Source organism: Sphingosinicella terrae, assembly GCF_003347635.1.
Classification (GTDB): domain Bacteria; phylum Pseudomonadota; class Alphaproteobacteria; order Sphingomonadales; family Sphingomonadaceae; genus Allosphingosinicella; species Allosphingosinicella terrae.
The window spans coordinates 56,852-112,011 of record NZ_QDFY01000008.1 but is presented as its reverse complement, the minus strand read 5'-3'; the positions used below and the strand labels follow the sequence as shown (position 1 = coordinate 112,011).

Sequence of the window (55,160 nt, the reverse complement as noted above, 5' to 3'; positions counted from 1 at the left end):
AGGAGCGGGTGCAAAGGGAGGATTTCATGAAGCTCGATTCATCCATTGCGGCGGTCGTCACCGGCGGCGCGTCCGGCCTCGGCGAAGCCACTGCCCGCGCGCTCGCCGCCAGGGGCGTCAGGGTCGCCGTCTTCGACCGCGATGCCGACCGCGGCGAGAAGGTCGCCGGCGAGATCGGCGGGATCTTCTGCGCCGTGGACGTGACCTCCGACGAAGCGGTCGATGCCGGCTTCGCCAAGGCGCGCGAGGCGCACGGCCAGGAGCGGATCTGCGTCAATTGCGCCGGCGTCGCCAATGCGATGAAGACGGTCGGTCGCGACAAGCAGACCGGAGAGATCAAGCGCTACCCGATCCACCAGTTCGAGCTGGTCATCCAGATCAACCTGATCGGCACGTTCCGAATCCTCTCCGCCTCGGCCGCCGGCATGGCGGCCCTCGATCCGCTCGAGGACGGCGAAAAGGGGCTGATCGTCAACACCGCCAGCGTCGCGGCCCAGGACGGGCAGATCGGCCAGGCCGCCTACAGCGCGTCCAAGGCCGGCGTGCTCGGCATGGCGCTGCCGATCGCGCGCGACCTGATGGGCGAGGGCATCCGGGTCAACACCATCCTGCCGGGCGTGTTCGAGACGCCGATGGTGGGCATGATGCCGCAGAACGTGAAGGATGCGCTCGCCGCCCAGGTGCCTTTCCCGAAGCGTCTCGGCCGGCCCGAGGAATATGCCCGCCTCGCCGTCTTCATGGCCGAGAATACCTATCTCAACGGCGAATATGTGAGGCTCGACGGCGCCATCCGGATGGCGCCGCGCTGAGGCCGGGCCGGGCACGGCCGTGATGCGCTGGCTGGTTTCGGCCGCCTGCCTCGTCGCCGCCGCCTCGGCCGCCGCGGCGGCCGACCGCGTCGAGACGGTGCGCTTCGCGGCCGGCGCTGATTCGGCGGAGCTGCGCGGCACGGTACGCGGCTATGACATGGTCGAGTATCGCCTCGCGCGCTGGCCGGCCAGGCGATGGAGGTCGTGCTCCGGCGCGAGCGCGGGCCTGCTTATTTCAGCGTCTGGGCGCCGGGGTCCGAGGAGGCGATGTTCTTCGGCCCGAGCGCCGGCAGCCGCTTCGCCGCCACCCTTCCCGCGGACGGCGAGTATCGGGTGCGGGTGTTCATGATGCGCAGCGCCGCCCGCCGCGGCCAGCGTGCCGACTATCGCCTCACGGTCGGCATCCGCTGAGGCGGGCGCGCCGCGGCCCTTGCGCGCCGCCGCGGCCGGGACCAGCATGGCCGCATGACGCTCCATATCGGCATTCTCGCCCACAGCGCCGAGGGCGCGACCCTCTGCTACCGCACGGCCTGGATGGAGGGCGTCGCCCGGATGGGACCGCACGATCATCCCGAGATCACGCTCACCGGAATCGCCATGCACCATGCCCTGGACGCCTGGGAGCGCGGCGATCTGCCGGCGCTGCGCGCGATCTTCCGGGCCGACGCGGCCAAGCTCGCCGCGGCCGGGGCCGATTTCTTCGTGCTGCCCGACAACAGCGCCCATGTCGCGCTCGAATCGCCGGGAGACCCTTTTCCTATTCCCTGCCTGCACATCGCCGAGGTCGTCGCAAGCGAGGCGTCGGCGCGCGGATTTCGTCGGATCGGGATCCTCGGCACGCGCTGGACCATGGACGGGCCAGTCTACCCCGCCGCCCTGGGGAGGCGGGGTCTCGAACGGCGCGTGCCGGGGCACGAAGATCGGGCGCTCGTCCACGACGTCATCATGAACCAGCTCTGCCTGGGCGAGTTTCGCGACGAATCGCGTTCCGCCTATGTGGAGATCATCGACAGGCTCGCCGCGCAGGGCTGCGACGCCGTCGCCCTGGTCTGTACCGAAATTCCGCTGCTGGTCACGCCGGACGTCTCGCCGCTGCCGGTGCTCGATTCGACTCGTCTGCTCGCCCGCGCGGCGGTGGCGGTTGCGCTCGGCGAGCGGCCGCTGCCGCAATGGCACGGTGGGCCGCTCGGCTGATGCAGGCGCCTCCGCCTGACCAGCAAGGATCTAGCGGCGCATTTCCTGCGCCGGCCCGAGGACGCGGATTCGCCGCTCCTCGTTCCACACCTCGACGATATGACTGCCGCCCTGCTCGCGCGCCATTCGGACGGCTTCAGTGTCGTCATTCGCGTCGATATGGCTGGATCCGACGAGCATCCCCTGCCGCAGATAATAAAGATGGTAATGCGCCACTGCCCGGATCCCCTGTTCCGTGCTGCCAAGACAATGAAGATAAACACTTTATCGGCGATTATCGCTATCATGGATCAAGCGGCTCGGAAGGCGCGGCGAAGGGGCTCCGGCCGGATGACTCGGCGGCGGTGCCCGGCTAGGCTGGCGGCGACGGGGGGGGACGCGTGACGCAGCCGCTTGAGGGGATCAGGATCGTCGAGCTGGCCGGGCTGGCGCCGGCGCCGTTCGCGGCGATGATGCTCGCCGATCATGGCGCCGAGGTGATCCGGATCGAGCGCGCCGGCACGATCTCGCCGATCCCGCCGGACAAGGACATCTTGCGGCGCGGCCGCGCGGATATCCTCTCGCTCGATCTCAAGCAGCCCGGGGACGTCGCGCGTGTTCGCGGGCTGGCGCGAGAGGCGGACGGGCTCATCGAAGGCTACCGCCCCGGCGTGATGGAGCGGCTCGGGCTCGGCCCCGAGATCCTCTGCGCCGAGAATCCGCGTCTGGTCTACGGCCGGATGACCGGCTTCGGCCAGGACGGGCCGCTGGCGCAGGCGGCCGGCCACGACCTCAATTATCTCGCTTTGGCCGGCAATCTCGCCACCTACGGCCGCGCCGGGGCGCCGCCGACCCCGCCGGCCAATGCGGTCGGCGATTTCGGCGGCGGCGGCATGATGCTGGCCTTTGCCATGCTCGCCGGTATCCTGTCGGCGCGGGCGACCGGCAGGGGGACGGTGATCGACTGCGCGATGATCGACGGCGCCGCCTTGCTCGCCGCCCAGATCTGGTCGCTGCGCGCCGCCGGCCTGTGGCGCGACGCGCGCGGCGCCAACCTGCTCGATTCCGGCGCCCCCTTCTACGACAGCTACGAATGCGCCGACGGCAAGTGGGTGACGGTGGCCGCCCTCGAGCCGAATTTCTTCGCGATCCTCAAGGCGCGGCTCGGCCTTGCCAGCGATCAGCGCGATCCCGGCCTGCGCGACGAGCTTGCCCGCCTCTTCGCGAGCCAGCCGCGCGACCATTGGTGCGGCCTGCTCGAAGGAAGCGACGCCTGCTTCGCCCCCGTCCTCGACATGGCCGAGGCATCGGCGCACCCGCACAATGTCGCCCGCGCTACCTTCACCGACCGCAGCGGCTTTCCCGAGCCCGCCCCCGCGCCCCGCTTCAAGGAAATCTGATGCTCGACACTTCCCGCCGCACCGCCTTCCTTCCCGAGCACGAGTTGTTCAGGGACCAGGTGCGCCGCTTCCTCGATCGCGAGGTCGTTCCCCATCTCGAGCGCTGGGAGCGGGAAGGGATAGTCGATCGCGACTTGTGGACGAAGAGCGGCGAGGCCGGCTTGCTCTGCCCGACGGTACCCGAGGCCTATGGCGGGCTGGGCCTCGACTTTCGTTACAATGCCGTGATCGACGAGGAACTGGGCTATGCCGGCTCGAGCGCGGGCATCACCCTCCATTCCGACATCGTCGCGCCCTATCTCGTCGCTTATGGCAGCGAGGCGCAGAAGCGGCACTGGCTGCCGCGGATGATCTCCGGCGAAACCCCGACCGCGATCGCGATGACCGAGCCCAGCGCCGGCTCCGACCTCCAGGGCATCCGCACCACGGCGGTGGCGGACGGCGACGATTATGTGGTCAATGGTTCCAAGACCTACATCACCAACGGCCAGCATGCCGAGCTCGTCATCGTCGTCGCCAAGACCGATCCGGGTGAAGGCGCGAAAGGCACCTCGCTCATCCTGGTCGAGTCCGACCGGCCGGGCTTCGCCCGCGGCCGCAACCTCGACAAGATCGGCCTTCACGGCCAGGACACGTCCGAGCTCTTCTTCCAGGACCTGCGCGTGCCCCGCGCCAACCTGCTCGGTGCGGAAGGCATGGGCTTTGCCTATCTGATGAACCAGCTTCCGCAGGAGCGGCTCGCCATCGCTGTCGGCGCCCAGGCCTCGGCGCAGCGCGCCTTCGACGAGGCAGTGCGCTTCACCAGGGAGCGCAAGGCCTTCGGCCGCACCGTCTTCGAGTTCCAGAATACCCGTTTCACGCTGGCCGACCTGGCGGCGAAGCTCCAGGTTGGCTGGGCCCATGTCGATTGGGCGCTCGCCCGGCACGCCGAGGGCCGGCTCACCGCCGACGAGGCCTCGGCCGCGAAGCTCTGGCACACCGACCTGCAATGGGAGGTGTGCGACGCCGCGCTCCAGCTCCATGGCGGCGCCGGCTATATGAACGAGTATCTGATCGCCCGCCTCTGGCGCGACGCCCGTGTCACCCGCATCTTCGGCGGCACCAACGAGATCATGAAGGAAGTCATCTCGCGGGCGATCTGAGGCGCGGATCGATCAGAGCAGCCGGTGCGCCTCGCGCGAGGATTTCGGCCGCCGGCTCGTGATCGTCACCACCGTCGCGAAACTCGTCATCCGGTAGAGGCGCCGCGCGAAGCCTTGGGGCAGGCGGATGCAGCCGTGCGAGGCCGGATAGCCGGGCAGGCGGCCGCCATGGAGCGCGATTCCGTCATGGGTGAGGCGCTGCATGTAGGGCATGGGCGCATTGTCGTAGAGGTTTGAGAAGTGACGGACCCGCTTCTGCAGGATCGGGAAGCGCCCAGTCGGGGTGCGATGCCCCGCCCGGCCCGTGGAGACCGGCGAGGTCGCCAGCAGTGTCTCGCCGCGAAAGACGTAGAGGCGCTGCAGCGGCAGGCTGACGAGGATGCGGACGCTGCGCGCGGCTCCGCGGACGGGCTGGGTCGCCTCGCGCGCCGCCGCCTCGGCGGGCGGTGTGGGTGCAGGTGTCGGTGCCGGTGCCGGCGGTGGCGCGGGCACGAGGGGAGGCAGAGGCACGTTCAGCGCGACTGCGATCAGGCCGGGCGCCGGTGCCGGCTCGACTGCAGGCTTCGTCTCGGCGGCGGGAACGGTCGCGCTGCCGAGCAGCAGGCCGGTCGACGCGCAGAACAGGGCGAAGCGCTTGGTCAGCCCGCCCCGTCGGCGGCCGCGCAGCCAGGCGACGAGGCTGGCCGGCGATGGAAGGGCCGCCGCCCGTCGCGGAGCGGCGCGCGATCTGCTCTTCGGCGGCGATGCCATGCGATTCCCCTATGCACCTCGTTAACCATATCAGCCGCGGCGGCGGCGGAAGGCAAGGGCTGCAGGCCCCACACGGTCTTGTCGCGCCGCGCGCGTCGCGGCATCAGTCCGCGAGCAACGAGGAGCAGGCGATGCGGATCATCGGCAGCTATGTCAGCCCCTATGTGCGCAAGGTGCTCGCCTGCCTCGCGCTCAAGGGTCTCGCCTACGAGATCGACCCGATCACGCCCTTCTACGGCGACGAAAGGTTCGAGCGGCTGAGTCCGCTGCGCCGGATCCCGATCCTGATCGACGGCGATCTCGTCCTCACCGACAGCTCGGTCATCTGCTTCTATCTAGACGAGGCCTATCCGGGCGCGCCCCTGCTCCCGGCGGATCTTCGCGACCGCGCCCGCGCGCGCTGGCTCGAGGAATATGCCGATACCCGCCTCGGCGACATCTTCATCTGGGGGCTGTTCTACCAGAGGATCGTCCACCCGATCGTCTGGGGAGAGCCGGGCGACCAGGCGCGGATCGAGCGCACGCTCGCCGAGGACGCGCCGCGCGAGATGGACTATCTCGAATCGCAGCTGCCCGGCGACGGCTTCCTGTTCGGCGGGATCGGCCTCGCCGACATCGCGATCGCCAGCTTCTTCCGCAACGCCGCTTATGCCGGCTTCGAGCCCGATTCGGAGCGCTGGCCGCGCACGGCCGGCTTCGTCGCACGCACGCTCGCCCACCCGCTGTTCGCCGGTCTGCTGCCGTTCGAGGACGTCCAGCGCGGCGCCAGCCCCAGCGGCCGCCGCCAGGCTCTGCTCGATGCCGGCGCGCCGCTCACCGCCGAGACGCTCGCCACCCGCCAGCCGCGCCGCGGCGTCATGCGCCTGTGAAGACCGCCCCGGCGGCCGCGCTCGGGAAGACACGTTCGAACAGGTGCTGGTAGCTGAGCACCAGCCCGGCTTCGTCGATGAGGAGATCGGCCTCGAACCCAGCGGAAAGGCCGAGATCGACGTAACGCACCCGGCCCCGGCCCTGGCGGTCGTAGCGCTGGCGCGAACGGGCGACGGTGAGCGCGGCGGCGTCGACATAAGCGGTGTCGAGGGTGAGGCTGGCCCCCGCGGCGGCAGGCAGGCGGCGGATGGGAAGGCTGTTGCAGAAGGGCGTTGCGGAGAGGTCCGGCTCGTCGGCGCCGTCCAGATCCGGCCGCCTCGCGCCGTCGACCCGCCAGCCGGTGCCGTCCCACTCCAGCCTGAGACTGTCTTCGCCGGCCGCGCTCCAGCGCCGGACGGTCAGCGACGAGGCGCGCCAATCGGGCGAGAGCCGCCACTCATGGTCCAGCCGGAACCCGCCATCCTCGAGGCACAGGACCGATCCGCGCGCGGTGATCCCATTCGCGCCGACCACCAGCTCGAGCCGCTCCAGCCCGGCGACGTCGGTGCGCCGCCAGTAGAGGACGGTGCGTTCAGGCATCCTCGAGGGCACCGGCACCGCGCAGGCGCGCGGCATCCCGTGCCGGCGGCAACCCGAACTGACGGGCATATTCGCGGCTGAACTGCGAGGCGCTCTCGTAACCCACCGCATGGGCGATCCGCGCCGCCTGGTCGGTTCCGGCGGCGAGGCGGCGGCGGGCTTCCTGGAGCCGGATCTGCTTCTGGTAGGCGAGCGGCGTCATCGCCGTCACCGCCTTGAAATGACGGTGGAAGGCGGACGGGCTCATCGCCGCGAGCCCGGCGAGCGTCTCGACGCGCAGCGGCTCGGCATAATGACCCCTGATCCAGTCGATCGCGCGCCTGACCCGCGTCACCCGGCTGTCGGAGCGGGCGATCTGGCGAAGCGTCGGTCCCTGCGGCCCGAGCAGCAGCCGGTAGAGCAATTCGCGCTCCGCCATCGGCGCCAGCACCGGAACATCGGCGGGTGAATCGCAGAGGCGGACCAGCCGCAGCAGCGGCTCGGCCAGATCGGACGTGATCGGGCTGATCGCGATTCCGGCGGCGGTGGGGCCTTCCGGGCGGGGCGGCAGATCGAGCAGCAAAGCGGAGAGGCTGGCCCGGTCGAGCCGGAGCGCGACCGCGATATAGGGCTGGCCCTGGGTCGCCTCAATGACCTGGCCGGTGATCGGCAGCTCGACCGAGGCGACGAAGAAGCTGCCGGTTCGAAAGTCCAGCGTGCGGCCGCCGGCGCTGACCCGCTTGGCACCCTGGAGGACGAAGCAGATCATCGGCTCGTAAAGGGCCGGAAGAGGCGGCGTGCACGTTGGGCCGACCCGGGCGAACAGCCGCGGCATCGGAAAGCGCAGGTCGGCATCCGCGCCGTCCGCCGCCGGGAAACGTGCCAGCACTTGCCGGCGCAGTTCGGCGATGGTTTCGTGCATGCCTTTCCTTCGCGCGCGAAGGGCGTGGCGCGCAACCCTCGCCGCCGCGATCGGCAGGATCAGGCAAGAAGCCTGCAGGATCGGGCGCGGCCCGGGCGCATCGCCTTCCCATCTCGGCAGGGTCATCGATCAAGGAGGGACATATGACCAGGATTGCGCTCATCACCGGCGCCAGCCGCGGCCTCGGCCGCGCCATGGCGCTCCATCTCGCTGATACCGGGGTCGACATCATCGGCACCTTCCGAAGCCGGCGCGACGAGGCCGACGGGCTCGTCGCCGAGCTCGAGGCCCGCGGCCGCCGCGCGGCGATGCTCCCGCTCGACGTCGGCGATGCCAGCCGCTTCGGCGTCTTTGCCGAAGCGGTGAAGGCGGTGCTCGCCGAATGGTTCGGCCGCGACGATTTCGACTATCTCGTCAACAATGCCGGCCTCGGCCACAACGCCCTCTTCGCGGAGATGGAGGAAGCGGCATTCGACGAGCTGGTGCAGGTCCATCTCAAGGGCCCCTTGTTCCTGACCCAGAAGCTGCTGCCGCTGATCGCCGACGGCGGCCGCATCCTCAACGTGTCGTCCGGACTCACCCGCTTCGCCTTCCCCGGCTACGGCGCCTATGCCGCGGCCAAGGGCGCGGTCGAGGTGCTGACCCGCTACATGGCGCTGGAGCTGGGACCGCGCGGGATCAGGGTGAACGTGCTCGCGCCGGGCGCGATCGCCACCGATTTCGGCGGCGGCGCCGTCCGCGACAATGAAGCGCTCAACGCGCAGGTCAGGGGAGGAATCGCCCTCGGCCGGGTCGGCGAGGCCGACGATATCGGCGGTGCCGTCGCCGCTATCCTGTCGGACGGCTTCGGCTGGGCGAACGGCGCCCGGATCGAAGTCTCCGGCGGGCAGCTACTGTGAAAGTCCGGGGGCGCAATAAAATACTCGAAAATATCGCGCCCCCGATTCACATCACGCCCGCCGGCCGCCGCGTGCCTGCACCATGTCCTCGCGATTCTTCTCGAAGTCGGAGGCGTCGTGCCGCTCCAGCAGCTGCGTCTCGGGTCCGCCGAAGGTTCGGTTGACCATGCGCCCGCGCTTCACCGCCTCGCGGCCGGCGATCAGCTCGACCCAGCGGTCGACGTGGCGATATTCGTGGACCGACAGGAATTCCTGCGCGCCATAGGCGTCGCGCATGATCGATCCGTACCAGGGCCAGATCGCCATGTCGGCGATCGTATATTCGTCGCCCGCCATATATTCGTTCGTCGCCAGATGGGTGTCGAGCACGTGCAGCTGGCGCTTGGTCTCCATCGCATAGCGGTTGATCGGATATTCCATCTTGAACGGCGCATAAGCGAAGAAGTGGCCGAAGCCGCCGCCGACGAACGGCGCCGAGCCCATCTGCCACATCAGCCAGTTCATCGTTTCGGTGCGCTTTCGCGTCTCGGTCGGCAGGAAGGCGCCGAACTTCTCGGCCAGATAGATCAGGATCGATCCGCTCTCGAACACCCGGATCGGCGGATCTACCGAGCGGTCGACCATCGCCGGAATCTTCGAATTGGGATTGATCTCGACGAAGCCGCTCGAAAACTGGTCGCCGTCGCCGATCCGGATCAGCCAGGCATCATATTCGGCGTCGGAATGGCCGGCCGCCAGCAGCTCCTCCAGCATGATCGTGACCTTGACCCCGTTGGGCGTCCCCATCGAGTAGAGCTGGATCGGATGCCGGCCCACCGGCAGCGCCTTGTCGTGGGTGGCGCCGGAGACGGGGCGGTTGATGCCGGCGAACTGGCCGCCGCTCGGCTGGTCCCAGGTCCACACCCGGGACGGCACGTAGCCGGGGGGCTGATTGTCGTCGGCTTGAGTCTGATCGGTCATGTCGTTTCTCCCAAAGGCCCCGTGACCGGACAGGTAGGATCGGCCCGCGCCCAGCTCCAGAGTGGCGCTTTCGCCACGGCGTGCGACACCGCCCGCTCAACCGCCGTGACGACAGGAAATCCATTCTGCTTCAACAACAAGGTAAGTTCGGACGTCGAAGAGACCGGATGCAACACTTACGATCCTGTTGCACTTCCGCAAGTCCTCGCAAGAAAAACTCGATACGCCGCTCGGCCGCTTGACAAGCGCTGTCATTCTGTTAGCGCTAACAATGGCCGTTAGCGCTAACATCCCTCACGAGTCGTGCGATTCGGAGGTCAGTATCCGGACGAAGAGCCGGAAAAGGGGAGGAATGATGAACGAGCTCGACAGTCGCCCTGTGTCCGCCGGTTCCCGCAAGCTCCGGGTCGGTCTCGCCGCCGGCGTATCGGTTCTGGCCACCTCCCTTCTTGCCGCGCCCGCTTTCGCGCAGGACGCCGCGCCTTCGACGGCGCCGTCGGCGGAGCAGGGTGCGGCCGGCGGCGCCGCCGCGCAGGGCACCACCGCCGGGCAGGGCGACGAGGAGATCCTCGTCACCGGCATCCGCGCCTCGCTCGACCGGGCCATCGACATCCGTCGCAATTCCGACGGCATCGTCGACGCCATCTCGGCCGAGGATATCGGCAAGTTCCCCGACACCAACCTCGCCGAGTCGCTGCAGCGCATTCCGGGCGTCTCGATCAGCCGGGTGAATGGCGAGGGATCGGAAGTGACGGTGCGCGGCTTCGGCGGCGCCTTCAACCTCGTCACCCTGAACGGCCGCACCATGCCTGCCTCGAACGTCAACGCGGTCGGCGGTGACCAGGACGTCGACTTCGCGCGCGCCACCAGCCGCTCGTTCGACTTCTCGAATCTCGCCGCGGAAGGCGTGCGCACGCTCGAGGTCTACAAGACCGGCCGTCCCTCCATTCCCTCGGGCGGCATCGGCGCCACCATCAACGTCGTCACCATGCGTCCGCTCGACGCCGGCCTCACCGGCCTTTCCGGCAGCATCGGCGCCCGCGCCGTCCACGATGCGAGCGTCGATCGCGGCAGCGACATCACCCCCGAAGTCTCGGGCGTGCTCAGCTGGGTCGATCCCAACGAGCGGGTCGGCATCTCGATCTTCGGCAGCTATCAGGAGCGCGACAGCGCCGCCGTCAGTGCCACCTCGAACGCCTGGAACATCCGCCGCCTCGAGGATTTCCTCAATCCGGACAACGGCTTCGTCAACGCCGCCACGCAGATCGAGAACGCGCCGGCGCCCGGCAGCCTCGTCTCGGTCCCCAACGACAGCCGCTATCACTTCTCGGAGAGCGAGCGCGAGCGTCTCAATGCCCAGGCGGTCCTCCAGTTCAGGCCGATCGACACGCTGACCTTCACCGCCGATGCGCTCTACGCCCGCCAGCGCCAGAACGAGCAGCGGACCGATCAGACCAACTGGTTCAACCGGCCGTTCCGCCAGGTTCGCTTCGACGACAATCCCGACGTGGCGACGACGATCTTCCTCCAGGAGAATATCTCCGGCGTGAAGGATACCGGCTTCGAGCAGCAATATCGCGCCACCGAGGACACGCTCGAATCCTACGGTCTCAACCTGCGCTGGGAAGCGACGGATGCGCTGACCTTCACGCTCGACGGCCACATCTCCGAGGCCGACAGCGGCCCCGGCGCGCGCAACGGGGCCAGCTCGACGCTGGTCAGCATCGGGGCGCCGGTCATCGCCGCCCACTCGGTCGACTATACCGGCCGCATTCCGGTCCAGAACATCACCATCAACGACGCGCTCCGCGGCAACGGCAATGGCGTGCTCGACATCGGCGATCTCGGCAGCCAGGTCGCCCGCACCAACGCGTCGCGGCAGAACCACCGGATCAACGAGGTCCGCTTCGACGCCCGCTGGGAGCTGAGCGACCAGTTCCGGGTCGATGTCGGCGGCGACTATGTCGATTCGCGGATGCGCAGCGATCGCACCCAGACCCAGCAGACGCTGGGCGATTGGGGCATCGGCGATCCAGGCGACGTCGAGCAGTTCGCACCGGGCCTGGTCGAGCAATTCTGCCTCACCTGCCGGTTCGACCGCTTCGACCCGCAGGCATCGGGCGCAAGCCTGATCGCTTTCCGCGGCAACGCGCTCGACCTCTACGACGCCCTGTCCCAGGCCTATGCCGGCCTCGGCAACCCGGTGAACGTCACCGGCAACGACTTCAACGTCGTCGAGGAGGAGGTCTGGGCGGTCTACGGCCAGTTGACCTGGCAGGGCGACCTGTTCGGCCGGCCCGCGACCCTGGTCATCGGCGGGCGTTACGAGGAGACGCGGGTCGACTCGCTCGCCATCGTCGCCGTGCCGGATGAGATCCGATGGGTTTCCGACAACGATTTCACCCGCATCATCGGCTCGCGCACCGAGACGATCGTCCGAGACGGCCGCTACAACAACTTCCTGCCGGCGATCGACTTCCGCATCGAGGCTTTCGAGGATTTCATCATCCGCGCCTCGGCGAGCCGGACGCTGGCGCGGCCGGAATATGGAAATCTGTTCGTCTCCGACACCGCCAACGCGCCGGGCCGGCCGATCGCCAATGGCGGCGTCGCTTCCGGCGCCAGCGGCAATGCCGATCTCGATCCGCTCGTCTCTGACAATTTCGACATCGCGGCGGAATGGTATTTCGCGCCGTCCAGCTACGTGTCGGCCGGCTTCTTCTACAAGCATGTCCGCAACTTCGTCGGCACCTCGCAGGTCACCCGGCAGCTCTTCGGCCTGCGCGATCCGAGTTCGGGCGCCCCGGGTACCCGGTCGGGCATCGCCCGCGAGCAGCTGCTCGATATCGGCGCCGACATCAGCGACGTGAACCTGTTCACGCTCACCGCGCTGATCGTCCAGAATGGCGGCGACGTCGCCGCGGCGCGGGCCCAGTTCGAAGCCAATTACAGCGGCGGCGCGCTGAACCAGGCCTTCGTCGACGCCACGCTGAGGGCCGTCGACATCTCGCCCGACGCCAACGATCCGTTCTTCGAGTTCGCGGTCAACACGCCGGTCAACAACCGTTCCGGCGACATTCACGGGATCGAGCTGGCCGGGCAATACTTCCTCGGCAATACCGGCCTCGGCATCGCCGGCTCCTACACGATGGTGAACGGCGACGTGTCGATCGACGTCGGTGCCGATCCGGGCGTCGATCAGTTCGCTCTGCTCGGTCTCAGCGACAGCTTCAACGTCACCCTCATCTACGAGAATTACGGCATCTCGGCCCGGTTGGCCTATAATTGGCGCGACAAGTATCTGGCCGCGACCAATCGCGGCGGCGGCGATCGCAACCCGGTCTTCGTCGCTCCGTTCGGCACGCTCGATCTCAACCTCAGCTACGACATCAACCCGCAATTCGCGGTGTCGTTCGAGGCGATCAACCTGACCAGCGAGCCGGTGCGGACCTATGGCCGAGATCCGAGCAACCTGTGGTTCGCGCAGGAGCTGAAGCCCCGCTTCATTCTCGGCGGCCGCTTCCGCTTCTGAGGCGTCTTCCTCTCCCCTCGAGGGGGGAGGGCGAGCCGCGAAGCGGCGAAGGAGAGGGGGATGTCGGCATCTCCTTCTCACGTCCGGGGAAAGGGGCTTGTCGCGCAGCCATGACCCCTCCCTCGGGCGGTTCTCCCGATCGGCGAGGCTCATCCTGGCGTCGCCGGTCGAACAGGGGAGGGGGAGGGCGCGACCTGGCGGCGCGGCCTCCCCCGGCTCCCGAGTTGAGTGGGTCCGCGCTTTGCTCCATCATCGCGCCATGACGGCGAAGGCGTTCCATGCCAGCGAAACGGGCCTGCCATGAGCCGCCCCGAGCTTCTCAACAATGTCGATCATGCCGATCTGCGCGTGATCATCCGCCACGCCGCCGAATTTGGCGACGCCGTCAACCAGGTCCTCGTCTTCCCGACCGAATATGAGGAGTTGCAGCGCGAATATCCGATCTTCTTCCGGCGCGACGAGCAGGGCGAGTTCCGCTCGATGGTCCTGCTCGGGCTCGACCGCGACGAGAATCTCTTCCTCGGCCCTTCGGGCTGGGACGCGCGCTACGTCCCGGCCGCCCAGCAGCGCGGACCCTTCACCATCGGCATCCAAAAGGGCGAGCCGATGGTCCATGTCGATCGGGATCATCCGCGGATCAGCCGGGACGAAGGCGAGCCGCTCTTCCTGCCGCATGGCGGCAACGCGCCCTATCTCGATCACGTCGCCGCCTTGCTAAGGCTCATCCATCAGGGCCACGAGGTGAGCGGGCCGATGTTCGCCGCCTTCGCCGAGCTCTCGCTCATCCGGCCGGTGGCGGTCGAGATCCAGCTCGATGCCGGCGAGCAATATGTCGTCCCGGACCTCCATACGATCGACGAGGAGAGGCTGGCGCGGCTCGGCGGGGCCGAGCTCGACCGGCTGCATCGCGGCGGCTTCCTTCGCGCCGCCTTCATGGCCGCGAGCTCGGTGGCGAATGTCGACCGACTGATCGCGCTCAAGAACCGCCGGCGGGAAGGCCGATGAGCGGGTCGGTACGTCCGGCGGCGGCGAGTGGGCCATCGCCCTTCGGCACGCCGGCGCGCCGCCTGCCCGGCATCTCCGCCGATTCCATCCCGTATGACGAGCTGATGGCGGGGCAGCAGCCGGTGGTCCTCGAAGGGGTCGTCGCCGACTGGGCACTGGCGCGCGCCGGGGCGCAGTCGGCCGCGGCGGCGATCGCCTATCTCAAGCGATTCGACGCCGGCCGGCCGGTCACCGTCTATCGCGGAGCTGCCGAGATGGGCGGCCGCTTCTTCTACGACGAGACGCTGACCGGCTTCAATTTCGAGTCCGGCCGGGCCGGCCTCTCCGCGATCCTCGACGAGATGGAAGCGCGTACCGGCGGGACCGACGGTTCCTCTTTCTATATCGGCTCGACCGACCTCGATCTCTATCTGCCCGGACTTCGCGCCGAAAACGACCTGCCGCTCGACCATCCCATGTTCCGGACAGGCCCGTTGCTGGCCAGCATCTGGATCGGCAACCGGACGATCGCCTCGACTCATTACGACATGTCGAACAACCTCGCCGCCTGCGTCGTCGGCCGGCGCCGCTTCACCCTGTTTCCGCCCGATCAGATCGCCAATCTCTATCCCGGTCCGCTCGAGCCGACTCCGGGGGGCCAGGTGGTCAGCATGGTCGACCTGCGCGCGCCCGATCTCGAGCGCTTCCCGCGCTTTCGCGACGCGATGGCGGCGGCACAGGTCGCCGATCTCGCGCCCGGAGACCTGCTCTTCTACCCGGCCTTGTGGTGGCACGACGTCGAGGCCTTCGACGGCTTCAACGTCCTGATCAACTATTGGTGGAACCCGTCGCCGGCCTTTCTCGACACGCCGATGAACACGCTTCTCCATGCCATGCTGAGCCTTCGCGACCGGCCCGACGCGGAGAAGGAGGCGTGGCGCCATCTGTTCGATTATTACATCTTCGGTCCGCCCGATCGCCCGGTCGCGCACCTGCCCGAACAGGCCCGGGGCCCGCTCGCCCCGCTCGATCCGATGACGGCGCGCCGCCTGCGCGCCCTGCTGCTCAACAAGCTCAACCGGTGAGGGAAGCGCCACGCCTGCGCGACGAGGGGAGGGAGATTTGGACGGCCATCAGGTGAGGAAGGTTGTCATTGCCGGCGGCGGCACCGCGGGGTGGATCGCGGCGACGGCGCTCAGCCGTCAGCTCGGGCCCTTCCTCGACATCACCCTCGTCGAATCCGAGGAGATCGGCACCGTCGGCGTCGGCGAATCGACCATTCCGACGACCCACAGCTTCCATCGGTTGATCGGCATCGACGAGCGCGACTTCGTCTGTGCCACCCGCTCCACCTTCAAGCTCGGCATCCTGTTCGAGGATTGGGGGCGGATCGGGGACCGCTACATCCACAGTTTCGGCTCGGTCGGCCGCGGCACCTGGATGGGCGATTTCCAGCATCTGTGGCTCGAGGCGCGGGCGCAGGGACATGCCGGCGATTTCGGCGCGCATGGCTTCGAGCATGAGGCGGCGCGCGCGCACAAGTTCGCGACCGCGGACAAGGCGCCCGGCGGCCGGATCAACTATGCCTATCATCTCGAGGCGTCGCTCTATGCCCGCTATCTGCGCGGCCTCGCCGAAAAAGCGGGCGTGCGCCGGATCGAAGGGAAGATCGCCGGCGTCGACCAGGATCCGGAAACCGGATTCATCCGCGCGCTGGCAATGGAATCGGGCGAACGGGTCGAGGGCGACCTGTTCATCGACTGCACCGGCTTTCGCGGGCTGCTCATCGAGCAGACGCTGAAGGCCAGCTTCGAGGACTGGCGGCACTGGCTTCCGACCGACAGCGCGATCGCGGTCCAGACGAAGGCGGTCGGCCCCGCCATGCCCTATACGCGCGCCATCGCCCACCGGGCCGGCTGGCAGTGGCGGATCCCGCTCCAGCACCGGGTCGGCAACGGCCTCGTCTTCGCCAGCGAGCATATGAGCGAGGATCAGGCCCAGGCGCTGCTGCGCGAGCGGCTGGAGGGCGAGATGCTGACCGAGCCGCGGCTGATCCGCTTCAAGGCGGGCCGGCGGCGCAAGGTCTGGGACCGCAACTGCGTCGCGCTGGGGCTGGCGAGCGGCTTCATCGAGCCGCTGGAATCGACCAGCATCCACCTGATCATGATCGCGGTGACCCGGCTCATCCAGTCCTTCCCTTTCGGCGGCGTCAACGAGGCCGTCGCGGCGCGCTTCAACGAGCTGTCGGCGCGCGAGCTGATCGGCATTCGCGACTTCATCATCCTCCATTATCGCCTCAACCAGCGCGACGACGGCGACTTCTGGCCGCGCATGCGCGAGATCGAGATCCCCGACACGCTCGCCCGGCGGATCGACCTGTTCCGCGAGAATGCCCTCGCCTGGCAGGATGCGGAGGAGCTGTTCCGGATCGATTCCTGGACCCAGGTCATGCTCGGCCAGCGCCTCGAGCCGAAGAGCTGGCACCGCCTCGCCCGGCTGATGACGCCGGCGCAGCTCCAGCAGGCGCTGGGCGACCTCAGGGCCAATATCGCCAAGGCCGTCGCGGCGATGCCCGCGCACCAGGACTTCCTCGATGCTTATTGCCCGTCCCCCATACCCTAATTCGGGGACGCAATATGAATTTGTTCCCCAAGGCGGGAGCGGCTAGTCTACGGCCATGGCCAGGCTCGCCCGTGTCGTCATCCCCGACGTGCCCCATCACGTCACCCAGCGCGGCAACCGCTCGCAGGCAATCTTCTTCTCCGACGCCGACCGGCAGGCCTATCTCGACCTGGTCGGGAGAGCCTGCGCCGAGCGCGAAGTCGCCTGCCTCGCCTGGTGCCTGATGACCAATCACGTCCACCTCGTCCTGACCCCCAAGGACGAGGACGGGCTGCGCGGCGCCCTCGCCGAGGCGCACCGGCGCTATACGCGGCGGGTCAATGCCGCGAAGGGCTGGACCGGCTACCTGTTTCAGGGCCGCTTCGCTTCCTATCCGATGGACCCGGCCCACCTCGTGGTGGCCGTGCGCTATATCGAGCTCAATCCGGTGCGCGCGGGCCTGGTCGACCGCGCCGAGGACTGGCCCTGGTCGAGCGCCCGCGCCCACGTCACCGGCAGGAGCGACGGCTTCACCGATCTGGCCGCTTTGTCGGGCCTGTATCGCAACTGGCGCGCGATGCTGGCGCACGGCCTCGAGGCCGGGGACATGGACGATGCGACGGTCGCGGCGATCGAGTCGCACCTGCGCACCGGCCGCCCGCTCGGCGACGACGCGTTCGTCGGGAGTCTCGAGACCCGGGTCGGGCGGGCCCTGAAGCCCGGCCGCCGCGGCCGCAAGCCCCGCGCGTCCTAAATCGGGGACGCAATACGAATTTCGCACGTCCGCCGGTCCGGCCGGCGATCGCCGAATGCCGTTGGGGAAATAAGTATTGCGTTGTCTAATTGATTTTGCGTCTCCGGGTTGTGACCGACGGCTATGGTTGTCTCCGAGGTCACGGGTCGGCTTTGGAGCCTGGGTTGACCCGTGCCTCATGATCGCGGTCAGGCGTAAGGGTGTGGATGTCTCTGATGTCCCCGACGCAGTCGAAGCTGCGACACAATAAACGAGATCATCCGTCTTTGGCGTCCGGTCGGCTTGCCGTTGGGATCAGGCCCAGCGGAAGTCGGTCTCGGTTCGCCAGAGCGTGTGGAGGAGCAAGGCGAGCTTGCGTGCGACGGCGACGCGTGCGCGCTTGGGTCCCTTTGTGGCGGCGAGTTCCAGGCCCCATCGGCGCAAGGCGCAGTCGCGCTTGACCCGGGCGAGCAGGCTGTTGGCCGCCTCATAGAGGCTGCGGCGCAGCATCCGATCGCCGGCCTTGGAGATGCGCCCCTTGGTGTCGCGCTCACCGGACTGGTGTCGCCTGGGGACCAGGCCGGCGAAGGCGCCGACATCGGCCCCTCGAGCGAAGCGGCTCGGATCCTCGACGCTGGCCTTGAACGTCATCGCGTTGACCGGACCGACCCCGGGCACAGTCATCAGGCGAGCGCACACCGGATCAGCGGCGGTGCGCCGCTTGAGCTCGCGGGTCGCCGCGGCGATCTGCGCCTCCAGCGCCGAGAGAGCGGCGACGAGCGGCGCCAACGGCGCCTCGAGCTCGGGTCTTTGCGCGAGCAGAACCTGAAGGCGCTCGGCGCGCTTGGCGGACGTCGTGGCCGAGCCCAGCCTCAGGCCGAACAGCTTCAGCAGGCCGCGCAGCTGGTTCTTCATCGCCGCATGGGCGCGAACCAGCTGCTCGCGCACCTTGAGTCACGCCCGATCGAGATGGGTGGCGCTGTCCTTCATGTGCACCGCCCTGAACCAGCCGGTGCGCGACAGCTGCGCCAGGCCCTCGGCATCGTGCGGGTCGCTCTTGTTGACCCGCGCCGACAGCACCCCCTTGGCATGGCGAGCGCAGATGCACACCGCCGGAACGCCGCGCTCGACGAGGCTATGATAGAGAAAGGAGGAAAGCGCGCCGGTCTCGAGGACCACCCTGACCACGGCGGGACAGTGCTTCTTCAGAACCTGTGCCAGCACCTGCGGATCGCTCGCACACACCCCTCGCCAGACGACCGACCCGGCCTCATCGACCAGGCAGATGTGCGTGCTCTTGTCGGAAACATCCAAGCCAGCGTAAAACTGCACCACGGGTCCATCCTCCTCCTTGAAGCGGTTGCAACACCCGACTTCGTATCAGCAGGAGGATGGGCCTACCTCAATTACGCCATGTCCCCGAATTTGCCGCCAGGCCGGGGACATGGACGATGCGACGGTCGCGGCGATCGAGTCGCACCTGCGCACCGGCCGCCCGCTCGGCGACGACGCGTTCGTCGGAGCCTCGAGACCCGGGTCAGGCGGGCCCTGAAGCCCGGCCGCCGCGGCCGCAAGCCCCGCGCCTCGCGCCTTAAATCGGGGACGTAATACGAATTACGCGTTCCCAGTGGTCCGGCGGGGCATCGCCGAATGGAGACTCGCGAGAGAAATAAGTATTGCGTCCCCGAATTCTTTCCCGAATTCTTTCGCGGGATGAGGGAGGGTGAGTCCCGCCATCCCGCGAAAGCCGTTTCCGATCGGCGCCCGCTCAGGCGGGAAAGCCCCTCGCCGGGTCGGCGCTCGCGCGCACGCCGGGTTCGGAGGCCCCGCTGCGGAAGGTCGTCCCGGTCGCCCGGCGAAGGGCCTTGCGGCCCTGGCTCACCAGCCTGGGCAGGCCATAGACTGCCGCCAGGCCGACCAGTAGCGCGCCCCCGCCCCAGGCGATCCGGTCATTGCGCATCGGCCGACTCCGACCGTTCGGCCTTGGCCGCCTTCTCGGCATCGCGCGTGGCCTGGTGGATGTCCTGGGAGGCGCCCATGTCGCCCTTGGTCGTCCGCCCGGCGCCCGGGCCGGCGCCGAGATCCGATCCGGTCATCGGATCCTTGGACGGATCGGATTTGAGCCGCGTCACCATCTTGGCCATCGCCGCGCCGTCCCCGGGGCCGAGCTTGACGCTCGCCGTGCCGTCGCCGCCGGTATCGGCGGGGAGCACCTCGTTGAGATCGTCGATCCGGTCCCATTGCTCGCCGCTGTTCCACGGGCCCTGCATGTCGCCTTCGCCCTGCGAAGCGTTGACGTACATGTCGGTATAGGGATCGACGCCCGGCAGCTTGCCCGGCGGGAAGTTGTTCTCGATCGAATGGAGCGCCTTCTCGAACGATTTCTGATGCGCGATCTCGCGCGTCATCAGGAATCCGAGCGCCTCCTTGATCCCGGGATCGTCGGTGATCCCGATCAGCCGTTCGTAGACGATCTTCGCCCGGCTCTCGGCGGCGATGTTGGAGCGCAGGTCCACCGTCGGTTCGCCCCGGCTGTCGACATAGGCGGCGGTCCAGGGAACGCCGGCCGAATCCATCAGCGCGGGGCCGCCGCCGAACAGGATCGATTCCTTGACGCTGGTGCTGCTCGTGCCGACCATCTGGTAGAGCTCGGCCTCGGCCTTCTGCTGCTCGGAGAGCTGGGCGCGGACGCCCTTGTTGAGCATGGTCACGATCGATCCGATCACCTCGAGATGGCTCAGTTCCTCGGTGGCGATGTCGAGCAGCATGTCCTTGCGGCCGGGATCCTCCTCGGCGAGACCCTGGGTGAAATAGCGCATCGCCGCGGCCAGCTCGCCGTCGGCGCCGCCGAACTGCTCGAGCATCATGCAGGCGAGTTTCGGGTTCGGCTCCGAGACGCGAACGGTATATTGCAGGCGTTTGTTGTGCATGAACATGGGGGCTTGCTCCTGGGTTGGTCCGATCAACAAGCCCGCGGGCGTGCCTTCGTTCCCATCGTGACGGGTCCGTCGCATGATATCGCGGCGAATGCCGGGCGCGGCAGGATAGACAGCCGATTCAGCGGCTTGTGGCCTCGAGCCGGCGAGACCGTCAAAGCCGCCTCGGCGGACGAGGAGGCGAAGTTCGACCGAGAGGGAAGCTCGTGATCAGGACGCTCTTCATCCTTTCCGCCGCGTATCTCGCCGCGATCGGCCTTGCGCTGACGGTGGTGCCGCTCCAATTCGGCGTCGGCGCGGTTCCGGCCGACGCCTCGCCCGAGCTCGTCGCCCTGCTGCGGCTTCTCGGCGGACCGTTCCTCGGTATCGCCGTGCTGAACTGGCTGTCGCGCGATGCCGAGCCAAGGGGCGCGCGGGCGATCCTGATCGCCAATCTCGTCGGCTTTGCTGCCGTGGCGGCCAACGACGTCTGGGGCGTCGCCAGCGGCGAGGCCCGGGCGCTTGCCCGCATCTTCCTGGTCGTCCACCTGCAGTTCGCCTTCGCCTTCCTCGCAGCTTTGCGGTCCGCCGCGGCGGGGCGGGCGGTCCCGGCACCTCCACCTGACCAGGACGGCCTCTAAGGCTTCTTGCCCCGCCCGATCAGGGAATCTCCCGCGCCGTATCGGGGTTGCCACCGATGGGGCGGCCCGGGTGCGCAGGGTAGAGAGGGGCTCGCCGCCCCCGGGCTCCGATCGCTTCGACCGCAGGAAGGAACCGTCAGATGAAGCTCATCCGTCTCGCCTTCGCCAGTGCCGCCCCGGCGGCTCTTGCCCTCGCCGCGACCTCGGCGCCCGCCGCGGCCCAGGCGGGCCAGTCGTCCGCCCCTTCCGCCTTCGAATATGCCATGCTTGCCGTGCTCGACGACGCCACCCGCGCTGACGTGGTGAGCCGCGCCACCGCCGGCAACAGCGTCATCGGCGTGGTCAGCACGATCCTGCTCAACCATTATCAGGAAGGCGGCCCGCGCAATCCGGGCCAGTCGCTCGAGGTCGTCGCCGTCGACTTCGCCCGCGGCGTCGTGATCATCCGCCGCGCCCCCGACGCCTTCGAGATCCGCCGCTTCGACCCTCGCACCCTGCAGCTGCGCTAGGCTTGTGAGCAGCGGTCGGTCCGGGCCGCCGGATCGGCCGCTGCGCTCGGCATCGACCTTCGCCAGATGACGGCGGAAAGCGCCTCGTCACGCTCGAAGTTCGGGCCGCCCCGGCCGTGCCTTCAGCCGATCTCCTCGATCAGCGCCGGCAGGTCGGCGAGCGACTGGAGCCGCCGGTAGCGGTCATGGTCGACCGGCTCCGCAGCCTGTTCGTGGGTCCAGGCGAGCGCCTGCGGCACGAAGGCGGCCCAGGCGCCCGCCTGCAGAGCCGGGACGATGTCGGAACGCAGCGAATCGCCGGCCATGATCGCCTGATGCGGCTCGACGCCGCTGCGAGCGATCAGGCTTCGGAAGGTGTCCGCTCTCTTGTCGCTGACGATCTCGACTGACGCGAAAGAGCTGCCGAGCCCGGAGGCGGCGAGCTTCGCCTCCTGGTGAAGCAGTTCGCCCTTGGTGAGGAGGACGAGATCGCCCAGGCCGGCGAGCGCCTCGATCGTGTCGCCGACGCCTTCGAGCAGCTCGACCGGATGACTGAGGAGCGCCCGTCCGGCCTCCAGGATCTGGCGGATGCCGCCGACGGGGAGGGCATCGCCGCCGAGCTCGACCGCGGCCTCGATCATCGAGAGCGTGAAGCTCTTGGCGCCGTAGCCGTAGAGTTCGAGGTTGCGCTCTTCCATGGCCGCCAGCGTCGATCGCGCGATGCCCGCCTCCGCGAAGGGCGCGATCATGTCGGCGAAGGCCTGCTCGGCCGCCTCGAAATGCCGCATATTGTGCCAGAGCGTGTCGTCGGCATCGAGCAGGATGAGCTTGATCGGCATGGCGGTCGCTTAAGGCGGAGTGGGCGGCCGAGCCAAGCCGATCGTGCATATGTCGGCCGCCCTTGCGGGGACTGCCGCGTCGCGCCGCCCCGGATTCTCTCACGCCTGTCGTGTCATCGCGGCCCGTCCTGACAGCGCCTCGCTATTTTCGATTATTTTATTCGGCACGCGCCGCGTCACGATGGCACCTCGGCGACGCCAATCACCTCTATAATGGCTTCGACACCTTCTCGATGGAGCAGCGGGCTTCGGGCTCATGCGGATGGGCACGCGCAGCAGCGGCATGGCACTCAAGCGCATTCAACGCGATCAGCTTCGGCTCGGCATGTACGTCCATGCCTTCGACGGCTCATGGTTCGACCACCCGTTCTGGAGGCGGGGATTCCTGATCCAGCGCGAGAGCGAGCTGGCGGCGGTGCACGGCAGCGGCATCGATACGCTGCTGATCGATACGTCGAAGGGCAGCGACATCCCGGCAGCAGCGGGAGCCGGGGCTTCGCGCAAGCGGCCGGCCCAAGCGGAGGCGCACGACCCGAGAACTGAGGCTGCGACCCAGGTCGTGAACCGCTCCAAGGAAAAGGTGCGCGAGCTGTTCGATGCGGCCCGCCTCGGCAAGGCGGTCGAATCCAGCGCCGTCCTCTCGGTCGTGGCCGAGGTCGCCAGCGAGATCGAGCATAACCGCCGGGCCTTGCTCCGGGTGCTGCGGCTCAAGTCGAAGGATGAATATACCTATCTTCATTCGGTCGCGGTCTGCGCGCTGATGGTCAATCTCGCCGCCCAGATCGGGCTCGACGAGCGGACGGCGGCGAAGCTCGGAACGGCGGGCCTGCTGCACGATGTCGGCAAGGTGAAGATCCCCGACGAGGTGCTCAACAAGCCGGGCCGGCTGACCGACGAGGAATATGCGCTGGCCAAGACCCATTCGATTGAGGGCTACCGCCTCCTCGTCCAGGTCGAGGGCATTCCGCCGGTGGCCCTCGACGTGTGTCAGCATCACCACGAGAAAATGGATGGGACCGGCTATCCCCATGGCCTGAACGGCGAGGAGATCAGCCTGGCGGCCCGGATGGGCGCGATCTGCGACGTCTACGACGCCCTGACCTCCAACCGCCCCTACAAGAACGCCTGGACTCCGCTCGAGGCGATCACGCGCATGCGGCAATGGCAGGGCCATTTCGATCCGCAGCTCCTCTTCGCCTTCATGCTGAGCGTCGGCCTGCTTCCGGTCGGGACGGTCGTCGAGCTGCGAAGGGAGCGGCTCGGAATCGTCATCGAAGGCGGCCGCCGCGCGACCCGCCCCAAGGTGCTGGCCTTCTACTCGACCCGCCGGCGCAGGTTCACCCGTACCGAGCTCACCGTCGCCGGCGACGGCCGCTTCGGCGACGCCATCCTCGCCGAGGTGGATCCGGCGAAATGGGGCATCGCGCAGGAGCGGATCGATCATTTCGTGCGGCTGGGCGTGCCCTGGGTATAGCTTCGGCAGACAGTCAGCGAGCCCGAGCGCAAGCGCAAGCGGCGTGTCGTCTCGCGGCCACCGTTACACCGTGCCCGTAGCGGAAGCGCCGTCTCGATCGCCTGCGATCAACCGTCGCTTGTTCAGGCACCCTCCTGGGCTTGCTTTCGGCCTATTGCGGGCACTGAGGCTGGCGCGGTAGGTTGCGCCCATGGGGAACGATCAAAAGCTTACTGGTTCGTCGAACAAGGACCATGACAGCATATTCGACGCGGACACGCCTGAGATCCGTCAGCGACTGGAGGGGATACAAAGGATCGTAGAACGGAGCGTGGCCAACGTAGAACGGTGCGTCAGCTATGGCATGCCGGCTTTTCGCAGAGGGAAAGTCTTCTTCTACTTCGCTTCTTTCAAGAAGCACATCGGGATCTACCCACCGGTCATCAAGCCCGCAGCTTTGGTCGATGATCTGGCACCTTACCGAGGACCCAAGGGGAACCTGATATTTCGGCACAGCGAGCCCCTGCCAATTGAACTCGTAGGCCGTGTTGCGGAAGCCTTGGCCGACCAATATGCGCCGGATGATCGGGGCTGACGTCCGCTTCCCGCCCACCCCGGCCGGTCGACCATCAATCCTATGGCGCGCCATGAGAGCCGAAATTCAGTTGCGCCGCCGACACTAGTCCGGCTGCGCCCCGTTGCAGACCCTCAGTCTGGTTCCGCGCCGGCGATTGCCCGCAGGCGTCGGCTGAGGCGATCATCGCCGGCCGGAACGACGCCGACATCCTCGTGTCCGGGGATCCAGCCTGTCCGCACCGTGCGCGCGGCCAAGGCTGCCTGTGCAGCCCGGCGCGCCCGCTCTCCCTCACCCTTCGAGCGATAGATCACCGCGCGCGCGGCTTCCGCCTGGAAGACCATCGACGAGAAGATCGGATCATCAGCAGCGTCGAGCGCCGCCAAAGCCCGCTCGTACCGTTCCGTGCGCTCGTGAAGCGCCACAAGCATCGCATAATCGTATGCCGCACTCGTTCGGGAAAGCGGCTCCCGGACCTGCTGCTCGATCGCGTCTTCCAGCAGCTCGAGCGCGCGTTGCACCTCTCCCGAAACATAATATGCGTGCGCCATTTCGAGCAGTGCGGGAGCGACATGGAATGGATCGCCTTCATCGACGCATCGGCCAAGCAGCCGGATCGCCGCTGCGGGGTGACTGTCCTTCAAGATCGATCCCTGGATTCGCAGATATTGCGCCTTTTGACTTCGGCTGCGCGCCAGCTTGGCGTCGAAGGCGGCTTCCATCTGTGCGCCCCAATGTGTGTTGCGGTACCAGTCCTCGCTGCCCATCAAGCTGCGCATAGGGGCAGAATGCTAAGGTCCGCTTTCCGCCGACTAAGTTGAAAATCTCGGCAGCCAGATCCGAGCCGACGCGGGTTCGACCGTGGCTGCCCTCCTCAGGCGGGTGCCGGTTGCGGAATCGGCATCGGCTTGGCGAGCTTACTCGAACTTGATGGCACTCCGTCCGGTGCGTCGGGAGCCGAAAGGATGCAGGACGGTTCTGCCCCCGAGGAGCGCTGAAGCGATGGATGAACGGGAAAAGCAGGAGATACGCGCCGCCTTCGGCGACGCGGTGAATATGACCCCGAGCGAGCTCGAAAAGTGGCTCGCCACGCCCGAAAGCCAGGAGGTCGGGTTCACGCGTGAGGGCGAAGGCGAGGCTGTCGGACACCAATCGGGGCGCCGCATCGTCGAGATCAAGCGCGCCAGACAGTCCGAGCTGCGCGACGACGATTATGCGCACATGAAGAAGGTCGTCGGCTACGTTCACCGCCATAGAGCGCAAGGCGGCCCTTCGGAGGACAAGGAACACAGCCGATGGCGCTATTCACTTATGAACTGGGGCCACGATCCCATGAAGGCATAGCGGCCACGCCTCAGCGCTTGCGCAGCGCCCCTGGCTTGTGGGCAGCTTCGGCGCCGGTCTTGTCGCTTTTGACCAGATATTCCGGATTGTCCTTCGAGGCGGCGACCTTGTGCGACTTGATGTGAGTCTCGGACGTCAGCTTGCGCTCGACCTTGCCCTCGACCTCGCCCTGGCTGCTATCCCACGCGACCTTGTCGCCCTTCTTGAACTCGGCCACTGCCGTGGTCTCCTGACTGCATCCTTGTTCCTCTGGCCGAGGATAGCAATCAAACCGTTCGGTGCGGCCGGCGTTCCCAAGACATCTATTGCCGACCCCGTCGGCGACCCTCTCCGCCGGCATCGCGGGGACGCAACACCTGTTGTGCGGCGGCAATGCCGTCAGCCGCCAAAGTCCGCAGGGGCCTGCCGGCATGAGCTTCGACCGCCCGGCGGACGCACCACAAGCGCCTCGGATCGAAAGCCCCGCATCCCGACCACGTCTTGCTCGAGCCACGGCCGCTCGCCGGCACGCCAGAGCGGCGCACGATGCGCCACGCGATACCTCCGCGGCCCGCTGTCGCGACGCGGCTCCGGCGCCGACGCGCGCGGGATGTAGACGAATTCGGTGCTCATCTCGCCCGCCGACAGCCGCACGGTCGAAACACCATGCCCGCCCATGTCGACGAACTCCAGGTGCGGCGCGAGATCGTGGTTCGACAGCGAAGGTGATAGACGTCTGCCGCATGGACCAGCACGCGATATTCCAGGGGTACGCAGCCGATTCACACGCGCTGGTGCCTCTTTTCGAGGCGCTGCGAAGCGAGGAGGTTCTCGCCCCCGTGCTGGATCTTGTCCCGTCGACGCCGGCCAAGACGCTGGACGTTGGGGCGGGCACGGGGCGCGATGCAGCGTGGCTGGCGAAGCGGAGGCATCGCGTGCTCGCCGTCGAGCCGGTGAGCGAACTTCGACAAGCCGGGCGAGCCCTCCATGACGAGAACAACATCGAATGGCTCGACGATACTTTGCCGTTCCTGGGGCGAACCAAGGCACGTGGCGAGACGTTCGATCTAATCCTGTGCATCGCGGTGTGGCAGCATCTTCCCGAAGAACAGCACGAGCCTGCACTCGCCAACCTTTCATCCTTGGCTTCACGCGGGGGCCGGGTGATACTCTCCGTCCGACACGGCCCTGGGTCTCCGAACCGTGCCTGCTTCCCGGCCGACACGGGCCATCTCGTTGCTGCCGCGAAGGACAATCGCCTCGACCTGTTGGCACGGCGGCGATCAGGCTCTGTTCAACCCCGGAACCAGCGCGCCGGTGTCGTTTGGGACTGGCTCTGCTTCGACCGCCGCTCTGAATGACCGCAATGGTCCGTTTTCGGCGCACCCGCTTCCGACCGATTGCCGACATTCCACCGCGAAAGCCCAGCGCCCGCACCGGTCAGCCGATTACGGCCCAGTGAACCAAGCCCTCAGCCAGCGGCCGGCAGCCTGAAACTGCTGCCGAAGCGGCTTGCAACCCTACAAGCTTCGGCTAGACGGCCGCCGTGGCCAAAAGGAAATTCCAGAATGGCGTTGGACGAGAGTTGGGAACTTAACGAGCGCGGTCAGGTGAAAATTGCCGCGCTCATGGGTTATTCGATGGCGACCATGCCTGAGGGAGGGCTCGTCCGGCTCGAATATGCCGAGACGCTCGAGGATATCGACAAACGCACGTCGTCAGGCCTGCAGCTTCATATCACCGCACCCCAAGCACGCGAAATTGGCGAGGCGCTGCGGCGCCTGGCCGACACGCTCGACGGACAGGAGCAGGGGACCCGGCGCTAGGTCGCGCAGCCCGGGGTGTGCCCGCGATGCAGTGGGTGTCCGGTGCCAGCTTGCTCGCCAGAGAGTGGCAAGCAGGACGGTTTGTGGTGGCGATCCTGTCGAGTTCATTCCCGGGCGAAGCGGGTCCCATCCCGACGACTACCGCTGCATTGCGTAAGCGGAGACCTGATCGCGCGACTTCCGCTTTGCACCCTTTGCGGCTGTCTCAGGGCAAACACGGGGTTGGAAGCCGACGGTCCTATCGCTGCCATTCGCCTCGAAGCAAGGCGGGCCGCTTTCGGCCTGTCTCGGCCCTTGATCCCGGTTCAGAGCGTCCTCAGCGCAAGCGCCGCCCCTCCGCGTCCCAAACCTCCACCGCGCCCAGCTCGAGCGCCCTGATCCCCGCCTCGACCTGGCTGAGGTCGCCGACCACCACCCACACCAGTGCCTCCGGCCGGATCATCTCCCTTGCCGTCGCGCCGATCGTCTCGGGCCTGAGCGCCTCGTAGCGCTCCGGGAGGCCGGCGAGATAGTCGTAGGGCCGCTCGAACCGGTCGATATGCTGGAGATAGCCGACCAGGGCGCTGTTGGTCTCGAGCTGGCCGGGCAGGGCCAGGATCCGCCCGCGGCGGACGAGGTCGAGCTCCTGGGCCGTCGCCGGCCTCTCGCCGCGCAAGCCGTCTATCTCCCGCCTGATCTCGACGAGGGCGTCGGCGGTGCGGTCGGTCTGGACGCTGGTGGCGACGCCGAACATCTGCGGCCCGCGCGCGTCGGCGACGAAGCTGCTCGCGCCATAGGTCCAGCCCTTGTCCTCGCGCAGGTTCATGTTGAGCCGCGAGGTGAAGTTGCCGCCCAGCACCTCGTTCATCGCGCCGATCTCGAAATCGCGCGGATCGAGCCCCGAGGGCATGACGTGGCCCACGCGGATGACCGACTGGATCGACCCTGGCCGGTCGACCAGGATGACGCGGCGGCCCGGTGCCGGCTCGAGCGGCGCCACATTCTTCGGCGGCTGCGGCCGCGCCGGCGGGGTCCAGTCGCCCAGCGCCCGGTCGAGCGCAGCGACGAGCGTGTCGAGATCGACGTCGCCCGAGGCGTAGAGGATCGCATTGTCGGGCCGGATCCAGCTTTCGTGGAAGATCTCGGCGTCCTCGCGCGAATAGCCGCGCAGCGTCTCCGCCCGCCCGGCGAGCGCGGTGCCATAGGCATGGTCGGCGCCGAAGACGAGATGGGAGAAGGTGCGCTGCGCGATCGATGCCGGGTCGGCGAGCGACTGGGTGAGCGAGGCCAAGGCAAGCCCGCGCTCGCGCTCCAGATCCTCGGGCCGGAAGCCGGGATTGCGGATATAGTCCGCCCACAAGGCGATCGATTCCGGCAGGGTCCGGGCCAGCGCCGACAGAGCGAAGCTGGTGGTGTCGGAATCGCCGTAGCCGTGCATGCGTGCGCCCAGCGCCGCCTGGCGCTCGGCGAATTGCTGGCCGGTCAGCGTGCTCGTGCCGTCGTCCATCAGCCCCACCGTGAAGCCGGCGAGGCCGCGCCGGCCGGCCGGGTCGGCGGCGGAGCCGGCGTCGAAGGTCATTGCCAGGTCCACTGTCGGCACGCCCGTCCGCCGGGCGAAGCGGACGCGCAGGCCGTTGGAGAGGCGTGCTTCCTCGATCGCCGGGAGGGTGAGGCCGGGCGAGTCCGCCATATCGGGGAGCCGGCTGCGGTCGGCGGTGTCGGGCGTGACCGAATGATTGCCGTGCGGGAGCACGGTCAGGCGGTAGGAGCCGCGCCGCAGCCATTCGGCGCCGGCGGTGCGGACCTCGGCGGCCGTCACGGCCGCGAAGCGGCGCTCGTCGGCGGCGAAGCGGCCGGGATCGCCGGCGAACAGGGCGCCGTCGGAAAGCGCCATCGCCCGCACGTAGATCGATTCCATGGAGCGGACCATGTCGGCGTAGGAGGCCATCTTGGCCCGCTCGAGCTCGGCCTCGGTCGGGCCCTCGGCGAGGAACTCGGCCAGCGCCGTGTCGATCGCCGCTTCGGCGGCAGCCGGGTCGACCCCGTCGCGAAGCTTGGCGTCGACGGTGAAGACGCCGGCGACGGCGTAGCTCTCGTAATTGGCGGAAACCTCGCTCGCGATCTGGAGGTCGTGGACCAGCCGCTGGTAGAGCCGCGAGGTCCGGCCCCAGCCGAGCACGCGCGCCATCATCCTAAGGGCCGGCGCCTCCGCCGTGCCGCGGCCCGGCACCGCCCAGCTGCGCGAAACCGCGGCCTGCGGCACGTCGTCGATCATCGTCTCGCGCCGTTCCTCGCGAAGCTCCGGCACCCACCGGGTGACGCGGCTCGTCGGCGGGCCGGCCGGGATCGATCCGAAATAGCGGGTGACGAGCTGCCGCGCCTGCTCGACGCTGACGTCGCCGGCCAGGGTGACGACGGCATTGGCCGCGCCATAATATTGGCCGAACCAGGCCCGCACGTCCTCGATCGAGGCGCGGTCGAGATCCTCCATCGATCCGATCACCGGGTGGCGATAGGGATGCCCCTGCGGGAACAGGCCCGCCATCCGCATCTGCGGCATCAGCGCATAAGGCTGGTTCTCCCAGGTCCTCTTCTCGTTCTGGACGACGCCGCGCTGCTCGTCGAGCTTGGCCTGCGTGACGGCGCCGAGCAGATGACCCATCCGGTCGGATTCGAGGAAAAGGACGCGCTCCAGCCCGCCGGTCGGCACCACCTCGTAATAGAAGGTCAGGTCGTTGGAGGTCGCGCCGTTGACCGCCGAGGCGCCGATCTCCTGGAGCGGCGGGAAATATTCGGCGTCATGATGCTCGGATCCGTTGAACATCAGATGCTCGAACAAGTGGGCGAAGCCGGACCGGCCTTCCGGCTCGTTCATCGAGCCGACATGGTACCAGACGCTGACCGCCACCTTCGGCACGCTGTGATCCTCGTGGACGACGACGCGAAGCCCGTTGGGCAAGGTGAACTGCTCGAACGGCACCAGCGCCTCGTCATCGGCGGCAAAGGCCGGGGACGCGGCGAAGCTCATCGCGGTGGCCGCGAGCAGAATTGTCAGGCGCTTCATGTGAGTATTCCTTGCGAGGGGAGGGGGCGGCGGCCGCCGGCTCAGAAAGTGGCCGAAAGGCCGATCTTGAACCGCCGGCCGCCCAGATAGGTGGCGCGGGTGAAGAAGCGCAGGTCGTCGCCGAACGTCTCCTCGACGTCGGGGTCCGCGGTGCCGTTGAGCAGATCGGACGCCTCGACATAGAGGCGAAGCCGCCCGAAGCTCGGCCGCAGATAATATTCGGCGCGGAAGTCCAGCGTCTGGACTCCCTCCTGGTACAGGCTGAGGCCGCGCGGCTCGAACCGGCCCAGCGAGCGCGACTGGAAGCCGTAGGCGAGCGTCGCATCGATGCCGTACTTGTTGTAGGTCAGCGCCACCGTCCCCGAATGGCGCGGCTGCAGCGCGAAGGGGACGGAGCGGAACTCGAATATCTCGCCGCCGCCCGCGGCCCAGCTGTAGCGCTCCGTGCGCGAGCTCTCGGTGAAGGTGTAATTGGCATAGATGCCGAGGCCGCTGAGCGCGCCGGGCAGGAAGGTGAACTGGCGCTCGAGCTGGGCCTCGATGCCCCAGATCCAGGCCTGCTCGTCGCTGTTGATCGGGCTGCGCCCGGTGATGAAGGCGCTGCTCGGATTGGCCGGGTCGAAATAAGGCGGGCCCTGGAAATAGGGATGGTCGGGCAGCACGACATGCTCGAGATTGACCGGCCCGTTGACGGAGGTGGACTGGAGCAGATTGTCGATCAGCTTGTAGAAGCCGCTCACCTTCATCAGGCCGATCCGGTCGTGATAATGCTCGACGCTGAGGTCGAAATTGTGGGTCGTCGCCGGCCGCAGATCGGGATTGCCGGTGACGATCTCCAGGATCGGCTTGACGCCCTCCGGGCCGGGAATGGGGAAATTGATGAAGCTGATCCGGGTCTGGGTCGAAAGCAGGCCGATCGCCGGCCGCGCCACCGACATGTAATAGCCGCCCCGAAAGATCAGATTGTCGCTCTCGCGATAGTTGAACAGGATCCGCGGCAGGATCTCGGTCACCGTGGCTTCCTGCGTCACCAACTCGGTGAAGGCGTTCTGGAAGATGAGGTCGACTCCGATGCCGCCGCCATTCTCCGGCAGGATCGGGCCGATATAGGTCGGGAAAATGAGGTTGTCGGCGCGCAGCCGCACCCGGTTGACGCGGGCGCCGCCGATGATCTCGAGCTTGCCGAACTCGAGGCGGGACTGGACGTAGCCGGCGATCGTCTCCTCGCGCGTGCGCTGGTTGCCCTGGTCGGGATGGGGGACGATCGGGGTCAGCGTCAGTCCGCCGGTGCCGAGATAGGATTCGAGATTGTCGACGAACTCGCCGATCTGGTCCTCGCCGATGACGGCAAAGCCGGGCACGGCGATGCCGATCCGGGTGAGGTCGGAGGGCACGAAATCGAAGCCCAGGGCGCCCACCGGCGTGCCGCCGCCGAGCTGGGATCGGACGAGGTCGCTGCGGAACTCGGTGCGCTCGTAATAGAGGCCCGCCTCGATATAGCTCAGCGGGCCAGCGCCGACGTCCCAGCGGGCGCTGAGGCTCGCCGTGTAGCGGTCATTCTCGCCGGTCGTCAGGTCGATCTGGCCGCTGGCATTCTCGATGACGAACTGGCTCGGATCGTTGACGAAGTCCCAGCCGGCCTGGCTGAGCAGGGGCAGCGGAATGCCGTTGCCCGATCGCGTGCCGAAAGGCGAGATGATGAAGCCGGCGGTCGGGTCCGTCGCCTCCGGCAGGAAATAGCCGGGGAGGGCGTCGCGGTCCGGCGATCGAAGCTCGAGCCCGAATTGCCGGGGATGGCGCTCGGTGCCGCGGGCATAGCCGAGGACGTAATTGAATTCGAACCGGCCGACATTGGTGCGGCCGTTGAAGCTCAGATTGTCGGTGACGATTCGGACATCCCGGTCGTAGAAATATTGCTGCTGGCGGCGCAGCGCGGCATTGCCCGGGGTGAGATCGAGCCCGAGCTCGGCGCCGTCCGGCCCGCCGGGCCGGTCGGTATATTCGATCAGCGCGTCGAACGTGTCGGTCAGCGAGAAGGTCGTCCGCTCCGTCTCGGAATGGAGGAAGTCGAGCTTGAGGTTGGTGTGGTCGGCCACCTGCCACTCGCCCGACAAGGTGAGCGCGAGCGTCTGCTGCTCGACATGGTTGAAGCTGGTCTCCAGCCGCGTCGGATAAGCCTCGGCCGCGTCCGGAAAGAAGGGGAAGGTGAGCAGCGGATCGACGTCCTCGAGCGAGTCGGAGGTCGGCAGCCCGTCGGCGTCGAGCGGCAGATAGCGCCCGTAGCGAAGAACGCTGTTGTAGGAGATCGTGCGCGCGCTGTTCTCGCGATACTGGACGGAGGCGCTGAGGCCGATATTCTGGTCGGCGCCGAACGTGCCGGCGATCGTGCCGGAGACCAGGAAGTCGTCGCTGAACCCGTTGGTGCCGCGGCCGCCCTCGATCTGGACGTTCGCATAGCGGCGCGGCCGCTGGAGCGGCGACAGCGTCTCGATTTCGACCAGGCCGCCGGTGCCGGCGCTGTCCTGGCTCGGCAGCAGGGTCTTGTGGATGGTGATACGGCTCACCGAATCGGCGAGCAGGTTGCTGAGGTCGGCCGATCGGCCGACGCCGTTGCCCACCGGCAGGTTGAGCCCGTTCAATTTGACCGCGTTCATGTCCGGCTCGAGGCCGCGGACGACGATATTGGTGCCGTCCCCGGTCAGCGCGTCGCGCTGGAACGATACGCCGGGCGCGCGGCGCAGCGCATCGGAGAAGGTGGTGCCGGTGAAGTTGCCGAGATCGTCGGCCGAGATGACGTCGGCGCTGTTCTCCGCAGTGCGCTGGAGGTTCAACGCGTTGGCGCGGGCGCTGAGCGAGCCGTAGACGATGATTGCGTCGCCGCCGCCGGTCGCGCCGAGCGCGAGCTCGGTCTCGGCCGCCCCGCCGGCGGGCACCGTCACATTCTGGGTGGCCGGCGGGTAGCCGATGAAGGAGACGGTCAGTGTATAGTCGCCCGGCGGCAGCGCCGGGAAGCGAAAAGCCCCTTCGTCGTCGACGCTGGTCGTGTCCCCGGTCTCCTCGATCCGCACCAGAGCGCCGGCGAAGTTGCGCCCGCCCTCGGCCGCGGTCAGCCGCCCGGCGATCGATCCGGAAGGGCCGGCGCCGCCGGTCCCGCTCGCCGGTTCGGCCGAGGGGCCGCCGCCATCGCCGCCGACGACGACGTAGGAGCCGCCGTCGGTGACGCGAAGGGTCAGGCCCGAGCCGCGCAGCAAAAGCCGATAAGCGCCGGCGGCGTCGTAGCTGCCGCGAAGCGCCGGCGCGGGGCGACCGCGGACGAGGCTGTCGGAGAAGACGATGTTGGACTGGGTCCGGGACGCCACAGCCCGAAGCGATTCGGCCAGTGGCTGCTCAGGCAGGTTGAACTCATAGCTCGCCTGCGCCTGCGCGGCGGCGGGAACCGACATCGCGGCGACGGCCGCCGATGCGAAGAGCGCTAATCTGATGTCCATGCCATGCCCCCCTTGGCCGTCGTTCATGCGGCCTTCATCTTGTTAGACGCCGGTCGAGGGGAAATCCGACACGGGTCCGACACGAAAATGTCACGGGCGTATGCGGCCGCTACTGCCGTCTCTCCCCTCCCTGCACGCAGGCAGGGGCCGGGGGTGAGTGCGCAAACGGAGACGCACTGCCGGCGGAGACAGACCCACCCCTAACCCCTCCCTGCGTGCAGGCAGGGGAAAGCGATGGCCCTACCTTCCGATCCGCAGCTCCCCGTCGCGCTGCTCTATGCTCAGCCCATGCAAAGTCGCCACCGCCTGCGCGAATTCGCCGCTGTCGTTGGTCGCGAACACGCCCGAGACACGCAGCGACGCCACCCGCGGATCGGCGATGACGATGGTCGGTCCGCCGTAGCGGTTCACCTCGGCCACGGCGTCGGCGAGCGATGCGTCGTCGAAGACCGCCTGGCCGCGGCGCCAGGCGGTGGCCGCCTCAATCGACGGCCGGTCGATCCCGGCGAAACGCTCATTCTCGGCCCTCAGTCGCTCGCCCGGCGCCAGGACGACCGGAGCGGCGCGCGCGGCCGCCGGCTCCGCACCCTCGACGGCAACCCGGCCCTCGATGAGCACCACGGCGACCTCACTGCCGTCGCGGCGGACGATGAAGCTGGTGCCAAGCGCGCGCACCTGCTTGCCGCCCGCTTCGACGATGAAGGGCCGGCTCCGGTCGGGGGCGACTTCGAACATGGCCTCGCCATGGTCGAGCCGCACCCGTCGCTCGCTGCCCTCGTAGCGCACGCTCAGCGACGTGTCGGTGTTGAGCGAGATCCTCGATCCGTCCTCGAGCGTCGCCATCTCCTGCTCGCCGCGGCTGGTCGAATAGTGTCCGGCGCGGCCGGCCAGCAGCCACAGGCTGGATCCGGCCGCGAGGATCAGCAGCAGCGACGCGGCAAGCGCGAGCACCGCGCCGCGGATGCGGGGTGCGCGCCGCTCGTGCGCCCGAGCCGGCGCTTCGCCCGCGGCGATGGCGGCGCCGGGGACCAGCCCCCAGATCTCGGTGGCGCGTTCGAAGGCGTCGCGATTGTCGGCGCTGGAATCCAGCCACGCCCGCAGCGCGGCCTCGGTGGTCCCGTCGCGGCTCTCCGAGTTGAGGCGTGCGATCCAGGCGGCCGCATCCGCGTCGGCCAGGCGGCGGGGGGAGGGGGCGCGGCTCACCATCCCTCCATCCATTCCATCAGTCGCAGGGTCGCACGGGCGACCTGCTTCTCGACCGCCGAGACGGAGAGGCCCTCCGCCTCGGCAATCTCCTTGTAGCTCAGATTCTCGAGCCGGCGCTTGAGCAGGATGTTCCGTGTCCGCTCCGGCAGCTGGGCGATGCCCTCGGCTGCGCGCCGCAGCCGCGCCCGCTGCTCCAGGACATGGGCCGCATCCGGCGAGCAATCGGCGATGGCGTGGATGTCGTTCGCCTCGACGAAGGGCGCGCGGGCGCGCCGCCGGGCGCGGTCGACGGCGAGATTGACGGCGGCGGTCACCAGCAGGGCCTCCTTCGATCGCGCCGGATGCGATCGTTCATATCGCTCGATCCTGAGGAAGGCTTCCTGGACCAGCTCGTCCGCATCCTCCTCGGACGCACCGCGCCGGAGCAGCAGGCGGCGGGCCTTGGACAGCATCTGGGCAAGCCCCGGCGTCGCCATTCACGTCTCCCTCACCCCTTAGACGCGCCAAGGCCCCGAACCGGACAAGGCGATGGTCCGGACATTCTGGGCTCTCCGGGCATGAGGGTCAGACCGCTTCTTCGCGCTGATACGCGACGGCTGCGCCGAGCAGCCCGGTCTCCTCGTGCAGCACCAGCTTCACCGGCATCGCCTCCATCCGCCGGCGATAGCGGCCCTTGGCGATGAACCGGCCGCCGAAGAGCCTTGTCCTGAGATGGCCCGCCATCCGCCGCGACAGTCCGCTGCTGATCACCACCGCATTCGATCCGTGGGCGAGGGCGAGGTCGCCCGCGGCCGAACCGAACGCCTTGACCAGCCGCTCGAGCGCGTCGCGGGCGGCGGGATCGTTGCCGGCCAGCGCCGCCGTCCAGAGCGGGATGTCGTCCTCGTAGCTTCGCCCGCCCAGCGCCTGGTAGACGTCGAGCAGGCCAGGCCCGGAAACGACGCGCTCGATGGAGCAGCGTCCGTAGCGGAGCCGCAGCTCATGCTCGATCCGCTCCTCCTCCTCGTCGAGCGGGGCGAAGCCCATATGCGCGCCTTCCGTCTCGAGGATGTGGATATGGCCGCCGCGCCGCATGATCATGGCGACGCCGAGCCCGGTTCCCGGGCCGATCACCGTCGTCACTCCCTCGCCTGGAAGCGGCCCTTCGGGACCGAGCAGATGCGCCATGTCATTCTCGGGAAGGACGCTGACGCCATGCGCCATCGCGCCGAAATCGTTGAGCAGCAGCATCCGGTCGAGGCCGAGCTCGCCGGCGATGCTGCGCCGGTCGATCACCCAGGCGCTGTTGGCGAAGCGCAACAGGTCCTCGCCCAGCCCGGTCGCGACGGCGATCGCCGCCGCCTTGGGCGGGGCGCGGCCGAGATCGCGCTCGAACTGCTCCCAGGCGGACGGGAGGCCGTCATGGGCCTCGGCCGGATATTTGTGGATGTCGCCGATCCGCGGACATTCGCCCGGGCGCAGCTCGGCGATGGCGAAGCGGGCATTGGTCCCGCCGATGTCCGCCGTGACGATCTGCATGCCGCTCACCCGACCTGGCGGTTGCGCCGGCCGGCGATCAGATCGTCGACCAGCGAGGGATCGGCGAGCGTGGAGGTGTCGCCGAGCGAGCCATAATCGTTCTCCGCGATCTTGCGCAGGATCCGGCGCATGATCTTGCCCGACCGGGTCTTGGGCAGCGCCGGCGTGAAATGGATATGGTCGGGGCTGGCGATCGGGCCGATCTCGCGCCGAACGTGCTGGCGCAATTCGGTCTCCAGCGCCTCGCTCGGCTCATGACCGACGATCAGGGTGACGTAGCAATAGATGCCCTGACCCTTGATATCGTGCGGGTAGCCGACGACGGCCGCCTCGGCGACGGCGTCGTGGCTGACCAGCGCCGACTCGATCTCGGCGGTGCCGAGCCGGTGGCCCGAGATATTGAGCACGTCGTCGACCCGGCCCGTGATCCAGTAATAGCCGTCCTCGTCGCGGCGGCAGCCGTCGCCGGTGAAATACTTGCCGCGATAATGGCTGAAATAGGTCTGCACGAACCTTTCATGGTCGCCATAGACCGAGCGCATCTGCCCCGGCCAGGAGCGGGCGATGCACAGATTGCCCGACGTCGCGCCGGTGAGCTCGCCGCCATCGGCGTCGACGAGCTCCGGCACGATCCCGAAGAAGGGCCGACCGGCCGAGCCCGGCTTCATGTCATGGGCGCCGGGCAGTGTGGTGATCATGATGCCGCCGGTCTCGGTCTGCCACCATGTGTCGACCACCGGGCACCTCTCCTCGCCGACCGTCCGCCAGTACCAGAGCCATGCTTCGGGGTTGATCGGCTCGCCGACCGATCCGAGCAGCCGGAGCGACGAGCGGTCGTGCTTGCGCACCGGCGCCTCGCCCTCCCGCATCAGCGCTCGGATCGCCGTCGGCGCGGTGTAGAAGATGTTGACCCGGTGCCGCTCGACGACCTCCCAGAAACGGCTGTTGTCGGGATGGTTGGGAACGCCTTCGAACATCAGGCTGGTCGCGCCGTTGGCGAGCGGGCCATAGACGACATAGGAGTGCCCGGTGACCCAGCCGACGTCGGCGGTGCACCAGAAGATCTCGCCCGGCCGATAGTCGAAGACGTAATGGAAGGTGGCGGCGGTCCAGACGGCATAGCCGCCGGTGGTGTGGAGCACGCCCTTGGGCTTGCCGGTGGATCCCGACGTGTAGAGGATGAACAGGGGATCCTCGGCGTTCATCGCCTCGCACGGGCAGCTGTCCGGCACCGTCTCGCCGATCTCGTCATACCAATGGTCGCGCCCGGCCTGCATCTCGATATCGTTGCCGAGGTGGCGCACGACGATGACGGCATCGACCTCGGCGCCCCTGGACAGGGCCGCGTCGACATTCGCCTTGAGCGGGATCGTCTTGCCGGCGCGCCGGCCGCCGTCGGCGCAGATGACGAAGCGGCTGGCGCAATCCTCGATCCGCCCGTGCAGCGCGTCCGGCGAGAAGCCGCCGAAGACGACGCTGTGAACCGCGCCGATGCGGGCGCAGGCGAGCATCGCCACCGCCGCCTCCGGGATCATCGGCATGTAGAGGGTGACGCGGTCGCCCTTGCCCGCGCCGAGCGCCTTCAGGCAATTCGCCATGCGCACGACCTCGGCATAGAGCTCGCCATAAGTGAGCGTGCGCACATGGCCGGGGGCGTCGCCTTCCCAGACGATGGCGGTCTCGCCCGACCGCGCCTCGAGATGGCGGTCGACGCAATTGTGGCAGAGGTTGAGGATCCCGTCCTCATACCATCTGATGTCGACCGGATCGAACGACCAGTTGGAAATGCGGGTCGGCGGCTTCACCCAGTCGATCCGCTCCGCCTGCTCCGCCCAGAAACCGTCCGGATCCTCAAGCGAGCGGCGGTACATCGCCGCATATTGCTCGGACGTGCAGTGGGTGCCGGAGACCGCGCTCGGCGGCGGCGGGATGCGTTCGACCATCTATCCTCTACGCCTCTTCTGTTTGGGCGTTCCATTAGCGGCAGCGGACGGATGAGGCCAGACGGGGAGGGGACGGAGGGGGCGGCTAGCCCCCGAGCGGCCCCCCTTGCTGGGCTCCCGGCCGGCGGACGTGTACCACACGTTCGCCGCCATACCCGGAGCGAGCGCCCGCCTTACTGCCCCAAGATGCGCTGCAGCGGATTGAGGCTCCGGCGCCGGCGGCGCTCGGCCGGAGGCTCGGGCGCCTCGCGCGTGTCGCGGCCGCTCATCATCGCTTCCATGTCCATGCCGAGCATGCCCATGTGGGTGGAGCGGGTGCGAAGCTTCATCGTCCATTCCGGCGCCCAGCCCCGTGGCGCGCGCGCCGGCCGGGCGGGGTGGCTGAAATTCGCTTCCGGCCCGAAGGCGTTCATCATCAGCGACGCCGCCTGCACACTCGACGCAACCTCGGCGGGAATCGTGCACTGGGTCGTCTGCGGCGCGAGCAGGACGCGCTGCTGGACCAGGCGTGCCGTCTCTTCCGGCGCGAGATAGTCGAACGCCATCTGCTGGGCCTGGACCTCGCTCGAGCTCCACATGACGATGGTGCCGTCCTCGCGGGCGCCGCTCGCCATCAGGAAATAACCGAGCGCGCCGGTGACTGGTCGCCACGCCACCGGAACCGCGCCGGACGCGGCCGGGCTGTTCGACGTCAGCACGATCGGCGGCAGGAAGTCCTGTCCCTGCGCGAGCGAGAAGCGCATCTCGGGCGCGTAATTGCCGCGAACGACATGGTCGCCGACCAGCGATCCGCCAGCGGGGACGGTGGTTCGCGACCGCGCGTTCGGCCATTCGCCATAGGTGCCGGCGCCCGAAGCCGAGGGCGGAGTCATCATCCGGAAATTGACGCCGGACATGGCCGCCGGGACGTCGCCGCGCGACAGCCGGGCGAGATCGATCTCGAAGGGCTGGCCGGCGCGGGCGCGCTCGCCGCAACCCCAATAGATCAGGATGCGGCCGCGGGCTTGGCCGTCGGCGATGCCCGGCACCGGCTGGCGCGGATCGCGCGGCGGGGCGCCCTGCGGCGTCACCAGCGGCAGCGACGGACCGGCGCCGAGGCTCGTCGGCGGCAGGTGTTCGGCGCTGGGCTCGCCGGCCGCACGGCGCGGGCTGGCGAGCTGCAGGTTCAGGTTGTGGACGTAGGACTGGCTCTGGCCGCGCCCGGACATGAGCGCGCCGAGCATTCCGGATCGGCCTCCCTGTGCCGCCTGTGCCTGGGCGGCGAAGCCGCTCGCCGTCTCGGCCGACATCCAGTAATTGGCAGTGGCGCCGGTCCCGGCCGGCTGGGCGACCGCGGTCGCCGCGGCGACGGCCATGGCGGACACGGCCGCCCCAGCCAGCATCAAGCTCGATTTCATCATCTCTACCCCGTTCTCCCCGCCGCCGTCGAACGGCGGCACCTTCGAAAAAGTGCGACCGGCGGCAACGGCCGCCGGTCCGTGTCTTCCCGTCATCGGAAAGCCGCGGCGCCGTTAGCCCGGAGGTCGCCGCGTCCGCAGCGGCCTGCGACGAATCGGACAAGCCGGTCGACCGGAATGACGGGACGTTCGATCGCGCACACGGAGCCCCGATCACCGTGCCCGAAGCACGGTTTGCTGGCCTTCAGCTTGCAGAACGGCTGTATTACCTCTATCTGTCACCCTTTCCTGCAGACTGGTTGCTCGATGACTTCGCTCGCGTTGAAGGATGATACGCTGCCGCTTGCGGCCGTACTGCGTGCGCACTGGCGGGCGGCCTTGCTGCTGGCCGCGATGCTGGTCCTGTTCGTGTTCGCGGGCGCCCGCTTGGTCCTGCACGGCAGCGGCCCCGGCTTCGATTCCCCCGCCGGTGCCCAGGTGTCGACGCCCGAGGCCGAGCGGCTTCGCGCCCGGGCGGCGACGATGAGCGCGACGCAATTGCGGCCGATCGCCCCCACCGACGCGCTCGCCGTCAACGCGGCGATCCCGGTCGAGAGCGGCTCCAATCCCGCTGCTCGGCCGTTCAGCCTCGCCGGCGTCGAACAGGCCGACCGCGCCCGCTCGCTCGAATGCCTGACCGCCGCCATCTATTACGAGGCGGCGCGCGAGACCACGGACGGGCAGCGGGCGGTCGCCCAGGTCGTGCTCAACCGGGTCCGTCATCCCGCTTATCCCAACACCGTCTGCGGCGTCGTCTTCGAAGGCGCGCGGCGGGTCACCGGCTGCCAGTTCAGCTTCACCTGCGACGGCTCGCTGCGGCGTGCGCCGATGGCTTCCTATTGGGAGCGGGCCCGCGCGATCGCCGAGGCGGCTCTCGGCGGATACGTCCATGCGCCGGTGGGCTGGTCGACCCATTATCACGCCAATTACGTCGTGCCCTACTGGGCCTCCAGCCTGACCAAGGCCGCGGTCATCGGCACCCACATCTTCTACCGCTGGCGCGGCGGCTGGGGCCGCCCGCCCGCCTTCGCCAGTCGCTATGCGCGAAGCGAGCCCGTGATCCGCTGGCGCGGCGGCTTCGGCCAGCCCACCGCGGAGGAACGTCTTGCCGCCGGCGACGCGACCGAGCGCGATGCCGCCGCCGCCGCTGCCGCGGAGGGGGCCGCGCCGATCGGCAGCGTCGACAGCTTCCAGCGGGCCGTGCTGCGCCGATATGACGCGCCGCTGCGCCGGGACACCGCCCGGCAGCTGATCAGCGAGCGCGCCGAGGAGCGCAGCCTCACCGTCAGCCAGCGCTGGGCGCTGACCGGCCGCGATCCCCAGCCCGACGCCCCGCAGCAGCGGCCGCTCGGCCGCTGGGGGACCGTGCCTGCCGAGCCGCGTCCCCAGCCGGGGCCGGTCGCCGCCCCGGCGCCGCGTGCTCCCGCCGCGGCGCCTGCGCCGACGGTCGATGCTCCGCCGCCGGCAAGCACGGCCGAGACCGCCGCGGGCCGCTGACCGCGGCTTGCTGACCCGCGGAAGGGCGGATCAGCGGCGGCCATGGAGATCGCCTTCGCCGACATGAGGCCGCCGCGATGAACCCGCTCTTCGCCGAACTGCCGACGTCGATCTTCGAGATCATGTCCGGCCTCGCCCGCGATCTGGAAGCGATCAACCTCGGGCAGGGCTTTCCGGACTTCGGCTGGCCCGACGACGTCGTCGAGGCGGCCGCCGGGGCACTTCGCTCCGGCTCCAATCAATATGCGCCGATGCGCGGCCTTCCGGCGCTGCGCGAGGCGGTCGCCGCCCATTATCGCGCCCATCACCGCCTTGCCGTCGACGCGGGCCAGGTGATCGTCACCTCCGGCGCCACCGAGGCGATCGCCGCCAGCCTGCTCGCCCTGATCGAGCCCGGCGACGAGGTGCTGCTCTTCCAGCCGCTCTACGACGCCTATCTGCCGCTGGTGCGGCGGGCCGGCGGCGTCCCGCGCTTCGTCCGGCTCGTCCCGCCCGACTGGCGGATCACCGCCGAGGCGCTGGACGCCGCCTTCACCGATCGCACCCGGCTGGTCGTCTTCAACAATCCGCACAACCCAACCTCGCGCGTCTTCGGCGAGGCCGAGCTTCGCCTCCTCGCCGACCATTGCGTCCGCCGCGGCGCGGTGGTCCTCAGCGACGAGGTGTGGGAGCATGTCGTCTTCGACGGGCGCCGTCACATTCCGCTCTGCGGGCTGCCCGGCATGGCGGAATTGACCGTCAAGATCGGCTCCGCCGGCAAGATCTTCTCCCTGACCGGCTGGAAGGTCGGCTGGGTGGTGGCGCCGCCGGCGCTGGCGGAGACGGTGGCGAAGGCGCATCAGTTCGTCACCTTCGCGACGGCGCCAAACCTGCAGAGCGCCGTCGCCTTCGGCCTCGCCAAGCCGCTCGACGACGTCGCCCGCACCGCCGCCGCCTTCGCCGCGTCGCGCGATCATTTGCGCGCCGGGCTCGAGGCGCTGGGCTACGCGACGCTGCCGGCCGAGGGCACCTATTTCCTGTCGGTCGATCTCGCGGCCTCCGGCATCGCCGCCGACGACATGACCTTCTGCGACCGGGCGGTCCGGGAAGCCGGAGTCGCCGCCATCCCGGTTTCCTCCTTCTATGCCGAGGATCCGGTCACGCGGGTCGTCCGTCTCTGCTTCGCCAAGCGGCGCGAGACGCTGGATGAGGGCATGGGGCGGCTCGGACAAGCGAGGCGGCTCTTCGCCTGACCGTCGCTCTCACTCACGCGTCGGGGGGTCCCCGGCGGCGCGGCCCATCGTGCCGGCTATCCACGCGCAGACGACGAGCTGAATCGTGTGGAAGATCATCACCGGCAGCAGCACCGCCGCGCCCGCCGCGCCCGGAAAGAGGATCCGCGCCATCGGGGCGCCGCTCGCCAGGCTCTTCACCGATCCGCAGAACAGGATCGCGGCGCGGCTCGGCGGCGGGAAGCGGCCGATCCGGCCGAGCACCCAGGCAGCGACGAGGATGAAGCCGAGCAGCGCCAGCAGCAGCGCCGACAAGATCGCCAGATCCGCCGCCGGAAGCCGGCGCCATATCCCCTCCACCGTCGCGGCCGAGAAGGCGCCGTAGACGGCCAGGAGGATCGTGCCCTTGTCGACGACGGTGGTGAGCCTCGGCCGGTCTTTCACCAGCGACAGGAGCAGCGGCCGCAGCGCGTGGCCGAGCAGGAAGGGCAGGAACAGAAGGGCGAAAATCTTGCCGATGCCGGCGAGCGAGACCGAGGCGCCCTGCGCTTCCAGCATCAGCGCCGCGAGCATCGGCGTCAGGAAGACCCCGAGCAGGTTGGAGAAGGCAGCCGCGGCGACGGCGCCGGCGACGTTGCCGCGGGCGATCGACGTGTAGGCGATAGAGCTCTGCACCGTCGAAGGCAAAGCGCACAGGAACAGGATCCCGGTCCACAGCTCCGGGGCGAGCAGCCCCGGCATGGCCAGCGACATCGCCACGCCGGCGATCGGAAACAGGAGGAAGGTGAGAGCGAGTATGGCGAGATGGAGCCGCCAGTCGGTGACTCCGGAGAGCAGGGCCTCGCGTGGCAACCGCACGCCGTGAAGGAAGAACAGGGCGAAGATCGCCGCCAGCGTCGCGGCATCGACCGCGCCCGCGAGCGTGCCGGAGACCGGCAGCAGGATGGCGAGCGCCACCGTCCCGAGCAGCCAGAGGATGAAGCGATCGGGGAGCAGGCGGGCCAGCACCATCGCGGGTTAGGAGCGGCCGGGCTTCGCATCAAGCACTTGCCGCCCGGCGACCGGAGCCGGATAAGGCCCCTTCATCCACGCGCTGAGGGAGGGCTCATGATCTGGTTCACGCTCGAGGACGGGGACAGCGTCGCCGTCGCCCCGGAACATGTCCGCTACGTCCGCCCGACCGACGAAGGCACGACGATCCTCTATTTCTCCCGCGACGACCGGCTCGAGGTGGCGCTGCCATCGACCGAGGTCGTCGCCAAGATCGACGAGGCGCTCGGCCGGGCTTGAGCGCACAACGACACGCAGTTCGAGCGGGCGCGCATTCCAGGTTGCCGCGACGGTGCGGCTTCAGGATTCGCCGGGCCAAACGGTGAAATCTTGTCCCGCGTAGAAGATGCCGAGGATCAGCACCTGCTCGTCGTCGACGGAATAGGCGATCGTCACCCGCCGCCGGAACGGGATCGTCCGCAACCCGGGCCTTACGTCCTCGCGGGATGTGCCTCGGTTGGGAAACTCGGCCACGCCCAAGCACTTGTCGACAATGGCATCGACATTTCCTTCAGAGATTTCGGCCGACGCTTCCTTCGCATTGTAGCGGTAGAGCGCTCTCAACTGAGCTTCTACCTCTGGGGCAAAGAGAACCCTGAGGGGTCACCCCTCATCCCTGAAGGACACTTTTTCTTCCGCGAGCGCGGCTCGGATCTGTTCGGCGCTGAGGACGGTGGCCGGCCGCGCCTTGACTGCGTCGTAGGCCGGGCCAACTGACTGGTGAAGCCATTCCTCGAGGGCGCGCTCCCGCGCCTGGAGGGCCCGCAACCCCTCCCGGACAACCTCGCTCTCGCTGGCATATTGTCCGGACCGGACCCGGGCGCGGACGAGATCAGCCATCTTGTTCGGCAGTGTTATGCTGAATTGACGGGTAGAACGCATCGCTAGGATTTAATCCTACAGCTGCCAAAGCTCAAGGCGCCGCTCACTCCCCCTTGAGCCGCGGGTCCTCGCTGTAGCGGCTCTCGATGAAGCGGTTCTGGGTCTCGAAGCTGAGCTGCCGGTCGCGGCAGCATTGGTCGAGCAGATGGTCGAGCTCGCCGCCGACGATCTCGAGGCTCTCGATGAAGCGCTGGCTGCTCTCCGTCGCCGGGCCGCGCGCGCTCGGCGGAAGGTCGAGATAGGTGTCGACCAGCCGCGGCAGATGCTGGCCGATCAGCCGGCGGGCGTCGCCGGCGAGGACCGAGCCCTGATCCAGGGTGCCGAGGTGCGGCTGCAGCTCGTTGAGGCGGGCGATGATCCGGTCGGCCGCCGGCAGGGCGCGTCCGGGCAGCTCCTTGCAGCGGTCGATGAGCCCGTCCTCCACCCGCGACGCGAGTTCGTCGAGCGGCCGCACCGCCTGCGCCTCCGGCGCTTCATCCGCGCCGCCGCGGCTCGGCCAGAAGACCGAGAGGAAGGCGATCAGGAAGATGGTCGGGATCGCCATCATCCAGGTCAGGAAACCGACATCGACAAAGATGCTGACTCCGACCATCGCGGCGAGCAGGCCGGCCAGGATATAGGCGGCGCGCTTCACCCGGCGCAGCACCTCGATCATCTTGCGCTTGGCGCGCCTCTTCTGCGCTTCCCGCGCGGCCCGCGAACGCAGGTTCCGGCGCAGGAAATCCTCGGTCTCGTAGAGGACTCGCTCGAGTTCGAAAGCCATCAGCCGGTCACTCGCTCGGCAAGGCGCCGCTCGAATCCTTGTAGCGGCTCTCGATGAACCGGCCCTGGGTCTCGAAGGCGTTCAAATCCTCGCGCGCGAGCTTGCGGCCGAGATCGTCCAGCGCGGTGCTGGCGGCGTCCAGCCCGGCGACCAGCCGCTCGTCCACGGTCAGGCCCTCACCGTCGCGCTCGTGGCGATAGGCGGCGGGCACCCGCTCGTAGCGCTCGATCAACTCGGGCAGATGCCGGCCCATCAGCCGCCGCGCGTCCTGGGCGAGCGGATCGAGGATCTGCGTCTCGGCGAGCCGATTCTCGAGGAGGGGCAGCTGGGCGCTGATCGCGTCGAGGCGGCTCGCCGCCGGGGCGGGAAGGGCGGCGCGCTTGCGGCTGAGCAGGCTGTCGAGCCGCTGCACCACCGCCTTGTTCGGCATGTCGTCCTTATAGTCGACGATCGGCCGCTCCGTCGGCATCACCGACAGGACGAGCACGGCCAGCACCATCAGGGCGGCGACGAGGAACAGGCCGCCGATCCCGATCGGGCCGACGATGAGGCCGAAGGCGATGGTCGCGGCAATGAGGATCCCGAGCGCGACTCCGATATTGGTCGCCTTGCGCCTGACCGCCTGCAGGCTGCGCGAGACCTGCCGGCGCTGCGCCGCCCGTGCCGCCGAGCCGCGGTCGATCCGGCCCACCACCTCGTTGAAACGGGCGATCTGCTGGTCGACGCTTCGGGTATGGCGCGGCATGGGCTTTCGCGGCTCCTCAGCCTTCCAGCGCGGTGAACGGCGAGTCCGCCGTCGTGCCGGTCAGCCTGTTCTGCTCGACCCCCTCGGCGCGGGCGATATAGCCGCGGCTCTTCTCGACCTCGCGTCCCAGCGTCTCGACCGTCTGCTTCATGTTGCCGAGCGCCTCGACCTTGAAGCTGTCGATCGAATCCATCGTCTCGTAGATGTTCTGGAAGGCGCGCTGCAGCGTCTCGAGCGGGATCGTCGAGGAAGCGGCCTGCTTGTGGATCTCGGCCGACTGGCTCTTGAGCAGGCTGCCGGTGCTTTCGATCATGTTCGCGGTGGTCGTGTTGAGCGCGGTGATCTGCTCGAGCACCAGCTTCTGGTTGGTCAGCGCCTGGGCGACGGTGACCGCGGTGCGCAGCGCCGACACCGTGGTCGTCGAGGCGCGGTCGACGCCCTTCACCAGCTCGACATTGTTCTTCTTGACCAGATCGAGGGCGAGATAGCCCTGCACCGTCACCGCCATCTGGGTGAGCAGGTCGGTGGTGCGCTGGCGGGTGTAGAAGAGCGCGGTCTCGCGGATCGCCTTCGCCTTGGCCGGCTCGGTGGCGTCGAGCTCGTTCGCCTTGTCCTCGAGCTTGCCGTCGAGCGTCTTGGAGATGTGGATCATCTGCTCGAGCTTGCCCATCGTCCGCCACATCTGCGCGCGCTCGGTGTCGATCGCGGCATTGTCCTGCAGCAGCTCGTCCTTGCCCGAGGCGAGCGCCGCCAGGATCTTGGCGATATGGGTCTGCGCCGACTGGTACTTCATGAAGTAATTGCGCATCGAGTTGCCGAACGGGATGAAGCCGAGCAGCCGCCGCGGCCGGCTCAGATTGCCGCGCGCGGGATCGAGCGCCTCGACCGTGCGCCTGAGCTCGGTTAGGTCGGCGCCTATTCCCGTGTCGCTGTTGATCGCCTTGACCGGGCGATCGAGGAAGCGGTTGGAATGGCCCGCGGCCTCGGCGATCTCCTTGCGGCCCATCGTCGTCAGCTGGTCGACCTTCTTGCCGAATTCGGGCGAGTTGGAATCGAGCGCCACCAGCTCGCTCACGAACGTGTCGACCCGCGCCTCGAGCGCGTCCTTCTGATCCTCCTTGAGCGGCACCAGGCCCGCAGCCTGCTCCGGCTGCACGGTCTGCAGCGGCGCCGGCGGCTCGAGCGTCAGCGTCGGCGCCGAGGCGGCCTCGGCCGATCCGGTCGCCGCGTTCGTTTGCGTCTGCGTGGCCATGGCAATCCCACTCCTTCTCCTTGCCCTTCAAGATTGGGCCCTGCCACGCCCCAACGCAAGGGACAAGCTGTGTTATTTCGCTAAGTCAGTCGTCTCCGCGAGGCGCCGGCGCTGCCATCGCGACCGTCAAAGTCGGCTTGACCTTCATGAACCCGCTCTAACGCGTCGATTCAGAAGGGGCTCAGCCGAATCGGCCTAAACCGGTCTTCGATCCGGGACCACCCCGCGGTCCTGCATTCGAAGGAGAAGACAATGCGCACAGCGATTCTCGGTCTCGCCGCGGTGACGATGACGGTCCCCGCGCTCACCGTTGCCACGCCGGCCATGGCCCAGCGCTATGACGGCTACAGCCGCCACTATGACCGCGACGGCTATTATAACGGGCCGACCTGGCGCGGCCGCGACGGCCGGCGCTACTGCCGCCGCTCGAACGGCACCACCGGCCTGATCATCGGCGGCGCCGCCGGCGCCCTCGCCGGCCGGGCGATCGACACGCGCGGCGAGCGGACCACGGGCACCATCCTCGGTGCCGTCGCCGGCGCGCTGATCGGCCGTGAGGTCCAGCGCGGCCGCAGCCGCTGCCGCTAAGGAGCGGCGCGGGAGGCGCGGACCACCGCGCCTTCCGCCGCCGGCTCCAACCAGCCTCGGCGTTCCGGTCCCTGTTCGTTGGACCGGTACGAGGGCGCCCCGCTCTCCCCGGAGGGCGGGGCGTTTCCGTTTAAGCGAGCGCCTTTGCGGACCCTTTCTGCGATGCGCGGCATTGATCCCGGACGGCCGCCGGGGCATGGCCGATGCGGAAGGAGATGCTGATGAAGTCCTGGCTTACCGTCGCTTCTGTCGCCGCCCTCGTGACCGTCGCCGCCTGCAATGGCGGCGATCCGGCGCCGGCCCCGGAAAACCAGGCGGAGGCGGCGGAGAATGTCGCCGCCGGAGCCGGCACTCCGACCGACATCGCCGCGGTGATGCGCGCCCGTCATGAACATTATGAAGAGATGGGCGATGCGATGAAGGGGCTCGGCCGCGAGCTCAAGGCCTCCAGCCCGTCGGTCGAGACGATCCAGCGCCATGCCGCCTTGATTGCCGGCTACGGGCCGCAGATCCTCACCTGGTTCCCCGAAGGAAGCGGACCGGAGGCGGGCGAGACCCGCGCCAAGGCCGAAATCTGGTCCGACGCCGCGACCTTCCGCGAGCGCGCGCAGGCGTTCGAGGCGGTCTCCGCCCGCTTCAACCAGACTGCCCAGACCGGGAATCTCGACGCGATACGGGCCGGCATGGGCGAGCTCGGCAATGCCTGCAAGAATTGCCATGACCGATTCCGCGCCCCCGAGGACTGAGGGGCGGGTCGCGTGCGGGCGAAGATCTGGGACTTGCCGACGCGGCTGTTCCACTGGCTGCTCGTGCTGCTGATCGCCGGTGCCTGGTGGACGGCCGAGAATGACGCGCTCGCCTGGCACTACCGGGCCGGCTTCGCCATCGTCGCCCTGCTCGTCTTCCGCCTGGTCTGGGGGCTGATCGGCAGCTCGACCGCGCGCTTCTCGAGTTTCGTGAAAGGGCCGGGCGCGATCCGCGCCTATCTCGGCGGGCGCGCGCCGGCCTCGGTCGGCCACAATCCGCTCGGGGCGCTCAGCGTCCTCGCCTTGCTGGGGCTGCTCGTCGTGCATGTCGTCCTGGGGCTGATCTCGAGCGACGAGGACGGGCTCGATCCGGCACCGCTGGCCCATCTCGTCAGCTACGACCTTTCCGAAGCGGCCCACGAATTGCACGAGGACGGCTTCAACCTGCTCCTCGTCCTGATCGGCATCCACGTCGCCGCTATCCTCTATCACGGCCTCGTCAAGCGGAGGAACCTGCTCCGGCCGATGGTGACCGGCCGCGGCGACGTGCCGGCGGGGGCGGAGCCGATGCGTGCCGTGCCTGCCTGGCGGCTGCTCCCCGCCGCCGCTTTCGCCCTGCTCTTTGCCTGGTGGATCTGGAGCGGCGCGCCGCCTTTCTAGAGACTGTCCCGGCCAGGGCAGATCCTAGCCCGTGCGGCGCACGCCCAGGCTCGATGCGGTCGCGCGCTCGGTCCGCGCGAGCTCGGCGATGGCCGCTGCCGCCGCGGCGAGCGAGCCGCCGAAATATTCCTGGCTGATCCGCCGCAGCGCCTCCACCCGTGCGGCGGGCGTCGGCGTCGCCGACACGTAGACGAACTTGTTCCCGCGCCGGTGACGGCGGACGACGCCCTTGCGCTCGAGCCGGCGGAGCATCGAGCGGACCGCCGAGTTGCTGAGCGGATCACTGAGCTTGCGCTCGATGTCGGTCGCGCTGGCCTCGCCCAGCGCGACCACGATCTGGGCGAGCTCGCGTTCCCGCGGCGCCAGGCGCTCTATCTCCACAGGCCCTCGGCTCAGTCGATCGTCGACCGGGCCGCGGAGCGGCCGGACCTTGCGTAGGCCTGGCGCTGCTGCCGGATCTCCCGCGCGGCAAGCTCGGCGCGACCGAGCGCGCCGCCCATCTGGGCCCGGTGGGCGGCGGCGTCGGCCAGGCCGACCTCGGTGCCATATTGGAGCACCGCGAGATGCGGGCCGGCGGGCGCGTTCGCGGGAAGCGCGAGGCGCCGGATCGTCTGAAGGGCGGCGCGGTCGATCGCGCGCTCGCCGGAGCTCTCGACGATCTCGGCGCCGGTGGTGCGGCCGCTGCCGTCGACGTGGAAGCGCACGGTGGCGACGCCGCTGACATGGTTCTGCTCGAGCTCGCGCGGGAAGACCATGTTCGCCTCGATCGCATGGCCGAGCCAGGCGCGGAAATCCTGGTGCGGCGTGCCGGCGGCGGCCGGGGCCGCGGCGAAAGCGAGCGCGGCCAGGGCCGCGGCGATACAGACTGTCGACTTCATGGGAGGACTCCCCATCCCAAAGCTACCCCTGTCGAAACCAACGCTAGCCCCGTCGAACAACGCTGCCCATGACCGGACTTGCCGATGATATGTTCGATCTTGCGAACTTTAGGGACCGCTCCCTGCTACAAACGTAGCCGTCAATCCCGCGTTCAGCTTCGATTCGGCTAGGTGGCAAAAAAGGAAAGGGGAACAAGGCACTATGGCCGCCGAATTCAGCGTGATGGAGCAGCATCTGCAGGCGCCGAGAGCCTGCATGCCCAAGGGCAAGCTGGTCCTGTCCCGAATGAAGCCGGGGACGTCGGTGCTCGGCGCGCCGGCCCCGTCGGTGAAGCTCGTCCTTGAAGGGGAGGAGGTCTATCTGGTCGACGGGCGCAGCTATCGTGTCGAGCCCGGCCAGTATCTCTATCTCGATGCCGGCGCCGACTGCCTCGGCACCAACCGCACGGAGACGACCGGACTGTGCCTGATGCTGCCGCCGACGGCCGGAGCCGAAGGCGGAGGCGCGCCCGAATGGAGCGCGGACGGCCTGCTCGGCCGGTCGGTGGTGCTGTCGACCCGCACCAGTGCACTGGGGGACGCCCTGTTCCGCTACGGCCGCGAGATCGCCCGAAACCCGGCGCTGGGCGGGCGGCTTGCCGCCGGCATCGTCGAGCATGTCGGCAACGCACTGTCCGAGCCGCTCGGCGCGAGCCGCGCGGCGATCGACAATCTCAAGGCCGCCAAGCCGTCGACCCGCCGCGAGCTCTACCACCGGCTCGAGCGCGCCCGGGCCTATCTGCACGATCGCGCCGACCGCGCCGTCACGCTTTCCGAGCTCGCCTCGGTCGCCAATCTCTCCCAGTTCCACCTCGCCCGCTTCTTCAAGCTCGCCTTCGGGCAGGCGCCGATCGCCTATCATCGCGCGCTTCGGCTCGCCCGCGCCGCCGAATTCCTGGCGAGCGGCGCCGGCTCGGTGGCGGAAGCGGCGGAGGTGGCCGGCTATTCCGACCAGACCGCGCTCAGCCACGCCTTTCGCAAGCAATATGGCATGGCACCCCAGCAATGGGCGATGACTCAGAAATAGGAGTCTTTGCGGGCCGGTCCGGACGGTGCGTAGCTTGAAGGCGGCGGCTACAGATCCGGCAGCATCTGGTCGGCTTCGCCCCAGCCGCGCAGCGGCAGGCTGGCCGCCCGCTCGGCGAGCAGCTCGGCGTCGCGCACGCTGAACCGGGCGCCGCTCTCCATCGAGTCCAGCTCGTCCCAATGGACCGGCGCCGCGACCGGCGCTCCGGGGCGCGCCCGTGCGGAATAAGGCAGGATCGCCGTCGATCCGCGCTGGTTGCGCAGATAGTCGATGAACATCCGGCCCTTGCGGCTCGCCTTGGACAGGTTGGCGGTGAACCGGTCCGGCTCCGCCGTCGCCAGGGCGATCGCGAAGCGCTGGGCGAAGTCCTTGACCTCCGGCCATTTCGCCCGGGGCTTCAGCGGCACGATGACATGGACGCCCTTGCCGCCGGTCAGCATCGGGAAGGTGGCCAGCCCGATGTCGGCGAGATGGCGCTTGAGGTCGCGCGCCGCCTTGCGCACCTTGTCGAAGCCGAGCCCCTCGTCCGGGTCGATATCGAACACGATCCGGTCCGGCTTCTCGACATCCTCGGTGCGCGACCCCCAGCCGTGGATCTCGATCGTGCCCATCTGGATGAGGGCGAGCAGCCCGTCCTGGTCCTCGACATAGAGATAGTCCTCGACCTCGCCCTTCTTCTCCTCGATCGGGATGTGGAGGACGCGGTCGCCGAAAGTCCCGGCATCGTGCTTCTGATAGAAGCATTTCTTGCCGCGGCCCTGGGGACAGCGGACCAAAGTGAGCGGCCGATGCGCCGCCCAGGGCAGCATCAGCGGCGCCACCGCGCGGACATAGGCGGCGAGCTCGCCCTTGGTGATCCCGGATTCGGGGAAGATGGTCCGGTCGGGATTGCTGATCTTGACGCGGTCCCCCGACGGCGGCGGCGCCGGCTTGGGCCGTTCCGCCACCACTTCGGCGGCCGGCTTGTCGTCGCGCAGGCCGATGAAGCTCGCGTGGCGCAATATCCCTTCGGAGGTGAACTCGGCGAAGGCGATCTCCGCGACCAGTTCCGGCCGCACCCAATGGGCGCCGCGGGCATCGGCGCGCGGCACGTCGGTCGGCGTCTTGCGCGCCGCCAGCGGCCGCATCGCCTCGAGCAGGTCCTGGATGGTCTTCATCGAGAAGCCGGTGCCGACCTTGCCGGCGTAGCGCAGCGTGCCGCCTTCGTTCACCGCCAGCAGCAGCGAGCGGAAGCCGCGCGCCTTCGCCTCGCTCGGCGTCCAGCCGACGATGACGAATTCCTGCCGGTTGGTGCATTTGATCTTGAGCCAGCTCGTCGAGCGCGTGCCGCGATAGGGCGCGTCGGCGCGCTTGGAGATGATCCCCTCCTGACCCGCTTCGCACATCGCCTCGAGCAGCTTCTCGCCCTGGCCGACAATGTGGTCGGCATAGAGGATGTAGGGCGGCAGCCCGTCGCCGATCAGCGCCGACAGCCGTGCCTTGCGCTCGACCGTGCCGAGGGCGGTCAGATCCTCGCCGTCCAGCGCGAGCGCGTCGAACAGGAACAAGGTGAGGCCGCGACCGCCCTCGCTGATCGCCTGCTGGAGGGCGGAGAAGCCGGTATTGCCCTTGTCGTCGAGCCGGACGATCTCGCCGTCGAGCAGCGCCGATCCGGCATCCAGCCGGCCGGCCGCCTCGGCGATCTCCGGGAACTTGTCGGTCCAGTCGAGCCCCTTGCGGGTGTAGATGCGCGCCGTGCCGCCGCCCAGGCCGAGCAGGCAGCGATAGCCGTCATATTTCATCTCGTGGATCCAGCCCGTGCCGTCGGGCACGTGATCCACCAGGGTCGCCTTCTGGGGCGCGCGAAAGGCCGGGATACGGCCGGAGCCCCGCTTTGCGGACCGCTTCGACCCTGCGCGCTGAGGAGGGGTGTCGGATCCGCGCTTTCCCGCGGACGACGAGGGGACATCCAGCGTCCATTTCGGCTTTCGGCGGAAGGAGGCCAGGTCCTTCGCCTTCTTGCCGGCGGCGATCTCCAGCATCGTCCGGCCGGTCCGGATCGAGGTGAGATAGCGGTCGGTGAGGCCGGTCGGATTGCCGACATGCGCGTCCGCTACCTTGCGCAGGATCCAGTTCTCCTTCTTCTCGCCCGGTCGCTTCGACAGGCGGATCAGGATCCACTCGCCCTTCATCCGTTCGCCGTCGACGAAGAAGTGGAGATGGCCCTGCTTCAGGCTCTTGCGGGGGTCCTTGCCCGGAACGGGGGCCCACAGGCCACGGTCCCACAGCATCACCGTGCCGCCGCCATATTCTGCCTTGGGGATCGTCCCCTCGAACGTGGCATAGCTCAAGGGATGGTCCTCGGTCTGGACCGCGAGCCGCTTGTCGGCCGGATCGAGGCTCGGGCCGTTGGGCACCGCCCAGCTCTTCAGCACGCCGTCCAGCTCGAGCCTGAGATCGTAATGGAGGCGGGTGGCGTCATGCTTCTGGATCATGAAGCCGTTGCCATCGCCCCAGGGCAGGGTGTCGAACCCGCCCGGCGGCTCGGCGGTCTTCGAGAAATCGCGCTTGCGATTGTAGATCTCGAGGGAATTCTGGTCGCGCGCCATCACCACCCCCGCAGCGATATAGCTTCCCCCTTGATGGGGGAGGTTGGTGGGGGTGGAGCCAATGCCGATCTCCGCGCAGGCGGAGACTCCACCCCACCCAAACCCTCCCCATCAAGGGGAGGGCTTATCTCCAGAATGTGAGGGCCGCTTCCCCTCACGCCCGCTTGCGGGCCGGCTCGGCCTTCGCCGCGCTTTTCTTCGCCGGAGCCTTCTTGGCGGGCGCCTTCTTGGCCGGTGCCTTCTTCGCCGTGGTCTTGGTGCCGCCGCCGGATTTGCGCGCCGCGCCACCGCCTTCGCCAGGCTTGTCGATCGAGCGCTTCAGCGCCGCCATCAGGTCGACGACGTTCATGCCGCGCGCCGGCTTCTCCTCTTCCTCGGCATGGATCGTCTTGCCCTTGCGCTTGCGCTCGATCAGGTCCTGGAGCGCCTCGACATAGCGATCGTGGAACTTGCCCGGATCGAACTTGGCGGTCTTGCGGTCGATCAGCGCCTCGGCGAGGTCGAGCAGCTCCTCGTCCGGCTTGTCGTCGCCGATGTCGCGAAAATAGTTCTGCGCCTTGTTGACCTCGTCGGCATAGCGCAGCGTCTCGAGCACGATGCCGCGCCCGCACGGCTTCAGGCTGACGATATATTCGCGGCCGCGCATGGCGAGCTGGCCGATCGCTACCTTCTTCGTCTCGCGCAGCGCTTCCCTGAGGACGATATAGGCCTCCTCGGCGAGATCGTCGGCGGGCACGACGTAATAGGGCTTCTCGAAATAGAGCACGTCGATCTCGTCATGATCGACGAACTGGGTGAGCTCGAGAGTCTTCTTGCTTTCCAGCTTGACCGCCTCCAGCTCCTCGTCCTCGAGAAGGACATAGGAGCCTTTCTCATATTGGTAGCCCTTGACGATCTCGTCCGGATCGACCGGGCCGATGCCGGGCACCACCTTCTCATATTTGATCCGTTTGCCCGACGGCTCGTGGATCTGGTTGAAGGCGATCGTCGCGCCGCTCTTGGTGGCGCTGAAGATCTCGACGGGGATGGACACCAGGGCCAGCCTGATCTGTCCCTTCCAATAGGCGCGTGCGGCCATGCTCTGCTCCGGATCGATTCGCTCCCGGTTCAATCGACGGGAAGGGGGCGCGGTTCCGTCGGCCTCGCCGAGATCGCCGCGGGCGCCCGTCTAGACCGGTATCTCCGTCGTATACTTTACTTGCCGCAGT

Annotated in this window: 55 protein-coding genes and 1 pseudogene (1 of these 56 cut by a window edge); 26 read left to right on the top strand and 30 right to left on the bottom strand. The window is 68.4% G+C overall.

Annotation, left to right across the window (positions count from 1 at the left end):
* Window positions 1–26: 26 nt before the first annotated feature.
* From DDE10_RS16095 to DDE10_RS16085, 3 genes are all read left to right on the top strand, one after another.
* Window positions 27–809 carry an SDR family NAD(P)-dependent oxidoreductase gene (locus DDE10_RS16095; protein ID WP_114953806.1) on the top strand — a complete coding sequence of 261 codons (783 nt, stop codon included), beginning with the start codon at window positions 27–29 and terminating at the stop codon, window positions 807–809.
* 195 nt (window positions 810–1,004) lie between these two features.
* Entirely contained in the window at window positions 1,005–1,220 is a 216-nt protein-coding gene (locus tag DDE10_RS16090; protein ID WP_114953805.1) for a hypothetical protein, read from the top strand.
* 54 nt (window positions 1,221–1,274) lie between these two features.
* A complete protein-coding gene (locus DDE10_RS16085; RefSeq protein WP_114953804.1) occupies window positions 1,275–2,003 on the top strand; it encodes an aspartate/glutamate racemase family protein in 729 nt (242 codons plus the stop codon).
* Between the two features lie 30 nt (window positions 2,004–2,033).
* On the opposite strand, the gene DDE10_RS16080 is transcribed toward DDE10_RS16085, so the two are convergent.
* Window positions 2,034–2,219, bottom strand: a complete 186-nt coding sequence (locus DDE10_RS16080; RefSeq protein ID WP_114953803.1) for a hypothetical protein — start codon at window positions 2,217–2,219, stop codon at window positions 2,034–2,036.
* Between the two features lie 164 nt (window positions 2,220–2,383).
* Here DDE10_RS16080 and DDE10_RS16075 point away from each other — a divergent pair, with 164 nt between their 5' ends.
* On the top strand, window positions 2,384–3,382 hold the full coding sequence (locus DDE10_RS16075) for a CaiB/BaiF CoA transferase family protein (RefSeq protein WP_114953802.1): 999 nt from the start codon (window positions 2,384–2,386) through the stop codon (window positions 3,380–3,382).
* A complete protein-coding gene (locus tag DDE10_RS16070; protein ID WP_114953801.1) occupies window positions 3,382–4,524 on the top strand; it encodes an acyl-CoA dehydrogenase family protein in 1,143 nt (380 codons plus the stop codon). Before DDE10_RS16075 ends, DDE10_RS16070 begins: the two co-directional genes overlap by 1 nt.
* Window positions 4,525–4,536: 12 nt before the next feature.
* Here DDE10_RS16070 and DDE10_RS16065 read toward each other — a convergent pair whose 3' ends face one another.
* Window positions 4,537–5,274, bottom strand: a complete 738-nt coding sequence (locus DDE10_RS16065; protein WP_114953800.1) for a L,D-transpeptidase family protein — start codon at window positions 5,272–5,274, stop codon at window positions 4,537–4,539.
* 131 nt (window positions 5,275–5,405) lie between these two features.
* Here DDE10_RS16065 and DDE10_RS16060 point away from each other — a divergent pair, with 131 nt between their 5' ends.
* The gene (locus DDE10_RS16060; RefSeq protein WP_114953799.1) at window positions 5,406–6,143 is read left to right on the top strand and encodes a glutathione S-transferase family protein; all 738 of its coding nucleotides are present in this window, start codon (window positions 5,406–5,408) and stop codon (window positions 6,141–6,143) included.
* On the opposite strand, the gene DDE10_RS16055 is transcribed toward DDE10_RS16060, so the two are convergent.
* Complete coding sequence (locus DDE10_RS16055; RefSeq protein WP_114953862.1) at window positions 6,130–6,723, bottom strand: putative glycolipid-binding domain-containing protein; 594 nt, start codon at window positions 6,721–6,723, stop codon at window positions 6,130–6,132. The two genes, DDE10_RS16060 and DDE10_RS16055, sit on opposite strands and share 14 nt — an antisense overlap.
* A complete protein-coding gene (locus DDE10_RS16050) occupies window positions 6,716–7,624 on the bottom strand; it encodes an AraC family transcriptional regulator (RefSeq protein WP_114953861.1) in 909 nt (302 codons plus the stop codon). The genes DDE10_RS16055 and DDE10_RS16050 overlap by 8 nt, the downstream gene beginning before the upstream one ends.
* A gap of 143 nt (window positions 7,625–7,767) precedes the next feature.
* Between DDE10_RS16050 and DDE10_RS16045 the strand changes: the two genes are divergently transcribed.
* Entirely contained in the window at window positions 7,768–8,523 is a 756-nt protein-coding gene (locus DDE10_RS16045) for an SDR family NAD(P)-dependent oxidoreductase (RefSeq protein WP_114953798.1), read from the top strand.
* A gap of 51 nt (window positions 8,524–8,574) precedes the next feature.
* Here the strand turns inward: DDE10_RS16045 and yghU are convergent, their stop codons facing one another.
* Complete coding sequence (gene yghU, locus DDE10_RS16040; RefSeq protein WP_114953797.1) at window positions 8,575–9,483, bottom strand: glutathione-dependent disulfide-bond oxidoreductase; 909 nt, start codon at window positions 9,481–9,483, stop codon at window positions 8,575–8,577.
* Window positions 9,484–9,838: 355 nt separating this feature from the next.
* Between yghU and DDE10_RS16035 the strand changes: the two genes are divergently transcribed.
* The 5 genes from DDE10_RS16035 (at window position 9,839) to DDE10_RS16015 (ending at window position 17,354) form a co-directional block, all read left to right on the top strand.
* Window positions 9,839–13,015, top strand: coding sequence for a TonB-dependent receptor (locus DDE10_RS16035; RefSeq protein WP_114953796.1), 3,177 nt, complete (start codon window positions 9,839–9,841; stop codon window positions 13,013–13,015).
* Window positions 13,016–13,315: 300 nt separating this feature from the next.
* A complete protein-coding gene (locus tag DDE10_RS16030; RefSeq protein WP_114953795.1) occupies window positions 13,316–14,020 on the top strand; it encodes a SapC family protein in 705 nt (234 codons plus the stop codon).
* 104 nt (window positions 14,021–14,124) lie between these two features.
* Window positions 14,125–15,084 carry a cupin-like domain-containing protein gene (locus DDE10_RS16025; protein ID WP_284734716.1) on the top strand — a complete coding sequence of 320 codons (960 nt, stop codon included), beginning with the start codon at window positions 14,125–14,127 and terminating at the stop codon, window positions 15,082–15,084.
* Window positions 15,085–15,121: 37 nt separating this feature from the next.
* The gene (locus DDE10_RS16020; RefSeq protein ID WP_114953793.1) at window positions 15,122–16,621 is read left to right on the top strand and encodes a tryptophan halogenase family protein; all 1,500 of its coding nucleotides are present in this window, start codon (window positions 15,122–15,124) and stop codon (window positions 16,619–16,621) included.
* A gap of 55 nt (window positions 16,622–16,676) precedes the next feature.
* Complete coding sequence (locus DDE10_RS16015) at window positions 16,677–17,354, top strand: transposase (protein ID WP_114953792.1); 678 nt, start codon at window positions 16,677–16,679, stop codon at window positions 17,352–17,354.
* Window positions 17,355–17,648: 294 nt separating this feature from the next.
* On the opposite strand, the gene DDE10_RS16010 is transcribed toward DDE10_RS16015, so the two are convergent.
* From DDE10_RS16010 to DDE10_RS15995, 4 genes are all read right to left on the bottom strand, one after another.
* Entirely contained in the window at window positions 17,649–18,281 is a 633-nt protein-coding gene (locus DDE10_RS16010; protein ID WP_114953791.1) for an IS110 family RNA-guided transposase, read from the bottom strand.
* A gap of 6 nt (window positions 18,282–18,287) precedes the next feature.
* A complete protein-coding gene (locus tag DDE10_RS16005; RefSeq protein ID WP_162806670.1) occupies window positions 18,288–18,665 on the bottom strand; it encodes an IS110 family transposase in 378 nt (125 codons plus the stop codon).
* Window positions 18,666–19,101: 436 nt separating this feature from the next.
* Window positions 19,102–19,293 (bottom strand): hypothetical protein, encoded by a 192-nt coding sequence (locus DDE10_RS16000; protein WP_114953789.1) that lies wholly within the window; start codon window positions 19,291–19,293, stop codon window positions 19,102–19,104.
* A complete protein-coding gene (locus DDE10_RS15995) occupies window positions 19,283–20,269 on the bottom strand; it encodes a manganese catalase family protein (protein WP_114953788.1) in 987 nt (328 codons plus the stop codon). The genes DDE10_RS16000 and DDE10_RS15995 overlap by 11 nt, the downstream gene beginning before the upstream one ends.
* Window positions 20,270–20,475: 206 nt before the next feature.
* On the opposite strand from DDE10_RS15995, the gene DDE10_RS15985 reads away from it, so the two are divergent.
* Window positions 20,476–20,889 carry a hypothetical protein gene (locus DDE10_RS15985; RefSeq protein WP_284734707.1) on the top strand — a complete coding sequence of 138 codons (414 nt, stop codon included), beginning with the start codon at window positions 20,476–20,478 and terminating at the stop codon, window positions 20,887–20,889.
* A 140-nt stretch (window positions 20,890–21,029) separates the two neighbouring features.
* Entirely contained in the window at window positions 21,030–21,398 is a 369-nt protein-coding gene (locus tag DDE10_RS15980; RefSeq protein ID WP_114953786.1) for a hypothetical protein, read from the top strand.
* Between the two features lie 122 nt (window positions 21,399–21,520).
* On the opposite strand, the gene DDE10_RS15975 is transcribed toward DDE10_RS15980, so the two are convergent.
* Window positions 21,521–22,216, bottom strand: coding sequence for an HAD family hydrolase (locus DDE10_RS15975; protein ID WP_114953785.1), 696 nt, complete (start codon window positions 22,214–22,216; stop codon window positions 21,521–21,523).
* A 283-nt stretch (window positions 22,217–22,499) separates the two neighbouring features.
* On the opposite strand from DDE10_RS15975, the gene DDE10_RS15970 reads away from it, so the two are divergent.
* Together DDE10_RS15970 and DDE10_RS23520 are read left to right on the top strand one after the other, a co-directional pair.
* On the top strand, window positions 22,500–23,690 hold the full coding sequence (locus DDE10_RS15970; RefSeq protein ID WP_114953860.1) for an HD-GYP domain-containing protein: 1,191 nt from the start codon (window positions 22,500–22,502) through the stop codon (window positions 23,688–23,690).
* Window positions 23,691–23,880: 190 nt separating this feature from the next.
* The gene (locus DDE10_RS23520; protein WP_162806669.1) at window positions 23,881–24,264 is read left to right on the top strand and encodes an iron chaperone; all 384 of its coding nucleotides are present in this window, start codon (window positions 23,881–23,883) and stop codon (window positions 24,262–24,264) included.
* Window positions 24,265–24,377: 113 nt separating this feature from the next.
* Here the strand turns inward: DDE10_RS23520 and DDE10_RS15965 are convergent, their stop codons facing one another.
* On the bottom strand, window positions 24,378–25,010 hold the full coding sequence (locus DDE10_RS15965) for a hypothetical protein (RefSeq protein ID WP_162806668.1): 633 nt from the start codon (window positions 25,008–25,010) through the stop codon (window positions 24,378–24,380).
* A 235-nt stretch (window positions 25,011–25,245) separates the two neighbouring features.
* Between DDE10_RS15965 and DDE10_RS15960 the strand changes: the two genes are divergently transcribed.
* Window positions 25,246–25,587 (top strand): DUF3140 domain-containing protein, encoded by a 342-nt coding sequence (locus DDE10_RS15960; protein WP_114953783.1) that lies wholly within the window; start codon window positions 25,246–25,248, stop codon window positions 25,585–25,587.
* Between the two features lie 10 nt (window positions 25,588–25,597).
* Here DDE10_RS15960 and DDE10_RS23875 read toward each other — a convergent pair whose 3' ends face one another.
* Window positions 25,598–25,804, bottom strand: coding sequence for a hypervirulence associated TUDOR domain-containing protein (locus DDE10_RS23875; protein ID WP_284734706.1), 207 nt, complete (start codon window positions 25,802–25,804; stop codon window positions 25,598–25,600).
* A 505-nt stretch (window positions 25,805–26,309) separates the two neighbouring features.
* Between DDE10_RS23875 and DDE10_RS15950 the strand changes: the two genes are divergently transcribed.
* Together DDE10_RS15950 and DDE10_RS15945 are read left to right on the top strand one after the other, a co-directional pair.
* Window positions 26,310–26,927, top strand: coding sequence for a class I SAM-dependent methyltransferase (locus DDE10_RS15950; protein WP_162806667.1), 618 nt, complete (start codon window positions 26,310–26,312; stop codon window positions 26,925–26,927).
* 207 nt (window positions 26,928–27,134) lie between these two features.
* Window positions 27,135–27,392, top strand: coding sequence for a hypothetical protein (locus tag DDE10_RS15945; RefSeq protein ID WP_114953780.1), 258 nt, complete (start codon window positions 27,135–27,137; stop codon window positions 27,390–27,392).
* Between the two features lie 316 nt (window positions 27,393–27,708).
* Here the strand turns inward: DDE10_RS15945 and DDE10_RS15940 are convergent, their stop codons facing one another.
* The 7 genes from DDE10_RS15940 to DDE10_RS15910 all read right to left on the bottom strand — a co-directional run bounded on the left by DDE10_RS15940 (window position 27,709) and on the right by DDE10_RS15910 (window position 39,990).
* Entirely contained in the window at window positions 27,709–30,435 is a 2,727-nt protein-coding gene (locus tag DDE10_RS15940; RefSeq protein ID WP_114953779.1) for a M16 family metallopeptidase, read from the bottom strand.
* 41 nt (window positions 30,436–30,476) lie between these two features.
* Window positions 30,477–33,923, bottom strand: a complete 3,447-nt coding sequence (locus tag DDE10_RS15935; protein ID WP_162806666.1) for a TonB-dependent receptor — start codon at window positions 33,921–33,923, stop codon at window positions 30,477–30,479.
* Between the two features lie 240 nt (window positions 33,924–34,163).
* Window positions 34,164–35,126 carry a FecR family protein gene (locus DDE10_RS15930; protein WP_162806665.1) on the bottom strand — a complete coding sequence of 321 codons (963 nt, stop codon included), beginning with the start codon at window positions 35,124–35,126 and terminating at the stop codon, window positions 34,164–34,166.
* Window positions 35,123–35,605: an RNA polymerase sigma factor gene (locus DDE10_RS15925; protein WP_114953776.1), complete on the bottom strand. Its 483-nt coding sequence runs from the start codon at window positions 35,603–35,605 to the stop codon at window positions 35,123–35,125. Before DDE10_RS15925 ends, DDE10_RS15930 begins: the two co-directional genes overlap by 4 nt.
* An 88-nt stretch (window positions 35,606–35,693) precedes the next feature.
* Window positions 35,694–36,647 (bottom strand): glucokinase, encoded by a 954-nt coding sequence (locus DDE10_RS15920; protein ID WP_114953775.1) that lies wholly within the window; start codon window positions 36,645–36,647, stop codon window positions 35,694–35,696.
* A 5-nt stretch (window positions 36,648–36,652) separates the two neighbouring features.
* Window positions 36,653–38,590, bottom strand: coding sequence for an acetate--CoA ligase (acs, locus tag DDE10_RS15915; RefSeq protein ID WP_114953774.1), 1,938 nt, complete (start codon window positions 38,588–38,590; stop codon window positions 36,653–36,655).
* 173 nt (window positions 38,591–38,763) lie between these two features.
* Window positions 38,764–39,990, bottom strand: coding sequence for a hypothetical protein (locus DDE10_RS15910; protein ID WP_114953773.1), 1,227 nt, complete (start codon window positions 39,988–39,990; stop codon window positions 38,764–38,766).
* Between the two features lie 303 nt (window positions 39,991–40,293).
* On the opposite strand from DDE10_RS15910, the gene DDE10_RS23870 reads away from it, so the two are divergent.
* Window positions 40,294–41,523 (top strand): cell wall hydrolase, encoded by a 1,230-nt coding sequence (locus DDE10_RS23870; protein ID WP_284734705.1) that lies wholly within the window; start codon window positions 40,294–40,296, stop codon window positions 41,521–41,523.
* Between the two features lie 77 nt (window positions 41,524–41,600).
* A complete protein-coding gene (locus DDE10_RS15900; protein ID WP_114953772.1) occupies window positions 41,601–42,755 on the top strand; it encodes an aminotransferase in 1,155 nt (384 codons plus the stop codon).
* Window positions 42,756–42,764: 9 nt separating this feature from the next.
* Here DDE10_RS15900 and DDE10_RS15895 read toward each other — a convergent pair whose 3' ends face one another.
* Entirely contained in the window at window positions 42,765–43,745 is a 981-nt protein-coding gene (locus DDE10_RS15895) for a bile acid:sodium symporter family protein (protein ID WP_114953771.1), read from the bottom strand.
* A 96-nt stretch (window positions 43,746–43,841) separates the two neighbouring features.
* On the opposite strand from DDE10_RS15895, the gene DDE10_RS15890 reads away from it, so the two are divergent.
* Window positions 43,842–44,024, top strand: coding sequence for a hypothetical protein (locus tag DDE10_RS15890; protein ID WP_114953770.1), 183 nt, complete (start codon window positions 43,842–43,844; stop codon window positions 44,022–44,024).
* A 60-nt stretch (window positions 44,025–44,084) separates the two neighbouring features.
* Here the strand turns inward: DDE10_RS15890 and DDE10_RS15885 are convergent.
* The 5 genes and pseudogenes from DDE10_RS15885 to DDE10_RS15865 form a co-directional block, all read right to left on the bottom strand.
* A pseudogene (locus DDE10_RS15885) lies at window positions 44,085–44,366 on the bottom strand (type II toxin-antitoxin system RelE/ParE family toxin); the annotation flags it as partial.
* Between the two features lie 21 nt (window positions 44,367–44,387).
* Complete coding sequence (locus tag DDE10_RS15880) at window positions 44,388–44,666, bottom strand: type II toxin-antitoxin system ParD family antitoxin (protein WP_114953768.1); 279 nt, start codon at window positions 44,664–44,666, stop codon at window positions 44,388–44,390.
* 43 nt (window positions 44,667–44,709) lie between these two features.
* Window positions 44,710–45,429, bottom strand: coding sequence for a hypothetical protein (locus DDE10_RS15875; protein WP_114953767.1), 720 nt, complete (start codon window positions 45,427–45,429; stop codon window positions 44,710–44,712).
* A gap of 7 nt (window positions 45,430–45,436) precedes the next feature.
* The gene (locus DDE10_RS15870) at window positions 45,437–46,174 is read right to left on the bottom strand and encodes an MFS transporter (protein WP_114953766.1); all 738 of its coding nucleotides are present in this window, start codon (window positions 46,172–46,174) and stop codon (window positions 45,437–45,439) included.
* Window positions 46,175–46,190: 16 nt separating this feature from the next.
* Complete coding sequence (locus tag DDE10_RS15865; RefSeq protein ID WP_114953765.1) at window positions 46,191–47,426, bottom strand: toxic anion resistance protein; 1,236 nt, start codon at window positions 47,424–47,426, stop codon at window positions 46,191–46,193.
* Window positions 47,427–47,678: 252 nt separating this feature from the next.
* Between DDE10_RS15865 and DDE10_RS15860 the strand changes: the two genes are divergently transcribed.
* The 3 genes from DDE10_RS15860 to DDE10_RS15850 all read left to right on the top strand — a co-directional run bounded on the left by DDE10_RS15860 (window position 47,679) and on the right by DDE10_RS15850 (window position 49,420).
* On the top strand, window positions 47,679–48,014 hold the full coding sequence (locus DDE10_RS15860; protein ID WP_114953764.1) for a glycine zipper 2TM domain-containing protein: 336 nt from the start codon (window positions 47,679–47,681) through the stop codon (window positions 48,012–48,014).
* A 221-nt stretch (window positions 48,015–48,235) separates the two neighbouring features.
* On the top strand, window positions 48,236–48,760 hold the full coding sequence (locus tag DDE10_RS15855; protein WP_284734704.1) for a c-type cytochrome: 525 nt from the start codon (window positions 48,236–48,238) through the stop codon (window positions 48,758–48,760).
* A gap of 12 nt (window positions 48,761–48,772) precedes the next feature.
* On the top strand, window positions 48,773–49,420 hold the full coding sequence (locus DDE10_RS15850; protein WP_114953763.1) for a cytochrome b/b6 domain-containing protein: 648 nt from the start codon (window positions 48,773–48,775) through the stop codon (window positions 49,418–49,420).
* 24 nt (window positions 49,421–49,444) lie between these two features.
* Here DDE10_RS15850 and DDE10_RS15845 read toward each other — a convergent pair whose 3' ends face one another.
* Window positions 49,445–49,801 carry a BlaI/MecI/CopY family transcriptional regulator gene (locus DDE10_RS15845; protein WP_162806664.1) on the bottom strand — a complete coding sequence of 119 codons (357 nt, stop codon included), beginning with the start codon at window positions 49,799–49,801 and terminating at the stop codon, window positions 49,445–49,447.
* A gap of 11 nt (window positions 49,802–49,812) precedes the next feature.
* Complete coding sequence (locus tag DDE10_RS15840) at window positions 49,813–50,298, bottom strand: energy transducer TonB (RefSeq protein WP_284734703.1); 486 nt, start codon at window positions 50,296–50,298, stop codon at window positions 49,813–49,815.
* Window positions 50,299–50,500: 202 nt separating this feature from the next.
* Here DDE10_RS15840 and DDE10_RS15835 point away from each other — a divergent pair, with 202 nt between their 5' ends.
* Window positions 50,501–51,364 carry an AraC family transcriptional regulator gene (locus tag DDE10_RS15835; RefSeq protein WP_114953760.1) on the top strand — a complete coding sequence of 288 codons (864 nt, stop codon included), beginning with the start codon at window positions 50,501–50,503 and terminating at the stop codon, window positions 51,362–51,364.
* A gap of 47 nt (window positions 51,365–51,411) precedes the next feature.
* On the opposite strand, the gene ligD is transcribed toward DDE10_RS15835, so the two are convergent.
* The 3 genes from ligD to DDE10_RS15820 form a co-directional block, all read right to left on the bottom strand.
* On the bottom strand, window positions 51,412–53,952 hold the full coding sequence (gene ligD, locus DDE10_RS15830) for a DNA ligase D (protein ID WP_114953759.1): 2,541 nt from the start codon (window positions 53,950–53,952) through the stop codon (window positions 51,412–51,414).
* A 154-nt stretch (window positions 53,953–54,106) separates the two neighbouring features.
* Window positions 54,107–55,030 (bottom strand): non-homologous end joining protein Ku, encoded by a 924-nt coding sequence (ku, locus tag DDE10_RS15825; RefSeq protein WP_114953858.1) that lies wholly within the window; start codon window positions 55,028–55,030, stop codon window positions 54,107–54,109.
* Window positions 55,031–55,120: 90 nt separating this feature from the next.
* A protein-coding gene (locus DDE10_RS15820; protein WP_114953758.1) for an Lrp/AsnC family transcriptional regulator crosses the window boundary here: on the bottom strand, window positions 55,121–55,160 show its 3' end. 422 nt of this gene lie beyond the right edge of the window; the window shows 40 of its 462 coding nt (coding positions 423–462); its start codon lies off the right edge, out of view; the stop codon is at window positions 55,121–55,123.

Coding starts and splice junctions, on each gene's coding strand:
- DDE10_RS16095 (WP_114953806.1), top strand. CDS start 27: ATGAAGCTCGATTCATCCATTGCGGCGGTCGTCACCGGCGGCGCGTCC.
- DDE10_RS16090 (WP_114953805.1), top strand. CDS start 1,005: ATGGAGGTCGTGCTCCGGCGCGAGCGCGGGCCTGCTTATTTCAGCGTC.
- DDE10_RS16085 (WP_114953804.1), top strand. CDS start 1,275: ATGACGCTCCATATCGGCATTCTCGCCCACAGCGCCGAGGGCGCGACC.
- DDE10_RS16070 (WP_114953801.1), top strand. CDS start 3,382: ATGCTCGACACTTCCCGCCGCACCGCCTTCCTTCCCGAGCACGAGTTG.
- DDE10_RS16065 (WP_114953800.1), bottom strand. CDS start 5,274: ATGGCATCGCCGCCGAAGAGCAGATCGCGCGCCGCTCCGCGACGGGCG.
- DDE10_RS16060 (WP_114953799.1), top strand. CDS start 5,406: ATGCGGATCATCGGCAGCTATGTCAGCCCCTATGTGCGCAAGGTGCTC.
- DDE10_RS16055 (WP_114953862.1), bottom strand. CDS start 6,723: ATGCCTGAACGCACCGTCCTCTACTGGCGGCGCACCGACGTCGCCGGG.
- DDE10_RS16050 (WP_114953861.1), bottom strand. CDS start 7,624: ATGCACGAAACCATCGCCGAACTGCGCCGGCAAGTGCTGGCACGTTTC.
- DDE10_RS16045 (WP_114953798.1), top strand. CDS start 7,768: ATGACCAGGATTGCGCTCATCACCGGCGCCAGCCGCGGCCTCGGCCGC.
- yghU (WP_114953797.1), bottom strand. CDS start 9,483: ATGACCGATCAGACTCAAGCCGACGACAATCAGCCCCCCGGCTACGTG.
- DDE10_RS16035 (WP_114953796.1), top strand. CDS start 9,839: ATGAACGAGCTCGACAGTCGCCCTGTGTCCGCCGGTTCCCGCAAGCTC.
- DDE10_RS16030 (WP_114953795.1), top strand. CDS start 13,316: ATGAGCCGCCCCGAGCTTCTCAACAATGTCGATCATGCCGATCTGCGC.
- DDE10_RS16025 (WP_284734716.1), top strand. CDS start 14,125: ATGGCGGGGCAGCAGCCGGTGGTCCTCGAAGGGGTCGTCGCCGACTGG.
- DDE10_RS16015 (WP_114953792.1), top strand. CDS start 16,677: ATGGCCAGGCTCGCCCGTGTCGTCATCCCCGACGTGCCCCATCACGTC.
- DDE10_RS16000 (WP_114953789.1), bottom strand. CDS start 19,293: ATGCGCAATGACCGGATCGCCTGGGGCGGGGGCGCGCTACTGGTCGGC.
- DDE10_RS15995 (WP_114953788.1), bottom strand. CDS start 20,269: ATGTTCATGCACAACAAACGCCTGCAATATACCGTTCGCGTCTCGGAG.
- DDE10_RS15980 (WP_114953786.1), top strand. CDS start 21,030: ATGAAGCTCATCCGTCTCGCCTTCGCCAGTGCCGCCCCGGCGGCTCTT.
- DDE10_RS15975 (WP_114953785.1), bottom strand. CDS start 22,216: ATGCCGATCAAGCTCATCCTGCTCGATGCCGACGACACGCTCTGGCAC.
- DDE10_RS15970 (WP_114953860.1), top strand. CDS start 22,500: ATGGCACTCAAGCGCATTCAACGCGATCAGCTTCGGCTCGGCATGTAC.
- DDE10_RS23520 (WP_162806669.1), top strand. CDS start 23,881: ATGGGGAACGATCAAAAGCTTACTGGTTCGTCGAACAAGGACCATGAC.
- DDE10_RS15965 (WP_162806668.1), bottom strand. CDS start 25,010: ATGGGCAGCGAGGACTGGTACCGCAACACACATTGGGGCGCACAGATG.
- DDE10_RS15960 (WP_114953783.1), top strand. CDS start 25,246: ATGGATGAACGGGAAAAGCAGGAGATACGCGCCGCCTTCGGCGACGCG.
- DDE10_RS15950 (WP_162806667.1), top strand. CDS start 26,310: ATGGACCAGCACGCGATATTCCAGGGGTACGCAGCCGATTCACACGCG.
- DDE10_RS15945 (WP_114953780.1), top strand. CDS start 27,135: ATGGCGTTGGACGAGAGTTGGGAACTTAACGAGCGCGGTCAGGTGAAA.
- DDE10_RS15940 (WP_114953779.1), bottom strand. CDS start 30,435: ATGAAGCGCCTGACAATTCTGCTCGCGGCCACCGCGATGAGCTTCGCC.
- DDE10_RS15935 (WP_162806666.1), bottom strand. CDS start 33,923: ATGGACATCAGATTAGCGCTCTTCGCATCGGCGGCCGTCGCCGCGATG.
- DDE10_RS15925 (WP_114953776.1), bottom strand. CDS start 35,605: ATGGCGACGCCGGGGCTTGCCCAGATGCTGTCCAAGGCCCGCCGCCTG.
- DDE10_RS15920 (WP_114953775.1), bottom strand. CDS start 36,647: ATGCAGATCGTCACGGCGGACATCGGCGGGACCAATGCCCGCTTCGCC.
- acs (WP_114953774.1), bottom strand. CDS start 38,590: ATGGTCGAACGCATCCCGCCGCCGCCGAGCGCGGTCTCCGGCACCCAC.
- DDE10_RS15910 (WP_114953773.1), bottom strand. CDS start 39,990: ATGATGAAATCGAGCTTGATGCTGGCTGGGGCGGCCGTGTCCGCCATG.
- DDE10_RS23870 (WP_284734705.1), top strand. CDS start 40,294: ATGACTTCGCTCGCGTTGAAGGATGATACGCTGCCGCTTGCGGCCGTA.
- DDE10_RS15900 (WP_114953772.1), top strand. CDS start 41,601: ATGAACCCGCTCTTCGCCGAACTGCCGACGTCGATCTTCGAGATCATG.
- DDE10_RS15895 (WP_114953771.1), bottom strand. CDS start 43,745: ATGGTGCTGGCCCGCCTGCTCCCCGATCGCTTCATCCTCTGGCTGCTC.
- DDE10_RS15890 (WP_114953770.1), top strand. CDS start 43,842: ATGATCTGGTTCACGCTCGAGGACGGGGACAGCGTCGCCGTCGCCCCG.
- DDE10_RS15880 (WP_114953768.1), bottom strand. CDS start 44,666: ATGCGTTCTACCCGTCAATTCAGCATAACACTGCCGAACAAGATGGCT.
- DDE10_RS15875 (WP_114953767.1), bottom strand. CDS start 45,429: ATGGCTTTCGAACTCGAGCGAGTCCTCTACGAGACCGAGGATTTCCTG.
- DDE10_RS15870 (WP_114953766.1), bottom strand. CDS start 46,174: ATGCCGCGCCATACCCGAAGCGTCGACCAGCAGATCGCCCGTTTCAAC.
- DDE10_RS15865 (WP_114953765.1), bottom strand. CDS start 47,426: ATGGCCACGCAGACGCAAACGAACGCGGCGACCGGATCGGCCGAGGCC.
- DDE10_RS15860 (WP_114953764.1), top strand. CDS start 47,679: ATGCGCACAGCGATTCTCGGTCTCGCCGCGGTGACGATGACGGTCCCC.
- DDE10_RS15855 (WP_284734704.1), top strand. CDS start 48,236: ATGAAGTCCTGGCTTACCGTCGCTTCTGTCGCCGCCCTCGTGACCGTC.
- DDE10_RS15840 (WP_284734703.1), bottom strand. CDS start 50,298: ATGAAGTCGACAGTCTGTATCGCCGCGGCCCTGGCCGCGCTCGCTTTC.
- DDE10_RS15835 (WP_114953760.1), top strand. CDS start 50,501: ATGGCCGCCGAATTCAGCGTGATGGAGCAGCATCTGCAGGCGCCGAGA.
- ligD (WP_114953759.1), bottom strand. CDS start 53,952: ATGGCGCGCGACCAGAATTCCCTCGAGATCTACAATCGCAAGCGCGAT.
- ku (WP_114953858.1), bottom strand. CDS start 55,030: ATGGCCGCACGCGCCTATTGGAAGGGACAGATCAGGCTGGCCCTGGTG.